This window comes from Nocardia sp. NPDC005825, assembly GCF_040630175.1.
Lineage (GTDB): Bacteria > Actinomycetota > Actinomycetes > Mycobacteriales > Mycobacteriaceae > Nocardia.
On record NZ_JBEXXC010000021.1, the window covers coordinates 1 to 57,671 of the forward strand.

At 68.9% G+C, this 57,671-nt stretch carries 51 protein-coding genes and 2 tRNA genes (1 of these 53 running past the window's edge); 24 read left to right on the forward strand and 29 right to left on the reverse strand.

What is annotated here, in order from left to right; translation table 11 throughout:
- From modA to ABZ382_RS33645, 3 genes are all read right to left on the reverse strand, one after another.
- A partial coding sequence (modA, locus tag ABZ382_RS33635) for a molybdate ABC transporter substrate-binding protein (RefSeq protein ID WP_357097505.1) occupies window positions 1-495 on the reverse strand: 495 nt, incomplete at its 3' end.
- A 5-nt stretch (window positions 496-500) separates the two neighbouring features.
- Entirely contained in the window at window positions 501-902 is a 402-nt protein-coding gene (locus ABZ382_RS33640) for a TOBE domain-containing protein (RefSeq protein WP_357097507.1), read from the reverse strand.
- Between the two features lie 41 nt (window positions 903-943).
- Window positions 944-2,161 carry a molybdopterin-binding protein gene (locus tag ABZ382_RS33645; RefSeq protein WP_357097509.1) on the reverse strand — a complete coding sequence of 406 codons (1,218 nt, stop codon included), beginning with the start codon at window positions 2,159-2,161 and terminating at the stop codon, window positions 944-946.
- A gap of 258 nt (window positions 2,162-2,419) precedes the next feature.
- Between ABZ382_RS33645 and ABZ382_RS33650 the strand changes: the two genes are divergently transcribed.
- Window positions 2,420-6,604, forward strand: coding sequence for a bifunctional nitrate reductase/sulfite reductase flavoprotein subunit alpha (locus ABZ382_RS33650; protein ID WP_357097511.1), 4,185 nt, complete (start codon window positions 2,420-2,422; stop codon window positions 6,602-6,604).
- A gap of 173 nt (window positions 6,605-6,777) precedes the next feature.
- On the opposite strand, the gene ABZ382_RS33655 is transcribed toward ABZ382_RS33650, so the two are convergent.
- From ABZ382_RS33655 to ABZ382_RS33680, 6 genes are all read right to left on the reverse strand, one after another.
- Window positions 6,778-7,809: a sigma-70 family RNA polymerase sigma factor gene (locus ABZ382_RS33655; RefSeq protein WP_357097513.1), complete on the reverse strand. Its 1,032-nt coding sequence runs from the start codon at window positions 7,807-7,809 to the stop codon at window positions 6,778-6,780.
- A gap of 12 nt (window positions 7,810-7,821) precedes the next feature.
- Window positions 7,822-8,562, reverse strand: coding sequence for an SDR family oxidoreductase (locus ABZ382_RS33660; RefSeq protein ID WP_357097514.1), 741 nt, complete (start codon window positions 8,560-8,562; stop codon window positions 7,822-7,824).
- A gap of 104 nt (window positions 8,563-8,666) precedes the next feature.
- Entirely contained in the window at window positions 8,667-9,578 is a 912-nt protein-coding gene (locus ABZ382_RS33665) for a hypothetical protein (protein WP_357097515.1), read from the reverse strand.
- Entirely contained in the window at window positions 9,575-10,699 is a 1,125-nt protein-coding gene (locus tag ABZ382_RS33670) for an FAD-dependent oxidoreductase (protein ID WP_357097517.1), read from the reverse strand. The genes ABZ382_RS33665 and ABZ382_RS33670 overlap by 4 nt, the downstream gene beginning before the upstream one ends.
- Window positions 10,700-10,791: 92 nt before the next feature.
- Window positions 10,792-11,355, reverse strand: a complete 564-nt coding sequence (gene rsmD, locus ABZ382_RS33675; RefSeq protein ID WP_357097519.1) for a 16S rRNA (guanine(966)-N(2))-methyltransferase RsmD — start codon at window positions 11,353-11,355, stop codon at window positions 10,792-10,794.
- On the reverse strand, window positions 11,352-14,756 hold the full coding sequence (locus tag ABZ382_RS33680; protein WP_357097521.1) for a pyruvate carboxylase: 3,405 nt from the start codon (window positions 14,754-14,756) through the stop codon (window positions 11,352-11,354). Before ABZ382_RS33680 ends, rsmD begins: the two co-directional genes overlap by 4 nt.
- A 322-nt stretch (window positions 14,757-15,078) precedes the next feature.
- Between ABZ382_RS33680 and ABZ382_RS33685 the strand changes: the two genes are divergently transcribed.
- The 5 genes from ABZ382_RS33685 to ABZ382_RS33705 all read left to right on the forward strand — a co-directional run bounded on the left by ABZ382_RS33685 (window position 15,079) and on the right by ABZ382_RS33705 (window position 20,980).
- On the forward strand, window positions 15,079-16,266 hold the full coding sequence (locus ABZ382_RS33685; protein ID WP_357097523.1) for a hypothetical protein: 1,188 nt from the start codon (window positions 15,079-15,081) through the stop codon (window positions 16,264-16,266).
- Window positions 16,267-16,270: 4 nt separating this feature from the next.
- Window positions 16,271-17,515: a hypothetical protein gene (locus tag ABZ382_RS33690; protein WP_357097525.1), complete on the forward strand. Its 1,245-nt coding sequence runs from the start codon at window positions 16,271-16,273 to the stop codon at window positions 17,513-17,515.
- A gap of 4 nt (window positions 17,516-17,519) precedes the next feature.
- Window positions 17,520-18,710 carry a hypothetical protein gene (locus ABZ382_RS33695; RefSeq protein WP_357097527.1) on the forward strand — a complete coding sequence of 397 codons (1,191 nt, stop codon included), beginning with the start codon at window positions 17,520-17,522 and terminating at the stop codon, window positions 18,708-18,710.
- Between the two features lie 73 nt (window positions 18,711-18,783).
- A complete protein-coding gene (locus ABZ382_RS33700) occupies window positions 18,784-20,295 on the forward strand; it encodes a serine/threonine-protein kinase (protein WP_357097529.1) in 1,512 nt (503 codons plus the stop codon).
- Between the two features lie 277 nt (window positions 20,296-20,572).
- Window positions 20,573-20,980, forward strand: a complete 408-nt coding sequence (locus ABZ382_RS33705) for a hypothetical protein (protein ID WP_357097531.1) — start codon at window positions 20,573-20,575, stop codon at window positions 20,978-20,980.
- 6 nt (window positions 20,981-20,986) lie between these two features.
- On the opposite strand, the gene ABZ382_RS33710 is transcribed toward ABZ382_RS33705, so the two are convergent.
- Window positions 20,987-21,898: a helix-turn-helix domain-containing protein gene (locus ABZ382_RS33710; RefSeq protein WP_357097533.1), complete on the reverse strand. Its 912-nt coding sequence runs from the start codon at window positions 21,896-21,898 to the stop codon at window positions 20,987-20,989.
- Between the two features lie 105 nt (window positions 21,899-22,003).
- Here ABZ382_RS33710 and ABZ382_RS33715 point away from each other — a divergent pair, with 105 nt between their 5' ends.
- The 8 genes from ABZ382_RS33715 to ABZ382_RS33750 all read left to right on the forward strand — a co-directional run bounded on the left by ABZ382_RS33715 (window position 22,004) and on the right by ABZ382_RS33750 (window position 28,493).
- Window positions 22,004-23,218 (forward strand): DUF445 family protein, encoded by a 1,215-nt coding sequence (locus ABZ382_RS33715; protein WP_357097535.1) that lies wholly within the window; start codon window positions 22,004-22,006, stop codon window positions 23,216-23,218.
- 217 nt (window positions 23,219-23,435) lie between these two features.
- Window positions 23,436-24,857, forward strand: coding sequence for a short-chain fatty acyl-CoA regulator family protein (locus ABZ382_RS33720; protein ID WP_357097537.1), 1,422 nt, complete (start codon window positions 23,436-23,438; stop codon window positions 24,855-24,857).
- A gap of 236 nt (window positions 24,858-25,093) precedes the next feature.
- Window positions 25,094-25,486, forward strand: a complete 393-nt coding sequence (locus ABZ382_RS33725) for a hypothetical protein (protein WP_357097539.1) — start codon at window positions 25,094-25,096, stop codon at window positions 25,484-25,486.
- A complete protein-coding gene (locus tag ABZ382_RS33730) occupies window positions 25,470-26,321 on the forward strand; it encodes a hypothetical protein (protein ID WP_357097541.1) in 852 nt (283 codons plus the stop codon). The genes ABZ382_RS33725 and ABZ382_RS33730 overlap by 17 nt, the downstream gene beginning before the upstream one ends.
- Before the next feature lie 95 nt (window positions 26,322-26,416).
- The gene (locus tag ABZ382_RS33735) at window positions 26,417-26,860 is read left to right on the forward strand and encodes a roadblock/LC7 domain-containing protein (RefSeq protein ID WP_357097543.1); all 444 of its coding nucleotides are present in this window, start codon (window positions 26,417-26,419) and stop codon (window positions 26,858-26,860) included.
- A 23-nt stretch (window positions 26,861-26,883) separates the two neighbouring features.
- Complete coding sequence (locus ABZ382_RS33740) at window positions 26,884-27,255, forward strand: hypothetical protein (protein ID WP_357097545.1); 372 nt, start codon at window positions 26,884-26,886, stop codon at window positions 27,253-27,255.
- 251 nt (window positions 27,256-27,506) lie between these two features.
- Window positions 27,507-27,728 carry a DUF397 domain-containing protein gene (locus tag ABZ382_RS33745; RefSeq protein WP_357097547.1) on the forward strand — a complete coding sequence of 74 codons (222 nt, stop codon included), beginning with the start codon at window positions 27,507-27,509 and terminating at the stop codon, window positions 27,726-27,728.
- 48 nt (window positions 27,729-27,776) lie between these two features.
- On the forward strand, window positions 27,777-28,493 hold the full coding sequence (locus tag ABZ382_RS33750; protein WP_357097549.1) for a hypothetical protein: 717 nt from the start codon (window positions 27,777-27,779) through the stop codon (window positions 28,491-28,493).
- A gap of 4 nt (window positions 28,494-28,497) precedes the next feature.
- Here ABZ382_RS33750 and recG read toward each other — a convergent pair whose 3' ends face one another.
- Window positions 28,498-30,765 carry an ATP-dependent DNA helicase RecG gene (gene recG / locus ABZ382_RS33755; protein WP_357097551.1) on the reverse strand — a complete coding sequence of 756 codons (2,268 nt, stop codon included), beginning with the start codon at window positions 30,763-30,765 and terminating at the stop codon, window positions 28,498-28,500.
- Entirely contained in the window at window positions 30,766-32,487 is a 1,722-nt protein-coding gene (locus ABZ382_RS33760) for a DAK2 domain-containing protein (RefSeq protein WP_357097553.1), read from the reverse strand.
- 284 nt (window positions 32,488-32,771) lie between these two features.
- Between ABZ382_RS33760 and rpmB the strand changes: the two genes are divergently transcribed.
- Together rpmB and ABZ382_RS33770 are read left to right on the forward strand one after the other, a co-directional pair.
- Window positions 32,772-32,963 (forward strand): 50S ribosomal protein L28, encoded by a 192-nt coding sequence (gene rpmB / locus ABZ382_RS33765; RefSeq protein WP_011210730.1) that lies wholly within the window; start codon window positions 32,772-32,774, stop codon window positions 32,961-32,963.
- Between the two features lie 86 nt (window positions 32,964-33,049).
- Entirely contained in the window at window positions 33,050-33,550 is a 501-nt protein-coding gene (locus ABZ382_RS33770; protein ID WP_357097555.1) for a GNAT family N-acetyltransferase, read from the forward strand.
- A gap of 16 nt (window positions 33,551-33,566) precedes the next feature.
- Here ABZ382_RS33770 and ABZ382_RS33775 read toward each other — a convergent pair whose 3' ends face one another.
- From ABZ382_RS33775 to ABZ382_RS33785, 3 genes are read right to left on the reverse strand one after another with little or no spacing between them, the layout of a single operon-like run.
- Complete coding sequence (locus ABZ382_RS33775) at window positions 33,567-33,824, reverse strand: hypothetical protein (RefSeq protein ID WP_357097557.1); 258 nt, start codon at window positions 33,822-33,824, stop codon at window positions 33,567-33,569.
- 33 nt (window positions 33,825-33,857) lie between these two features.
- Window positions 33,858-34,535, reverse strand: a complete 678-nt coding sequence (locus ABZ382_RS33780) for a uracil-DNA glycosylase (protein ID WP_357097640.1) — start codon at window positions 34,533-34,535, stop codon at window positions 33,858-33,860.
- Between the two features lie 47 nt (window positions 34,536-34,582).
- Window positions 34,583-35,743, reverse strand: coding sequence for a thiamine-phosphate kinase (locus ABZ382_RS33785; protein WP_357097559.1), 1,161 nt, complete (start codon window positions 35,741-35,743; stop codon window positions 34,583-34,585).
- Here ABZ382_RS33785 and ABZ382_RS33790 point away from each other — a divergent pair.
- Window positions 35,708-36,394, forward strand: a complete 687-nt coding sequence (locus ABZ382_RS33790) for a DUF3515 domain-containing protein (protein ID WP_357097561.1) — start codon at window positions 35,708-35,710, stop codon at window positions 36,392-36,394. The genes ABZ382_RS33785 and ABZ382_RS33790 overlap by 36 nt on opposite strands.
- 26 nt (window positions 36,395-36,420) lie before the next feature.
- On the opposite strand, the gene ABZ382_RS33795 is transcribed toward ABZ382_RS33790, so the two are convergent.
- From ABZ382_RS33795 to ABZ382_RS33805, 3 genes are all read right to left on the reverse strand, one after another.
- Window positions 36,421-36,717, reverse strand: a complete 297-nt coding sequence (locus tag ABZ382_RS33795; protein ID WP_357097563.1) for a DUF6191 domain-containing protein — start codon at window positions 36,715-36,717, stop codon at window positions 36,421-36,423.
- Between the two features lie 106 nt (window positions 36,718-36,823).
- Window positions 36,824-37,921, reverse strand: a complete 1,098-nt coding sequence (locus tag ABZ382_RS33800; protein ID WP_357097564.1) for a D-alanine--D-alanine ligase family protein — start codon at window positions 37,919-37,921, stop codon at window positions 36,824-36,826.
- Between the two features lie 65 nt (window positions 37,922-37,986).
- Window positions 37,987-38,982, reverse strand: a complete 996-nt coding sequence (locus ABZ382_RS33805; protein ID WP_357097566.1) for an NAD(P)H-dependent glycerol-3-phosphate dehydrogenase — start codon at window positions 38,980-38,982, stop codon at window positions 37,987-37,989.
- A gap of 104 nt (window positions 38,983-39,086) precedes the next feature.
- On the opposite strand from ABZ382_RS33805, the gene cofC reads away from it, so the two are divergent.
- The 3 genes from cofC to ABZ382_RS33820 all read left to right on the forward strand — a co-directional run bounded on the left by cofC (window position 39,087) and on the right by ABZ382_RS33820 (window position 43,032).
- The gene (gene cofC, locus ABZ382_RS33810) at window positions 39,087-39,803 is read left to right on the forward strand and encodes a 2-phospho-L-lactate guanylyltransferase (protein ID WP_357097568.1); all 717 of its coding nucleotides are present in this window, start codon (window positions 39,087-39,089) and stop codon (window positions 39,801-39,803) included.
- Window positions 39,804-39,865: 62 nt separating this feature from the next.
- A complete protein-coding gene (locus tag ABZ382_RS33815) occupies window positions 39,866-42,073 on the forward strand; it encodes an RNA degradosome polyphosphate kinase (RefSeq protein ID WP_357097570.1) in 2,208 nt (735 codons plus the stop codon).
- Window positions 42,070-43,032, forward strand: a complete 963-nt coding sequence (locus tag ABZ382_RS33820; RefSeq protein WP_357097572.1) for a bifunctional NUDIX hydrolase/histidine phosphatase family protein — start codon at window positions 42,070-42,072, stop codon at window positions 43,030-43,032. The genes ABZ382_RS33815 and ABZ382_RS33820 overlap by 4 nt, the downstream gene beginning before the upstream one ends.
- Window positions 43,033-43,231: 199 nt before the next feature.
- Here the strand turns inward: ABZ382_RS33820 and ABZ382_RS33825 are convergent, their stop codons facing one another.
- The 3 genes from ABZ382_RS33825 to leuC all read right to left on the reverse strand — a co-directional run bounded on the left by ABZ382_RS33825 (window position 43,232) and on the right by leuC (window position 46,124).
- Window positions 43,232-43,876 (reverse strand): HU family DNA-binding protein, encoded by a 645-nt coding sequence (locus ABZ382_RS33825; protein WP_357097574.1) that lies wholly within the window; start codon window positions 43,874-43,876, stop codon window positions 43,232-43,234.
- A gap of 157 nt (window positions 43,877-44,033) precedes the next feature.
- On the reverse strand, window positions 44,034-44,642 hold the full coding sequence (leuD, locus tag ABZ382_RS33830; RefSeq protein WP_357097576.1) for a 3-isopropylmalate dehydratase small subunit: 609 nt from the start codon (window positions 44,640-44,642) through the stop codon (window positions 44,034-44,036).
- Window positions 44,643-44,699: 57 nt separating this feature from the next.
- Window positions 44,700-46,124: a 3-isopropylmalate dehydratase large subunit gene (gene leuC / locus ABZ382_RS33835; protein WP_357097578.1), complete on the reverse strand. Its 1,425-nt coding sequence runs from the start codon at window positions 46,122-46,124 to the stop codon at window positions 44,700-44,702.
- Window positions 46,125-46,259: 135 nt separating this feature from the next.
- On the opposite strand from leuC, the gene ABZ382_RS33840 reads away from it, so the two are divergent.
- Together ABZ382_RS33840 and ABZ382_RS33845 are read left to right on the forward strand one after the other, a co-directional pair.
- Window positions 46,260-46,961 carry an IclR family transcriptional regulator gene (locus ABZ382_RS33840; RefSeq protein ID WP_357097580.1) on the forward strand — a complete coding sequence of 234 codons (702 nt, stop codon included), beginning with the start codon at window positions 46,260-46,262 and terminating at the stop codon, window positions 46,959-46,961.
- Between the two features lie 244 nt (window positions 46,962-47,205).
- Window positions 47,206-47,706, forward strand: coding sequence for a PPOX class F420-dependent oxidoreductase (locus tag ABZ382_RS33845; RefSeq protein ID WP_357097582.1), 501 nt, complete (start codon window positions 47,206-47,208; stop codon window positions 47,704-47,706).
- 54 nt (window positions 47,707-47,760) lie between these two features.
- Here the strand turns inward: ABZ382_RS33845 and ABZ382_RS33850 are convergent.
- The 4 genes from ABZ382_RS33850 to ABZ382_RS33865 all read right to left on the reverse strand — a co-directional run bounded on the left by ABZ382_RS33850 (window position 47,761) and on the right by ABZ382_RS33865 (window position 50,386).
- Window positions 47,761-47,833, reverse strand: a tRNA-Glu gene (locus tag ABZ382_RS33850).
- A 68-nt stretch (window positions 47,834-47,901) separates the two neighbouring features.
- Window positions 47,902-47,973 (reverse strand) — tRNA-Gln (locus tag ABZ382_RS33855).
- Between the two features lie 159 nt (window positions 47,974-48,132).
- Window positions 48,133-49,599, reverse strand: coding sequence for a glutamate--tRNA ligase (gene gltX / locus ABZ382_RS33860; RefSeq protein ID WP_357097584.1), 1,467 nt, complete (start codon window positions 49,597-49,599; stop codon window positions 48,133-48,135).
- Window positions 49,600-49,612: 13 nt separating this feature from the next.
- Window positions 49,613-50,386, reverse strand: a complete 774-nt coding sequence (locus ABZ382_RS33865) for a fumarylacetoacetate hydrolase family protein (protein ID WP_357097586.1) — start codon at window positions 50,384-50,386, stop codon at window positions 49,613-49,615.
- 326 nt (window positions 50,387-50,712) lie between these two features.
- Here ABZ382_RS33865 and ABZ382_RS33870 point away from each other — a divergent pair, with 326 nt between their 5' ends.
- Window positions 50,713-51,891, forward strand: coding sequence for an MFS transporter (locus ABZ382_RS33870; RefSeq protein WP_357097588.1), 1,179 nt, complete (start codon window positions 50,713-50,715; stop codon window positions 51,889-51,891).
- Window positions 51,892-52,112: 221 nt separating this feature from the next.
- On the opposite strand, the gene ABZ382_RS33875 is transcribed toward ABZ382_RS33870, so the two are convergent.
- A complete protein-coding gene (locus tag ABZ382_RS33875) occupies window positions 52,113-53,120 on the reverse strand; it encodes a 3-isopropylmalate dehydrogenase (protein ID WP_357097590.1) in 1,008 nt (335 codons plus the stop codon).
- A 215-nt stretch (window positions 53,121-53,335) separates the two neighbouring features.
- Window positions 53,336-54,934 (reverse strand): phosphoglycerate dehydrogenase, encoded by a 1,599-nt coding sequence (gene serA, locus ABZ382_RS33880; RefSeq protein WP_357097592.1) that lies wholly within the window; start codon window positions 54,932-54,934, stop codon window positions 53,336-53,338.
- Between the two features lie 735 nt (window positions 54,935-55,669).
- Between serA and ABZ382_RS33885 the strand changes: the two genes are divergently transcribed.
- Window positions 55,670-56,473, forward strand: coding sequence for a nucleotidyltransferase domain-containing protein (locus ABZ382_RS33885; protein WP_357097594.1), 804 nt, complete (start codon window positions 55,670-55,672; stop codon window positions 56,471-56,473).
- 110 nt (window positions 56,474-56,583) lie between these two features.
- Here ABZ382_RS33885 and ABZ382_RS33890 read toward each other — a convergent pair whose 3' ends face one another.
- Together ABZ382_RS33890 and ABZ382_RS33895 are read right to left on the reverse strand one after the other, a co-directional pair.
- Window positions 56,584-56,802: a cold shock domain-containing protein gene (locus tag ABZ382_RS33890; protein WP_357097596.1), complete on the reverse strand. Its 219-nt coding sequence runs from the start codon at window positions 56,800-56,802 to the stop codon at window positions 56,584-56,586.
- 200 nt (window positions 56,803-57,002) lie between these two features.
- Window positions 57,003-57,671: the 3' portion of an ATP-binding protein gene (locus tag ABZ382_RS33895; RefSeq protein WP_357097598.1), read on the reverse strand. Its footprint extends 1,383 nt past the window's final position; only the last 669 of its 2,052 coding nucleotides appear in the window; its start codon lies beyond the right edge, outside the window; the stop codon is at window positions 57,003-57,005.

Sequence of the window (57,671 nt, forward strand, 5' to 3'; positions counted from 1 at the left end):
TTCGAAGACCTTCTTGGCGGCCGCGCCGCAGGGCACCTGCTCGGCGCACAGCGCCAGCTTCGGATCGGACTTGCCGAAATCGGCGAGCCCGGTGATGTGGCCGGGATTGCCCTTGGGCACCGCGATTTCCAAGCGGTTGCTCACGAAGGTGGCGGGTGTGCCGGTGACGTCACCGGCGTCGACGACCTGCTGCATGTTGGCGGGTGCGGCCGAGGCGAACACGTCGGCGGGCGCCCCCTGCTTGATCTGCTCGGCCAGCGCGGAGCTGGCGCCGAAGCTGTAGACCACCTTGACGCCCTGGTGCGCGGCCTCGAAGTCCTTGCCCAGCTTGGTGAACGTCTCGGTCAGCGAGGCTGCCGCGAATACGGTCACCGTGCCGGTGACCTGATCCGATCCGGCCGGGGTGTCCTTCTTGTCGTCGGAGCCGCAACCGGCCAGACCGGCGGTGACGGCGAGCACGGCGGCGACCGCGCCGAGGCGACGGAATGTCTTCATCCTCATCAACTTTCTGGTATTTCGACCACGACATGGGTCGATTTCACCGAGGCGACGGCGACGCTGCCGACCTCGAGTCCGAGCTCGTCGACCGATTCCCGGCTCAGCAGCGAGACCAGCCGGAACGGCCCGGCCTGCATCTCGACCTGGGCCATCACCGTGTCCTTGACGATGCGGGTCACGATCCCCCGCATCCGGTTGCGCGCCGAGACCGCGACGGTGACGCCCGGCTCCGGAGTTTCCGCCGACATGCTGCGCAGCAACTCCGCCAGATCCTGTCCGCGCACGCCCAGCCGGCCGTTGTCGAGCCGGACGGACTGCAGCCGTCCCTGGTCGATCCAGCGGCGCACGGTGTCATCACTGACACTCATCAGCGCGGCGGCTTCACTGATCCGCAAGTTCGTCACGATAGGCAGCATATTGCCGAATCTGCGGAGCGCAAGCCAGATCACCGGGGCAATGGCAACAATTCGACCAGGGCGCCGCGACCGGCTCCCGGCGGCAGCAGCGCAAGGGCGTCGGCGTGCAGCAGATTCGCCAGATGCGCGGTTCCGGCCACGCCGTTGGCACGCCACACACCGCCCTCGACCTGGCGGGCGGGGACGATCCGCAGCAGGTCGGAGGCGGGGGCCGCGGCATCGGCGATCCGGCCCCACAGGGACGGCGAGTCCCGCCGGTCGGTCAGCGCGCGCACCAGCGCGGGACCGGTCACCAGCGTCGCCGCGATCGCCGCGAGGGGATTGCCCGGCAAGGCGAGCAGGGTACGGCCGTCGGGCAGCTCGGCCACCAGATGAGAGCCGCCCGGGCGCATGCGCACGCCGTCGAAGATGACGCGGGCGCCGATCTCGGCGAGGACCTCGCGCAGGTGATCGGCGACGCCGCGGCCGGTCGCTCCGACGGTGATGGCGAGTTCGGCGTCGGTGTCGAGCTCGAACCAGGTGCGCAGCAGTGTGCGGTCATCCGGCAGCCGGGTCAGGCGGCCCATACCGATGTCGCAGTGCCGCAGATACAGCGGGAGCGCCGCGCCGAGCGCGTCGCGGACCTGCCCGGGCGCGAGTTCCCCCGACGCTCGAATCTCGTCTCCCGTGATGAGCACATCGGCGCGCAATGGGCCGCGCACCATCGCGATCGGGGTTTCGGCGCTCTGCGCCACCGAGATCACCGCGGCGTCCACCCGGACCCGCGCGGGCGTCAATTCGTCGCCCTCGGACCAGGATTCGCCGCGCAACCGCATGTCGTTGCGATGCGGGACGCCCGGCGCGAGCACCACCGTGGCCTGTCCCGCGATCCGCTCGATGTGCGCGTGCTCCGACCGCACCACGGCGGTGGCGCCGGCGGGCGCCAAGGCGCCGGTCGAGATGCGAACGGCCTCACCGTCGGCGAGCGCGATCCGGGATCGCCGACCCGCGACGCAGGTCCCGATCAGCAGCCGCCAGCGCGGCCCGCGGCCACCCACGGCGAACCCGTCCATGGCCGCGGTGTCGGCCACCGGCAATGCCGCTGCCGCGGCCAACGGTTCGGCGAGTGTCGCCCCCGCCGCATCCGCCAGGACGGCGTATCTCGACGGGATCGCGGACAGCTCCGAACTCAACACGGCATCGATCCCGTCCACGGTCACAGCGGTACCGCTGACTGGCTCGATGGATCGGGATCGCAGGGTGCTCACGCATCCGCCCTTCACATGTCGGCGACTTTCTCGTAATCCTCAATTACGGAGATTTCACCTGTCTTGCTCCGTAGTTGCTTGTCTGTTGCCGCCTTCTCACCCTCATTCGCGGTCGACTGTGCGGGCCGGAAATACGCACAGCCGGGCCCGCGCCGTGGAGAGGCGAACGTAACCACTCATGTGACCGGGCGGTAACAGCGCGTTCCTAGCGTGAAGACCACGGACCGAGAGCAGGGCGAGGCGAAGGGGAGAACTGCGGTGGCGGCAACCGATTCCGGGGCGGCGACAGGCACGGTGCGCACGGTGTGCTCGTACTGCGGCGTGGGATGCGGGATCGCACTCGAACTCGACACCGGACCGGACGGCAACCGGATCCGAAAAGCCGCCGGGGACAAGGCACATCCGGCCAACGCGGGACGTCTGTGCACCAAGGGCGGCAGCCATGCCGACCTGATGGCCGCCGACGGCAGAATGACCACCGCGCTCGTGCGCACCGAGCGCGGCATGCCGCCGGAGCCGACCCCGCTCGACACCGCGATCACCGCGACCGCCGCTCGCCTGCGCGCCCTGATCGACGAACACGGACCGGACGCGATCGCCTTCTACGTGTCGGGTCAAATGACCCTGGAAGCACAGTATTTGGCGAACAAGCTGGCCAAGGGGTTCATCGGAACCAATCAGATCGAATCCAACTCGCGACTGTGCATGGCCAGTGCGGGCAGCGGCTACAAACTCTCCCTCGGCGCGGACGGCCCGCCGGGCTCCTACGAGGATTTCGACCACGCGGACGTGTTCTTCGTCATCGGCGCGAACATGGCCGACTGCCATCCGATCCTGTTCCTGCGCATGATGGATCGGGTCAAGGCGGGCGCGAAGTTGATCGTGGTCGATCCGCGCCGCAATGCCACCGCCGACAAGGCCGATCTGTTCCTGCAGATCAAGCCGGGCACCGATCTGGCGCTGCTGAACGGGCTGCTGCACCTGCTGATCGAGAACGGCCACACCGACCCCGACTTCATCGCCGAGTTCACCGAGGGCTGGGAGGCGATGCCGGATTTCGCGCGCGATTATTCGCCCGCCCCGGTCGCCGAGATCACCGGGCTCCCCGCCGACGACATCCGCCGCGCCGCCGAACTGATCGGCACCGCCGGTGAGTGGATGAGCTGCTGGACCATGGGCCTCAACCAGTCCACCCACGGCACCTGGAACACCAACGCCCTGGTCAACCTGCACCTCGCGACCGGGGCCCTCTGCCGTACCGGCAGCGGCCCGTTCTCGCTCACCGGCCAGCCCAATGCGATGGGCGGGCGGGAGATGGGTTACATGGGACCGGGGCTGCCCGGGCAGCGCTCGGTTCTGGTCGACCAGGACCGGGAGTTCATCGAGCAACTGTGGCAGCGACCGCCGGGCACACTGCGCACCGATGTCGGCACCGGCACCATCGACATGTTCACCAGGATGGCGGCCGGTGAGATCAAGGCCTGCTGGATCATCTGCACCAATCCCGTTGCCACCGTTGCCAATCGGAAGACGGTGCTGGCGGGACTGGAAGCCGCCGAACTGGTGATCACCCAGGACGTCTTCGCCGAGACCGAGACCAACGCCTACGCCGACGTCATCCTGCCCGCCGCCCTGTGGGTCGAAGGGGAAGGCGTGATGATCAACTCCGAGCGCAACCTCACCCTGGTCCGGAAATCGATTCCGGCCCCGGGAGAGGCGATCCCGGACTGGCAGCTCATCGCCCGAATCGCCTGTGCCCTGGGATATTCCGACGCCTTCACCTACGGCGACGCGGAGGAGATCTTCGAGGAGATCAAGCGCACCTGGAACCCGAAGACCGAATACGACCTGCGCGGAGCCACCTACGATCGGCTGCGCGAAGGCCCGCTGCAATGGCCGATCGCGCCGGACGGACCGGCGCGCAACCCGATTCGCTACCGCAATGACGGAGTCAGCCGACCGCAACAGGTTCGCGAGGACGGCTCCACGCCGCGGCTGTGGTTTCCGACCGCCTCCGGCCGCGCGGTGTTCTTCCCCCGCCCCCACCTGCCGGCCGCCGAACTGCCCGACGACGACTACCCGTTCGTGCTCAACACCGGCCGGGTGCAACACCAGTGGCACACCCTGACCAAGACGGGCCGCGTCGCCAAGCTCAACAAGCTCAATCCGGGGCCGTTCCTCGAGATCCACCCCGAGGACGCGGCGAAACTCACCGTTGCCGACGGCGATTGGGTCGAAGTGGCTTCCCGGCGCGGGCGCGCCGTCCTGCCGGCCGTGGTCACCGACCGGGTGCGGGTCGGCACCACCTTCGCCCCGTTCCACTGGAACGACCTGTTCGGCGAGTACCTGACCGTCAACGCCGTCACCAACGACGCCGTGGACCCGATCTCGTTTCAACCGGAGTTCAAGGTCTGCGCGGTCACCCTGGCCAAGGTCGCCGCGCCGATCCGGCCCGAGCCCATCTCGACCCCCGAACCCGCGGTGACCGCACCCGCCGCGCTCGTGTCGGCGCGAACCGATGATCGGGCGCTGGCCGCGGCGGCGGTGCTCGGTATCGCCGACCTCGGCACGCCCACCCTGACGGACCTCGAATCCTCGTACCTGTCAGGGTTTCTCGCGGGGGTGCGGCAGACCGGGGACGCCGCGGTGCTGCCCGCCCTCCCGGCGGCGAATCCGCTGCGCCCCACCATCACGGCCTGGGTCGACGGCCTGCTCGCGGGCATGTTCACACCGCACGACCGCATCAGCCCGGCGGGTCCGCTCGCGACGATCGCACCCGCGACTGTCCCATCGCCCGAACCGGCGACACCGGCGGCTGCCACACCGACCCGTCCACTGCTGGTCCTGTGGGCCTCGCAGACCGGCACTGCGGAGGATTTCGCCACCGGGACTCTCACCGACACTCTGGCCGTGCGCGAGCTGGCCCCGGTCGTGCACGCCATGGATTCGATCTCCGCCGCCGATCTGCCTCGCGCCGCCGACCTGCTCGTCGTGAGCAGCACCTTCGGCGATGGCGACGCCCCGGACAATGGTGCGGGATTCTGGGACTCCCTCGCCGCGCTGCCCGAATCCGCCTTCTCCGGAACACGATTCGCGGTGCTCGCCTTCGGGGACTCGAACTATGACGCGTTCTGCGGCCACGGCAGACGCCTCGACGACCGACTGGCCGAGCTGGGTGCGGAACGGCTGATCCCCCGCGTCGACTGCGAACCGGACTTCGACGACTCCGCCGCGGTCTGGCTCGAACAACTCCTCCCGGTCCTCACCGCTCCCGCCGGCAGCACCACGACCGCGACACCGCCTCCAGCACCGTCCGGCACCGCCCGCCCCGAATCCGGCGGGCCGTCCGGCCGGCTGGTGGGCAATCGGCTGCTGAGCCTGCCCGGCGCGCAGAAGGAGGTCCGCCAGTTCAGCTTCGATCTGGCCGGCACCGATCTGAGCTATGACGTCGGTGATGCGCTCGGCGTGCGGCCGTTCAACGATCTGGGGCTGGTGTGGGAGTTCCTGGCGGTCACCGGACTCGATCCCGCCGCCGTGGTCGAGGTTCCGAAGGTCGGCCCCGTGCCGCTGTCCATCGCGCTCGAAGAACATCTCGACCTGACCAGGGTGACGCCCGAGTTGCTGAAGTATCTGGCCGAGTGCACGGCCGATCCGTACCTGCGGACCTTGCTGCGCCAGGACAACAAGGGCGAACTGGCGAAATGGCTGTGGGGGCGGCAACCGGTCGACATCGCCGCCGACTATCCGGTGCCGGCCGACCCGCAGCGGTGGGCGGACATGTTCAAACGTATTCAACCGCGCCTGTATTCGATCTCGTCCAGTCCCTTGGCGGACCCGGCGACCGTGCGCACCACCGTCTCGGTCATCCGCTATCCCGGTCCGACGGGCCGGCCGCGGGGCGGGCTCTGCTCGGCCTATCTCGCCGACGCGGAGCAGAACCAGTCCCTGGCCCTGCACATCCAGCGTTCGCCGCACTTCCGCCCGCCCGACGATCCGGCCGTGGCCGCCATCATGATCGGTCCCGGCACCGGCGTCGCGCCGTTCGTCGGATTCCTCGAACACCGGCGGGCGCGCGGCGACCACGCCCCCAACTGGCTGTTCTTCGGTGAGCAACACCAGGCCACCGACTTCTACTATCGCGACGAACTCGACCAGCTCCAGCGCGAAGGCGTCCTCACCCACCTCGATCTCGCGTTCTCCCGTGACCAGCGCGCCAAGGTGTACGTCCAGGACCGCATGCGCGAACACGGTGCGCGACTGTGGAATTGGATCGATTCCGGCGCCCACTTCTACGTCTGCGGCGACGCCTCCCGCATGGCCAAGGACGTCGATCTCGCCTTGCGGGAGATCATCGCCCACCACGGCAACCTGGACACCGACGACGCCGACGCCTACGTGAAGAAGCTCGCGGCCGAGAAGCGGTACGTGCGCGACGTGTACTGAGGAATCGACGGCCACGCGGTCCTGCGCGACCACACCCTGGACGTCATCCCGACCCACGCCATCCTCCACCACACCGGCACGCCCGATGTGATGAGTCGGCGCTGCTCCGACTGCCGCCGCTTCCACCTCGCACCCCCGTACGCCCTGAGCTGAGCCGAATGCCCTGTCCCGATTCAGGTTTCGGCGGTGATCGCGAAGCCGAACGCCGGGACCAGGGCCGGATCGTTGAACGCGGTGATGCGGGCGACCCGGGAACCGATCAGGGTGAGCACCTGGATGCCGTACGCCTCGTAGCACCCCTCGGCCGATCGTTTGTACACGACGAACGCGGGCTGACCGTTCGCGCGGACGGGGAGCATGCGCCACAGGCCCGGGCTGAGGATGCGCGCGGCGAGGAAGCCCGTCACCGCGGCGCGGCCGGTGAACCAGGTCGGGGTGGGCGGCATCTCCATCTCGACGTCCGCGCGCAGCAGAGCGACCAGGGCGGCGTGGTCGGCGCTGGTGAACGCCGTGACGTAGTCGTCGAGCAGACGGCGCTGCGCCAGCTCGTCCGGCTCGGCCAGGTCGGTGTCCACCGGACCCGCCTGGGCCAGACGGGATCTGGCGCGGCGCAGGGCGCTGTCCACGGCGGTCGGGGTGGTGTCGAGAATGGCGGCGACTTCCGCGGATCGGAAGGCGAGGACGTCGCGCAGGGTGAGCACGGCGCGCTGGCGAGCGGGCAGGAGCTGCAGGGCCGCGATGAACGCCAGGCGGATGCCCGCGCGCCCGGCCACGATGGCGGCCGGGTCGTCGAATCCGAAGGCCGCGTCCGGTGCGGGTTGCAGCCACGGCACCGTGGGCTCGCGGGCGGCGACCGCCACCCGGTGATCGTCCTCGGGCGCACCCAGCCCGGAGGGCAGCGGCCTGCGGGCCCGGCCTTCCACCGCGGTCAGGCACGCCATGGTGGCGATCTTGTACAGCCAGTGCCGCACCGAGGACCGGCCTTCGAAACCCGCGTAGCCGCGCCAGGCGCGCAGGTAGGTCTCCTGCACCAGGTCCTCGGCGTCCTGCACGGACCCGAGCATCCGGTAGCAGTGCGCGAGCAGTTCGGGCCGGAATCTCTCGGTGAGACCGCCGAATTCACGCTGGGTCGGGCGTTCGGTCGCCGCGGGTCGTTCGGTCTCGGCGGGCATGTCCGCGACTCCTGCCGGTGCGCTGATGGTCATGGTCGCGCCGCCTCAGCCGATCTTCCGCAGCCCGGCGCCGCTCACCAAGTATTCCGCCGCGCTCCCCGGATCTCCGGCAAGTTCGAGCACCGCTTTTCCTACCTGTTCGGGTGTGAGCGGGGGCCCCATCTCCGCGATATAGGTGTCGACGTCGATACCTTGCCGGGCGGCATATCCCGCGACAGCGGTCGCCCCGAGCCCGGTGGCCGGGGTCAGCCGGGGCAGCAGGGCCACGAACCGAATCCCGAGCCCGGCGCGCTCGGATTCCTCCGCGGCGTACGTCCGGATGAATCGGATCGCGGACTTGGCTCCCGCGTATCCACCGCTCAGCGGCGACCCGTTGACCGCCGCCCCGCTCGACATGGCGATCACCACGCTGCCCGGTTCCAGGGGTTCCCGCAGCACCGCCCCGGTCCAGACGAACGCGTGTTTCGTATCGGTCTCCCAGTTCCGGGTGAAGCTCTCCCAGCTCTGCTCGTGGATGGGCGCCAGCGGTGGTGTCGCTCCGGCGTTGAGCACCAGCACCGCCGGTCGGAATTCGCGAATCACTCGCCGCGCCACCGCTTCCTCGGTGGCGTCGGCGGTGATGGGCACGAACGCCTCCCCGAGTTCGGCCGCGACTTCCCGCAACGCCTGCCGGTCGCGCGCTACTCCGGCGACCCGCATCCCCGAGGCCACCAGCGCGGTGGCGATCCCCCGCCCGAATCCCCGGCTCGCACCCGTGACCACCGCGGTCTTCTTCGAATCCGTCATCACGCACTCCCTGCTCGGTCTGTTCCTGTCAGGTATTCAGACCGGCGGGAGGCGAAGAATCCGTCGGGTGCCGGGCAGAAAGTTCGGCGCGGGCCGGTCGACGCTCAGGACTGGCGGGCCGGGAGGTCGTCGAGGTGGATGCGGTTCTGGATGAAGCCGGTGAGCCAGACGTCGTCGAGGGTGGGGTTGTGTTCGGCGGCGATCATGCCGGGTTCGGCGTCGGGGATGACGGGGCGTTCGCTCATGATGGCGCGGCCGAGCAGGTGGGAGCCGTCCCAGGTCTGGCGGATGCCGAAGCCGGCGTGGATGTCGCGGAAGGTCTGCATGTGCGGGAAGATCTCCGAGCAGCTCGGCTCGGTGCCGTCGGCGCGGGTGAAGTTGACGAACAGTCGATTCGTTCGCATGCCGACCTCGGCGTTGTAGACATGCGCGACGCGCGCGAGATCGACCAGGACGATGGGCGTGGTGATCGTCGAGGGGCTGGTGCCGGTGTCCAAGGGGAATATCGAATACAGCCAGCGCAATTCACGTCCGGCTTGGGTGACGTGATAGTGATGCCACGTCTTTCGCAGCGGGGCGAGCTGTTGTTCGTCGGACACGAACCGCGCCGACAGGGAACCGGCCACGGTATTCCGGATGCTGTCGTGTGATGCCCGCGCGGAGCCGCCGATCCCGTCGGCGACATCGGTCATCCGCTCGGTGATGGCCGTCAGCACCCGCGAGTTCTCGGCGACGACATCGGACATCATGCGCGAGACCGCGCTGAGGCCGCGTTCGACATTGGTGCGGGAGAACAGATCCTGCATCGACGCGCCGACGATGCCGCCGCCCACCGCGGTCAGCGCCCCGGCGATGATGGTGTCGATCGGAGCGACGACCTTGCCGCCGGAACTCGAGATGATCCCCCACATCGAGCCCAGGACGGTGACGAGGATTCCGATGACCAGCGTGACTTTGGCGGCGGTATTGCTGCTCACCGGAGGCTCGGGTGGCGTCGGCGGCGTCGGGGCGATCATGGCCGCGGCTCGGTGGAGAGGGCGGACAGCCGGAATCGGGGTACCGGCGCCGCGTCGGTGCAGGCGAGTTGCGCGGCCAGGTGGCCGCTGGTGATGGTGAATTTGAAGCCGTGCCCGGAGCAGGCGCTGAGCAGCACCGTCGAGCCGCCCGGCAGGCGGTCGATCACGAAATCCTTGGCCGCCGTGTTGGTGTAGTGGCAGGTCCGGACTTCGAGGAGGGTGAGTTGCCGGGAGTTCAGCGCCAGCCGTTCCCTCAGGTACTCGAGTTGGACGTCGACCGATGCCTTCAGTTCCGTGTCGTCGATCGGCTGATCGGCATCCACGATGGTCGCGGGCTCGTGAACGCCCATGATCTGTACACCGTTGCCCGCGTTGACCATCCCGTACCACTCGTCGGCCGTGACGTCCATCCAGCTGCACCCGCGTCCGCCCGCAATGGGCTCGGTCGCTTCGCAGACGATCTGATATTGGCGGGTCACCGTGATTCGACCGGCGGCGGCAGGCGCGAATTGCCCGAATTGCCCACCGGCGGCGATGATTACGCGATCCACCGGTACCGGCCCGTCCGATGTCGTCACCGTGACGGAGCCGCCCGCATCGTCGATCGCCGAGACGGCCGTCTTCTCGCGGAGGGCCACGCCGAGCGCGGTCGCCCGGGCCGCCAGCGCCCGCAACACCGACGCCGGGGTCATCATCCCCGCGCTGCGCTCGTGGACACCGATTTCCCCCGCCCGCAGCCGCAACCCGGTCCGTGCGGATGCCTCACCGCCGGTGAGGATTTCACAGTCCTGCCCGGATCGTTCGAGGGATTCGATGACCGCGCCGGTCCCCGGTCCCCCGCCGATCCCGAAATGCAGCATCCCGCACCGGTCGATCAGCGACGTTCCGGTGTCGTGTTCGAGCCGCTCCCAGCGCGGCCGGGTATCGCGCATCAGTTCGGCATAGAACGGGTCGGTGTATCCGAACCTGATGATCTTCGACCGCCCCGCGGAAGCGGCGGAGTCCGCGCCGATCGCGTACCGGTCGAATCCGATGACCGACCACCCGAGTTCCGCCGCCGCGAGGCACGCGGACAGGCCGGCGGCGCCCAACCCGATAACGGCAACGCGTCCTTCGTGCACCACTCGAACCCCCTCACCGCGATCGCTCACCCCCTGGTGATTCTATCGACCGCGACCCGGGCGCACCCGCCGAAACTGCGAAAGCCCTTGTGTCAGTGGGCTTCGGCGTATTCGGCGAAATCGAGCCGCGTCTCCCCGTAGGTGCGCGACTTCTGGGGCGCGAACCCGTCGGGCCAGACCACTTCGGGTGAGCGCGTGGAGCGTTCGACGACGATGAGCGCCTCGTCGTGCAGCCACCCGTTCTCGGCCAGCGAGCGCAGGTCGGACTGCACGTCGGCGATGTCGAGGTCGTAGGGCGGATCCGAGAAGACCAGGTCGTAACGTTCGGGCGCGGCCCCCGCCAGCACGGACCCGACGCTGTTCTGCCTGAGTTCCGCACCCGGGAGGCCGAGGTCGCCGATATTGCCGCGGATGATGGCGGCGGCCTTGCGGTCCGCCTCGATCAGGAGGGCGTGGGACGCGCCGCGGGACAGCGCTTCCAGGGCCAGGGCCCCCGAGCCCGCGTAGAGGTCGAGGACGTGCAGGCCGTCGAAATCCATGCGGGCGTGCAGGAAGCTGAAGAGGGCCTCGCGCACCCGGTCGGAGGTGGGGCGGGTGCCCGCCGGGGGGACGCGTAGGCGTCGGCCCCCGGCGGTACCTGCCACGATGCGGGTCATTCGGCGGCGGTCTCGTTCAGGTTCACGTCGACGAGCAGGTCGCCGCCCTCCACCTGCTGGACCTTGGCGATGGCGACGCGGCGCACCACGCCACCGCGCGGGGCCGTGATGGCGGCTTCCATCTTCATGGCCTCGATGGTGCCGATGGTGTCGCCCGCGGACACCGAATCGCCTTCGGAGACGGCCAGGGTCACCACACCGGCGAACGGGGCGGCGATGTGCCCGGCATTGTTCCGGTCGGCCTTCTCCGCCGCCGGGATCTCGCTGGCGATGGAGCGGTCGCGCACCTGGATGGGACGCAGCTGCCCGTTGAGGATGCACATGACCGAGCGCATGCCGCGCTCGTCGGGCTCGGAGATCGCCTCCAGTCCGATGAGCAGGGTGACGCCCTTGTCGAGCTGGACGTGGTGTTCCTCGTCGTGGCGCAGGCCGTAGAAGAACTGGTTGGCCGAGAGCCCGGTGGTGTCGCCGTACTTCTCGCGGTGGGCGATGAATTCGGCGGTGGGTCCGGGGAACAGCAGCCGGTTGAGGGTGGCGCGGCGTTCGGCGGAGGTGCCGTTGAGGCCGGCCTCGTCGGCGACGGTGAGCTGGGCTTCCGGCTTGGCGGGACCGCGGCCCTCGAGGGCGCGGCTGCGGAACGGCTCCGGCCAGCCACCGGCCGGGGTGCCGAGTTCACCACGCAGGAAACCGATCACCGAGTCCGGAAGGTCGTAGCGGGCGGGGTCGGCGGCGAAGTCGTCGACGTCGACGCCGCTGCCGACCAGCGCCAGCGCCAGGTCGCCGACCACCTTGGAGGACGGGGTGACCTTGACCAGGCGGCCCAGCATCCGGTCCGCGGCCGCGTATTTCGCCTCGACCTCCTCGAACTGGTCACCCAGGCCCAGCGCGATGGCCTGCTGGCGCAGGTTCGACAGCTGACCGCCCGGAATCTCGTGGTGGTAGACACGACCCGTCGGGCCCGGCAGCCCGGACTCGAAGGGCGCGTACACCTTTCGCAGCGCCTCCCAGTACGGCTCGAGGTCGCACACGTTCTGCAGGCTCAGCCCGGTGTCGTAGGGCGAGTTCGCGGCCGCGGCGACGATGGCCGAGAGCGCGGGCTGCGAGGTGGTGCCCGCCATCGGCGCGGACGCGCCGTCCACGGCGTCGGCCCCGGCCTGCCAGGCGGCGAGGTAGGTGGCCAGCTGGCCGCCCGGGGTGTCGTGGGTGTGCACGTGCACGGGCAGGTCGAACTCCCGCCGCAGCGCCGTGACCAGGGTGGACGCGGCGGGTGCGCGCAGCAGGCCGGCCATGTCCTTGATGCCGATGACGTGCGCCCCGGCCTCGACGATCTGCTCGGCGAGCTTGAGGTAGTAGTCGAGGGTGTAGAGGTCCTCGTTCGGGTTGGACAGGTCGCCGGTGTAGGACAACGCGACTTCGGCCAGGGCCGTGCCGGTTTCGCGGACGGCGTCGATGGCCGGGCGCATCTGGTCGACATTGTTGAGCGCGTCGAAGATACGGAAGATGTCGATGCCGGTGGCGGTGGCCTCGGAAACGAAAGCGCGCGTGACCTTTTCCGGGTACGGCGTGTAGCCGACGGTGTTGCGGCCGCGCAGCAGCATCTGCAGGTTGATGTTCGGCACGGCCTCGCGCAGCGCGGCCAGCCGCTCCCACGGGTCCTCGTAGAGGAACCGCAATGCCACGTCGTAGGTCGCGCCGCCCCAGCATTCGATGGACAGCAGTTCGGGCGTCATGCGCGCCACATGCCCGGCCACGTCGAGCAGGCCGTTGGTGCGTACGCGGGTGGCGAGCAGCGACTGGTGCGCGTCACGGAAGGTGGTGTCGGTGACGGCCACGCCCTCCCGGTTGCGCAGCCACTGCGAGAAGCCTTCGGGGCCGAGCTCGAGCAGCCGCTGCCGTGAGCCCGCCGGCGGCGGCACGGTCAGGTCGATGGCGGGCAGCTTGTCGTGCGGGTACACCTTGGTCGGCCGTGAGCCGTGCGGCTTGTTCACGGTGATGTCGGCCAGGTAGTTGAGGATCTTGGTGCCGCGGTCGGCGGAGCTCTTCAGCGTGAGAAGTTGCGGCCGCTCGTCGATGAAGGAGGTGGTGACCCGGCCCGCCCGGAAGTCCGGGTCGTCGAGCACCGCCATCAGGAACGGGATGTTGGTCGTCACGCCGCGGATGCGGAATTCGGCGACCGCGCGCCGGGCCCGCGCCACCGCGGCGTTGAAGTCGCGGCCGCGGCAGGTGAGCTTGACCAGCATGGAGTCGAAGTAGGCGCCAACCTCCGCACCGACGTTCGCGCCACCATCGAGACGCACACCCGCGCCACCCGGGGAACGGTAACCGGTGATGCGGCCGGTGTCGGGACGGAACCCGTTGGCCGGGTCCTCGGTCGTGATACGGCACTGCAGCGCCGCGCCCCGAATGTGGATGGCGTCCTGGCTGAGGCCGAGATCCGCGAGGCTCTCCCCCGCCGCGATCCGCAACTGCGACTGCACCAGGTCGACGTCGGTGATCTCCTCGGTCACCGTGTGCTCGACCTGGATACGCGGGTTCATCTCGATGAACACATGGTTGCCGCGCTCGTCGAGCAGGAACTCCACCGTGCCCGCGCAGGAATAACCGATCTGCCTGGCGAACGCCACCGCGTCAGCGCAAATACGGTCGCGCAGTGCGGGATCCAGATTCGGGGCGGGCGCGAGCTCGATCACCTTCTGGTGGCGGCGCTGCAGCGAGCAGTCGCGCTCGTAGAGGTGGATGACATTGCCCTGCTGGTCAGCCAGGATCTGCACCTCGATATGACGGGGGTTGACCACCGCCTGCTCGAGGAACACCGTCGCATCACCGAAGGCGGATTCGGCCTCACGCGCGGCAGCCTCGATGGACTCGCGCAGCTGGGCCGGGTCCGCGACACGGCGCATACCGCGACCACCGCCACCGGCGACGGCCTTCACGAACAGCGGGAACTCCATCGACTCCGACGCCGTCATCAACGCGTCCACATCCGCGGACGGCTCGCTCGACCGCAGCACCGGCAGCCCCGCGGCCTTCGCCGCGGCGATGGCCCGAGCCTTGTTGCCGGTCAGCTCCAGCACCGAGGCGTCCGGGCCGATGAAGGTAATGCCCTCGCGGGCGCAAGCGGCGGCGAGGTCCGGGTTCTCCGACAGGAAGCCGTAACCGGGGTAGATGGCATCCGCGCCCGCGCTCTTGGCGGCCTCGATGATGCCCTCGACCGACAGGTACGCGCGGACGGGGTGGCCGGGCTCACCGATCTGGTACGCCTCGTCGGCCTTGAGCCGATGCACGGAGTTGCGGTCCTCGTACGGAAAAACCGCGACGGTACCGATGCCGAGTTCGTAGGCCGCGCGGAAGGCGCGAATGGCGATCTCGCCGCGGTTGGCGACCAGGACTTTGGAGAACATGCGTAGAAGGTACCTGCCCGGGGATACGGATCGGGCATCGAAGTCCCGTTCGGTGCAATCTTCACAGGCCGGACTCCCCGCTTGCGAATTTGTGTTAATCACCGCGATACATGCCTGTCGGTGAGGGTTGCGCGCCTCCGACCACGGAATTCGCCGCCGTGCTAACGGAGACCGGCCCGGAAGCGGCCGGGCGGGGCGCGCGGACCGAGACGTCGCGGTGCCCGGATTGCCGCGCGATCGTGTCCGAGACCACACCCGGCGTGTCCGAAGGCGCGCGAGAAGTCTTGAGCGACGGTAAAATCCGCCCCGGGAGGAGGGGACGGTGAGACTGTTCGCGGCGTTGATGGGCCTCGCGGTGGCGCTCGCGGCCGGAACCGGCTGCGCGAGCAGCGTTCCCGGCCACCCGGTGCGGCAGCCGACCGACCCCGCGAGCCTGGAGGTCGGCAACTACCAGACCACGCCGCGCACGGTGGGAAATGCCAAGACCGGCAAGCAATCCCGGGTCCGGGAGTCACAGCGGCTGTCGGACTACGTGGCGCTGCCGTTCGAGGCCGACCACGACTACGCCTACGAGTGCTCCAACAATGTCCGCCCGCACGTCGTCACCAACCACAAGGGCCTGGGCAATATCGTCATCAACGACACCTTCGACGAGGTCGCCCACGATCTGCGCGGCGGCTGGGTGACCACCTGGTGCACCGGCGAGGGCAGGGAGGAGAAGCACCGCAGGCTCAGCATCGCGGTGCTGGAACTGCCCGACGCCGCGCGGGCCGCGGCGGTGGGCCCGGTGCTCGAACACGACGACTTCACCTACAACAACGGCAATCAGCCGGTGCGGCTGACCAAATACCCTGCGAGCACGGCACATTGGCGGCCGAACGTGGCGTCGCTGGGTTCGTGGACGGTGCGGGACCGCTACGTCGTGTACATCAAGCTGGTGGACGAGTTGGCCGCCGCGCCGGATCTGGCGGATCTGAGCGCGCGCACCGAACGCATGCTCGACGTGGCGCTGCCGCTGCTCGACAAGTTCCAACCCACCCCGACCGACCAGTTCGAGCACATTCCGCTCGACCCGGACGGCATTCTCGGCCGCACCCTGCCGACGAATCCGGAACTACCGCTGCGCCCCGACCCGGACGGGGTGTACACCGGCCGCGGCTCGTTGCAGAGCCTCGACGGCACGGACCTGGAGTTCCTGACCATCGGCGATGTCGATCTGGTCGGTTACGGCGACGCACTGGTGTTCCACAGCCGCACCGGCGCGGCGGCACGCGCCCTGTGGGACAAGTGGAATCCGGCCAACGAACCCTCCGACAAGCATCGGGCCATCGACCCGCCGCCGCGTTTCCCGGGCGATATCGGCTGCTTCGCGGATCTGGAGAACGGGCGGGTCATGTTCCACCAGTGCACCTTCCACGTGGACAAATACACCGTGCAGGTCGGCGCGTCCAACCTGGCCGAGCTGTATCAGAAGACGGCGGCGCAGTACGTGCTGCTGACGAGCGGGTGACCGGATGAGACGACTGCGGACAGTGGCGTCGGCGGCGGCCGCCGTGGCGGTCCTCGGCGCGGGATACGCGGCCGGGTCGTGGCCGGTGTCCGGGCACGCGGTGCCCGGCATGACCGCGGCCGATCTGCCGAAACTACAGGTAGGGCCCTATCCGTCGGCCCCGGCGGAATTCGTGCCGTTCTACGGCACGGTCGCCGACGCGTACGCGATCGAGTCGCGGCGCATGATGTCGTATCTGGCCGGGCCCGACCGCATCGATCCCGACGTCCGGTATCTGGGCGGGGCCCGGCTGCTGAGCAACTCCGGCGCCGACTACGACGACGACAACGGGCCGTTCCCCAAGAACTGGCAGCCGGTCGCGGAACGCAACCGGCTCATCGCGGGGGCCTACATCGCGCGCGACAACGGCAGCGTGCGGGCCCGCAAGCACATCGTCCTGGCGATCCAGCGCTTCCCGTCCGAGCAGGCCGCCCGCGCGGCCGTCGACGGGTACTGGGAATCCTTGAACACCCCTGAGCGGCACCCGATTCCGATCGACACCACCGACCTGCCCGCCGACACCCACGACACCGCGCGGGCCTCCTCCCGCACCGATGACCGGGGCGAGCTGGTCGCGGTGCGCGGCGTGTTCGTGATCATCGGCCATGCCGTGATCCCGCAGAACGATCCGGCCGCGCTCGGCACCCGCCTGCGAGACCTGCTGCGCGCCCAGCTCACCGCGATGGCCGAGCTGAAACCCACTCCGCTCGAGGATCTTCCGGACCTGCCCGGCAATCCCGACAAGATCCTGGATCTCACGCTGCCCAACCAGTACGACAGCTCCGACTCCGATCGGTGGGGCGGCCGCGGCCAGGGCGGGATCTATACGCCCGCGGCCGCACTGCATTTCGAGCGCGACACCGCGGTGGCGCGGCCCGCGTTCGAGGCGGCCGGGGTGGATCTGGTCGCCCGCAACGGGGCGACCGTGTACCGAACCCGGGATCTGCAGGCGGCCTTCGGTTTACAGACCGCGCTGACCCGGCTGGGCCGCGACGACGACGAGGTCCCGAACCCCGCGGGCATCACCGACGCGCACTGCGTACGGCTCGATGAACCCGAGCCGATCCGCGACGCCACCTATCTGTGCGCGGTGGTCTACGGCCGGTACGTGGCGGTGATCGGGGCACAGGCCCGGTTCAGCGGCGGCGCGCCCGCCTCGTTCGAACAGCGGGTGTCGGCGCAGTATTCGATGCTGGCCAGGAGCGGATAGCGCCATGAGGATCGCACGATCGAGCATCCGGCTGCTGGCGCTCACGGTGGCGGCCGTGCTGGCCGGCGGCTGTGGGTCAGGCCCGAACGACCCCGCCGCGCCCGCGTCACCCGCCGCGACCGTCGATGTGTCGCAATTGGATCCGGGGAACTATCCGGTGGTGCCGCGGCAGATCACCACCATGAAGCCCGACATCAGCGTCGGGGACGTGGTGCAGGAGGCGATCCGGCTGGGCGAGCACGTCCCGCTGCCCCTGGAGATCGACGAGCGGCTGGGGTACGGGTCGGCCGGGCCGGCGGTCACGGCGGACTATCCGCCGATGGGGATCGACGGGTTCAACGATCGCGCGCCGGGGCTGGTCGCCGGCTGGCAGACCGGTGGGCGGCATCGGTACGACACCACGCTCGGGCTGAACGTGCATCTCACCGTGCTGCGCTTCGGCAAGCCCGCGCAGGCCGCGACGGCCGCGGATTTCCTTGCTTCGCAGGCGAGTCCGGAGTACCCGGACAAGGGGCCGGTGCAGATCCCCGGCTATCCGGCCGCGCGGGCCGCGCTCACCTCCCTCGAATGGGTGCGGGCGCTGTACCCGCAGGGCGAATACCTGTACTGGCTGCACGTCGAGGACGACCTGACCGCGCCCGACGGTCCCGCGTTCCTGATCGACGTGGCGAAGCGGATGCTGGACAAGGCGATCGAATCGATGCGGGACTATCGCCCCACCCCGCCCGACCAGCTGGCGGGTCTGCTCAGCGATCCCGACGATCTGCTCAGCCGCGTGCTGCCCGCGGGCAAGGGCCAGGTCCGGGCGAGCGAGGGACTGTACGGCCCGCACGCCGCCCTCTCCCACGACGATCGACCGGCCGCCTCCCGCCGCGCGTACGCCGACGCCGGAATCGACCTGATGGCCAGTTCGCTCAGCAATATCTACCGGACGAAGGACGACGCAGCCGCCCAGCGCTTCATCGCCGCCTTCGTCGACGAACTGCTCGACCGGTACAAGCCCGTCGACCCGCCGCCCGGCCTGGCGACGGCCCGTTGCCTGCAGCTGAAGGACGTGAAGTACGCCATCGGCGCGAAGTTCATGTGCTATCTGCCCTACCAGCGCTACGTGGCCGAGGTGTCCGCCGACCAATCCCAGGATCTGCGCCAACGACTTTCGGCCCAGTACCAGCTGCTCGCGTACGGGCACATCTGAGCCCGGACGGGCATCGTGAGAGTTGCTACATTCGACAAGGCCGGAATCCCGGCCGCGCGCTAGGAGGATGCGAATGCCGTTGCGGCCCGGCACTGTTGTGGGCGGCCATCGGATCATCCGGGTGCTGGGCAGTGGCGGGATGGGGACCGTCTATCTGGTGCAGGACCCGATGTTTCCCGGGCGGCTCGACGCACTGAAGGTGCTCAGCAACGACCTGTCCCACGACGAGGTGTATCGGGCGCGGTTCGCACGCGAGGCGAATCTCGCCGCGGAAATGGATCATCCGAACATCGTGACCGTCTACGCGCGCGGGGAGGAGGACGGGCGGCTGTGGATCGCCATGCAGTACGTCCCCGGCACCGACGCCTCCGTGGAGTTGAAGCAGCATCCCGAGGGGATGACGCCGCAGCGGGCGCTGCGCATCGTCACCGAGGTGGGCAAGGCGCTGGATTACGCGCATCGGCGCGGTCTGCTGCATCGGGATGTGAAGCCCGCCAACTTCCTGCTCTCCCGTGACGAGGACGCGCATCCGGGCGAGGAGCGGGTGCTGCTCACCGATTTCGGCGTCGCCAAGTCGGTGACCGACGGCCGCGAACTCACCGCCACCGACGCCATGATGGCGACCCTCGCCTACGCGGCCCCCGAGCGGCTGGTCGCCGGGCCGCTGGATCATCGCGGCGATATCTACAGTCTCGGCTGCGCTTTCGTGAAGCTGCTCACCGGGCGCACGCCGTTCCCGGTGAATTCCATCGCCCAGGCGACACTGGGTCACCTCCAGGATCCGCCGCCCGCGCTGGGCACGCTGCGCGCCGATCTGCCGCCCGCGCTGGACGCGGTGATCGCGAAGGTGCTGGCCAAGAATCCCGACGACCGCTACGCCACCTGCCGGGACTTCACCGAGGACGCCGCGCTCGCCTTGCAGGGCCGGATGCCCTCCGCGCCACCGATCGTCGAGTCCGAGCGGCCGACCGAGCGGATCACCCGGCCGCAGCCGATCCACTCGGGGACCCGTGGCTCCCGTACCGCCCGCTGGCGCGCCCTCGCGGTGGCGGCGGCCGTTGCGCTGCTGGGTGTTTCCGGCACCGCGGTCTACCTGGCCACGCACCAGGATTCCGGCGGCGCCACCGTCACCCAGACCACCTCGACCCCCAGTGATTCCCCGGCCCAGGTCCGCGCCGCGCATCCGTCGTTCCTCAACAAGACGGTGGCCGCCTACAACCTCGGCGACAGCTCCCTCTCCGTCGACCTGGATTCGAGCGAGCAGGCGAAGTTCCTGCAGGACATCGGCTTCCGCTACGCCACCGACTTCCGCGCCAAGCCCGACGAGACCTCCCCGCGCCCGTTGTCCGCCTCCGGCGAGACGGTCCCCGACGTCGACCTGGTCATCATCGTGCGCACCGACAAGCAGGCGGGCAACGGCGGCCTGCGTGGCCTGCCGAGTTCCTTCCTGTCCTCCAGCCTCACCCACGCCCGCCTGGTCATCGTCGACGATCCGGCCACCGCCCAGGCCTTCCAGACCTGGACCCCGAATTCGACGGACGTCGCGATCGCGAAGATCGTGCCCGCCATCGCCAAGGTGCTCTGACCCTCCGCCTACGGCTTCCCGGAAGTCGGTGCGCGCCAGCGTGATCCGCGTCTCACGCAGCGTTGGGCGTCCAGGCGCAACTGCGCCACTCCGGTTGGCGCGCCCCCGCCGTCCTGTTACGCTCCGGCCCGAACAGGAGGTCGTGGTGCTCGGAAGACGGTGGGGGATCCTCCGATATCTGCTGGTCGCAGTCGTATTCGTGCTGGCGGGTTGCGGTTCGTCCCCGGCCTCCCAATCCGACCCCGGCTCAACCCCTTCCGCCCACTCGAATCGTGACGTGTGCACGCGGATGCTCGACTTCTTCCACACCACCTTGGGCGTCCCCGAAGCGCAGGTAGCCGAACTCAGCCAAGGCACCATCAATGCCACCATCGGCATGAACGGCTCCTGCTACCTCAATCTGAAGCCCCGTGCCCCCTACGTGGCCTGGCTGACCCTCCGCAATATGCGCAAACCGGACCACACCGACCCCGAGGGCGGCCGCTACCACCGCCTCGACGGCTTCGACGAAGAGGTCTGGCGCTCCGCCGACGACTCCTTCCTCACCCGCATCGGCACCTGGGAAGGCATGATCGCGATCGACGACAAGGTCGCCGCCACCAGCTCGGTCCCGCTGAAGATGACCGATGCCAAAGTCCGCGACACCATCACCTTCCTGATCGCCACCACCCGCGAACTCCAATAGGCGGAGTCAGTTCGGGAGGCGGTGGGTCCGGGAGGGGATCGATTCCAGGCCGTCGCCGATCCGGCGGGCGGCGGCGGACAGCTCGGCGAGATAGTGGCGGCGTTCGGAGCGGGTGACGTCGGGGCGCAGGGGGCCGATCTGGAGTTCCATGACGGCGTGGCCGCTGTCGTCGAAGACCGGGGCGCTCATGTAGCTGAGCGGGAGCGTGGCGTCGGAGTCGAAGGTGGGCTGGTCGTAGGCGCTGCCGCCGAACGTGGCCAGCTGGGCCAGGACTCGGCCGCGAAGGTCCTTGTCGCCGGGGTGTTCGGCCAGGTGGGTGGCCACGTCGGAGAGCACTCGGAGGCCGGGGAGGCTGTCGGGTTCCAGGCGCCAGGCGCAGTAGCCGGCGGTGCGGAGGGTGTCGAGGACGGCGCGATATTCGTCACGTCGTTCGGTGCCGCGGGTGTCGAGCCAGTCGCGTTGCCGGGCCTTGCCGGTGTGGGCGATGATCGCGGCGCCGGCGGGAGCCAGGAGGGGGATGCGGACGCCGGATTCCATGCCGATGGTGAGGCGGTCGCGGGTGACGGCGACGAATTTGAGGTGGCCGCCGCTGAGCGCGGTGAGGGCGGCGCCGCAATTCACGCGGTCGGCCAGTTCCTCCAATTCGCGCTCCAACCAGGCACGATCGTGACGGCCCGCGGCGGCGCGGGCGCCGATGGCGGCGAGGCGGCCGCCCAGTTCGTAGCTGAGGTCGGGGAGGCGGCGGACCCAGCCGCGGTCGGCGAGGGCGGCCAGGATGGAGCCCGCGGTGGAGCGGTTCAGGCCGAGGGTGTCGGCGATCTCGGCGGCGGTGAGCGAGTCGCGTTGGGCGGCGAGCAGTTCCACGATGGCCACCACCCGCTGGGTGGGGGGTGAACTCTCTGTCTTGCCTGTGGGCACCACGGTCTCCTAGCCTGAGCCGCGACAAATAGCCGTACGGCTGGGTACGAATAGTCGCATCGAGGAGCGGGACATGGCAACCAGGGCACAGGGGCCGAGCGGGTCGTGATCGCGGATTTCGCCGACCACTGGCTGCTGTACTGTTCCATCCCGCTCGTCGCGGCGCTCATCGGCTGGGTGACCAAGATCGTCGCCGTGCAGATGCTCATGAAACCGCTCGAGTTCAAGGGCATCCCGCCGTGGCTGGGCTGGCAGGGCGTCATCCCCCGTTCCGCCCCGCGCATGGCCACCATCGCCGTGGACCTCATGTTCGGCAAGCTGATCGATCCGCAGGACATCATCGCCCGCATCGACATCGGCGAACTCACCACGCGCCTGCGCGAACCCCTCGACGCGGGCGTCGACTTCATGGTGCGCGCCATGATGATGAAGCACGAGCCGCGGCTGTGGGTGAACATGCCCGAGGCCGCGCAGCGCGCCATCATCGAACGCGCGCAACGGGATCTGCCGCAATTGATCGAGGACATCGTCTTCGACCTGCGCACCAATATCGACCAGGTGATGGACCTGCGCGGCATGGCCATCAACGCCCTGGTCGACGACAAGTCGCTGCTGGTGGAGATGGTGCGCCGGGTCGGCAACAACGAGCTGCGCTTCATCGTGCGCTCCGGGCTGATCTTCGGCACCGTGCTGGGTTTCGTGCAGATGTTCACCTGGTCGCTGACGCACAATCCGTTGCTCATGCCCGCGTTCGGCGGTTTCACCGGTCTGCTCACCGACTGGCTGGCGCTGCAGATGATCTTCCGCCCGATCCGCCCGGTCGGCATCGGTCCGTTCAAGTGGCAGGGCCTGTTCCACAAGCGCCGCGAGCAGGTCTGCACCGACTACGGCGACCTCATCGCCACCGAGATCCTCACCCCCGCACGCATTCTCGAGGCCGTCCTCAATGGTGAACGAGCCGACCGCTTGGCATCCCTGCTGAGCCGCCACGTCAGCGAGTTCCTGGAACTGCAGACCGGCCCGGCCCGCCCGCTGGTCATGATGGTCGCCGGCGACAGCTACACCGCGATCGAACGCGACGCGGTCACCTTCGTCCTCGACCACATCAAGGCCGCCGCCCACTCCGGTTTCGACCAGCACGCCATCGAAGCCCTCGATGTCCGCAGTCTGGTCATCGAGAAGACCAAGCAGTTGTCCGACGACGAGTACGAGGGCCTGCTGCGACCCGCCTTCAAACAGGACGAATGGAAGCTGGTCGCGATCGGCGCGGTGCTCGGATTCCTGGTCGGCGAACTCCAGGTTCACCTGATTCTGGGGTGAGCCCGCCGATTTCGGGGCACATTCCGACCGCCGTTCCAGCCCGTCGGCGTGGCGTTGGTCGTACGATGGGCACTCGCGCGCAAAACCGCCGGTAGTCTCGAATTCGCATGCTACGCATGCTGGACGGCACGGTGAAGTACCACGCAGCGTCGGCGAAATCACCGCGAGTCTCCTCAAATTGCGATGTTTGCGAATCCGAATCGGTACCATCCCCCACGTGCGCAAGATGTATGCGGGGGCCCGACTACGGCGGTTGCGCGAGGAACGGCGGATGACCCAGGCGGCCTTGGCCAAATCCCTGGACCTGTCGCCCAGCTACCTCAACCAGCTCGAGCGTGATCAGCGACCGCTCACGATTCCCGTGCTGCTCAAACTGAATTCCACCTTCGACCTGGACGTGCAGTTCTTCGCCGCGGACTCCGACGCGCGGCTGGTCTCGGACCTGCACGAGATCCTGGTGGAGGCCGCGGGCGGCAATGCCGCGCCGGTGGCCGAGGTCGAGGATCTGGCCACCCGCATGCCCGAGGTCGCGAAGATCGTTGTGGCCATGCATCGCCGACTACGGGCCGCGACCGACCAGTTGGATCTGTTGTCCGCCAAGGTGGCCACCCCCACCGGCGCGCCCGGCGTCGCGATGCCCTACGAGGACGTGCGCGACTTCTTCTACGATCACCACAATCACATCGCCCAGCTGGATCTGGCCGCCGAGCGGCTGTTCGAGGAGAGCGGGCTGACCATCGGCTCGCTCGACCGCCAGCTGGCGCGGGTGGCCGAGGAACGCGCGGGCGTCACCGTCCTGGTGCGTGGCGACGGGGCCGACCCGAACATTCCCAAGCGCCACTACGAACCCGAGACCCGCACCCTCACCCTGGCCCGCCGGCTGCGGCCCGGGCAGCGCGCCTTCCAGATCGCCACCACCCTGGCCTTCCTGCTGCACGGCGCCCTGCTCGACGAGGTGCTCGACGAAAACCCCGCCCTCAGCGGCGAATCCCGCACGCTGGCCCGGATCGGCCTGGCCAATTACTTCGCGGGCGCGCTGGTCCTGCCCTACGGCAAGTTCCTGCGCTCGGCCGAGGAACTGCACTACGACATCGACCTGCTGGGCCTGCGCTTCGAGGTCGGCTTCGAGACCGTCTGCCACCGCCTGGCCACGCTGCAACGCCAGGGGCAGCGCGGGGTGCCGTTCTTCCTGATCCGCAGCGACCGGGCGGGCAATATCTCGAAACGCCAGTCCGCCACCGCCTTCCACTTCTCCCGGGTGGGCGGCAGCTGCCCGCTGTGGGTGGTGCACGAGGCGTTCGACCAGCCCGGCCGAATGCTGTCGCAGGTGGCGTCCATGCCCGACGGGCGGCGCTACCTGTGGGTGGCCCGCACCACCGCGCCCACGCCGAGCGGGTTCGGCGGCGGCGGAGGCGAATTCGCCATCGGACTGGGCTGCGATATCGAATACGCAGACCGCCTGGTCTATTCACGCGGCCTGGAGATCGACGATCCCGCCGCGGCGATACCCATCGGAGCGGGCTGCAAGGTGTGCGAGCGCCCATCCTGCGCCCAGCGCGCCTTCCCACAGATCGGGCGGCCGCTGGCGATCGACGAGCACACCAGTTCGGATCTGCCGTACCCCCGTATGCCCCGCTGAGGCCGGCGAGCCGGAAGCGGGGCTTGCATCATGCTTGCCCTCATCCAATTTGGATATCCATTTCGCCCGATTGCATCAAATACCGAAAGGTATTAATACTGTCTAGTATTCTTGATCGCGCACCTGGAAAATCATGAGTTACCCGGATTAATCCGGCGTTTGCTCCCCATCTCCCGCGCATCCTGTGTAGCGTCTGGATTCGCTCGAAGATTTCTCGGAACAAGCGGTGGGCGGCAGTGATCGGTATCGACGGATGCCTCAAACGCATCATGGACATTCCCGGTGCTTGCAGCGTCACCCTCGTGGACGGCGCGAGCGGGCTGGCCATCGCCGCCGCCGGTCGCCACGACGTCGTCGATCAACACGAAGACGCCGCTGCCGCAACCGATGTCGTGCGCTCGGTGCTCACCTCCCCGGCCATGGCCACCGGCCGCCCCGGCGACGACATCACCGAGATCATCGTGTGCGGAACCGGCGGATATCACCTGCTGAATTTGATCGACGGCGATTTCGACGGACGGCTTTTCGTGCACGTTCTCTTCGACGGCGACACCGGCAATCTCGCCATGGCCCGTTACCAGCTGCGGATAATTCTCGCCGAATTCTCCGAGGATGATCATGGACAGTGAACTCGTCATCGAACTGCGGCGGCTGGAACAGCAACGCGGCACCGGCGTGCTCACCGTGGGCGATGGCGCATTTCATCTCGTCGAGGGCGCGATCGTGGCCGCCGATTGCCGGCGCACCACCGGACTCGATCGCCTGGCGATAACCGCCGGGCTCACCGACACCGAGGGCTGGCGCCGCGCCCGGTCCGGAACCCCCGACCAGCTACCGACCGGCCCGCGGCTGGAAACCCTTGCGCTGCTGTCGGTCTTCGACGCCGCCTACCTGCTGCTGGCCGCGCCCGCCCGGGTGGAGTTCCAGGACGGGCCGGCGCACTGGCTGGCCCACGCCTGCCGGATCACCCCGGGCGCGCTCATCCACGAATGCGCCCGCCGCGGCGACCCGACCGCAGGCGTGTGGCCGGTGGAGCTGGTCGATCGCGTCGCCGTGGTCCCGGTGCGCCGGGTGCAGCGACGGCGCGTGGTGCTCACCGGCGGCCAGGCCGAGGTGCTCGCCGCGGTCGACGCCCGCCGCAGCATCACCGGGCTCGCCGCGGACCTGGGCCGCACCACCTACGGCTGCCTGCTCGCGGTGCGCGAACTCACCGCGGCGGGGCTGATCGAGGCGCCGGTCATGGTGGCCCTGGCCGACCACGTCGGCGCCGACGCCGAGCCGGACCGGCAACCGGCCGAACGATCCGCCGCCCCGGACGAGAACTCCGCGGCGGCAACGAATTCCGCCCCGCCGCTGCGCCGCCGGGTGCGGCAGGCCGCGGCGGTCGCCGTCCCCGACCGCTGGGAACCGCCCGACCGGGACGTCCTCATCCGGCTACGGGCGGCACTGGAGGAACTGGCATGACCGCGAACGGATAGGGAGGCGGCCTTGGAGGAGCTCGCGTGACCGCGCGGCGAAGGCGGCTCGGCGAATTGATAGGAAGGTTGACCAAAGTGGCGATGTCCGGCCCAGAACCGAACACGCAGGTACACAGGGAGCTGAAGGCGCTGCGGGATCGGGTGCCGCAGTTGACCGGCACGCTGGTGGCGTCCACCGACGGGCTGCTCATCGCACACGATCTGCCCGCGCACATCGAGCCGGCGGGCATGGCGGCGCTCACCGCCGCACAGCTCTCGCTCTCGCACCGGCTCGCCGCGACCGCGCACGGCGGCGGCTTCCACGAGGTGGTGGTGCACGGCGAGAGCGGCGACGTCGTCATCTACGCCGTCGGCTGGACCGCCTCGCTCACCGTCCTCGCCGGGCCCGGCACGAATATCGGCCGCGTGCACCTGGAATCGCGGCCCACCGCCCGGGCCATCGCCGACCATCTCGCGGCCGTCACCGGCGACGCCGATCCCGCCGCCGCGCTGCCGCCCGGAACACAGACTTCGAACCCCAAGTGAAACACCGATTGAAAGGAAACCCCATGTCCAACATGGATATCGCACTGAAGGACATGATGGTGATCGACGGCGCGATCGGCGCGGCCGTGGTCGACTACAACAGTGGCATGGCGCTCGGCATGCTCGGCAGCTCGAAGGCGCTGGACCTGCAGGTCGCCGCCGCGGGCAACACCGAGGTGGTGCGGGCCAAGATGCGCACCATCGACCAGCTCGCCATCAAGGAGGAGATCGAGGACGTCCTCATCACCTTGAGCAGCCAATATCACATCATCAGGCCGATGACCGGACGGAAATCCAAGGGCCTGTTCCTCTATCTGGCGCTCGACCGCGCCCGGGCCAACCTGGCCATGGCCCGCCACCGTCTCAAGGGCATCGAGGAAGACCTCGAGGTGTGACCTGTTCCGCGCCGAATCCGGGTGCCCGTACGGGCGAATTCGCCGAATCCCCGTACGGGCGAACACCATTGTGAATCCCCATGACGGGTCACCGTTTTGACAGCCGATACCGGGCACACTTCCAGCACCGAGCCGGTAGTCTGAACCGCGTCAGCCGATGCCAGACGGCGTTGTCCCGCATCGAGGACCCCGGCTGCTCTTCTTCGCCTCGCGTCCGAACCCGACTGTGAAAGGACGAAGGGAACCCGCTCATGACTACCAAGGCAGATCTGCCGGACGGACTGCAGATGCGGACCAGCACCGTCGGCGGCGCCAACGGCAGCTGCGTGCAGGTCGGCTACTGGCCCGGCCGCGGCATCGTGGTGGCCCACAGCAAGGAGGGTAGCAACGGCGCGGTGCTGCTCTTCACCGTGCGCGAGTGGGAATCCTTCATCGAGGGCGTCAAGGCCGACGAATTCCCCGCCGCCGTTTAGCCCGGCGAATGGGACGTCCGCGCCACGGACGGGCTAGGTTCGGTGGCTGTGGCGTTCGAATACCGGGTCGGTGACATCCTCGAGCTGTCCTGTCCGTTCACCGCGGCACGGGTCACCGAGCTGATGGCGGACCAGGTCCGCGTCGAATGGCCCTGGTGGGCCGACGATCCCGACGGCGACGGCTGGAACGGCGTCGTCACGGTGCCGACCGGACCCGGCGCACCCGGCTGGGAACACGAACTGTTCCGAATCCGGTCCGCCGACGGCGAACTCGCGGCCGACGCGCCGTGCCGGGTCGGGATTCCGCCGACCCTGGTGCGCGTGACCGGGCTGCGCGAGCACGAACCGCCCCGCGCCACCGGCCGATTGCCCCGGCCGCGCCGGGAGATCGCCTACCTGCGTGCCGGACTCGCCGACGGGCCCCGAGCAACCGATCAGGAACCGGTGTTCGATCCTGACGACGGCATCCCCCGGACCGTCGAATTGCGGTTCCGCCCCTACGCATTCCTCGAACCGGGCGACGAGGTCGCCGACTCCTCCGGCCGCGCCTGGCGCTTCGGCGGGCCCTGGGACTGGCAGCCGTTCGGCCCGCCCGCCACCGGCGAACCGAGCTGGCCGCTGATGCTGCTCACCCGCGACGGCGACAGTGACGACGCCGCCGCGGTGGACATCACCGAGGCCACGCTGTCCGGCTCACACGAGGAGGAGATGGCGCGGTGGCGCGAACTCGCCGGGCTGGCCCCCGACGACGCCACCGCCGAATAGTCCGTCAGGACTTGGCCAGATACTCCAGTCGTTCGCCGTCCACGGCCGCGCGCATCATGCCCGCCAGACCCGGATGGTTCTTCAGTCCCGGATCCGAGGACACGATCTCGCGCGCCACTTCCTGTGCGGCGGTGATGACTTCGAGGTCGTCCAGCAGCGACAGCAGGCGCAGGCTGCGGGCGGTGCCGGACTGGGCCGACCCCAGCACATCACCCTCGCGACGCTGTTTGAGATCCAGGACCGCGAGTTCGAAACCGTCGGTGGTGCCCGCGACCGCCTCCAGGCGGGCCATGGCCGTCCCCATCGGGTTGGTCTCTGTGATCAGCAGGCACAGGCCCGCGTGCTTGCCACGACCGACCCGGCCGCGCAGCTGATGCAACTGGCTGACGCCGAAGCGGTCCGCGTCCACGATCACCATGACGGTGGCATTCGGGACGTCGACGCCGACCTCGACCACCGTCGTGCAGACCAGCACATCGATCTCGGCGTCGTTGAAATCCCGCATGACGCGGTCCTTCTCGTCCGCGGGCAGCCGGCCGTGCAACAGGCCCACGCGCAGATCCTTCAACGGGCCCGCCGCCAGCATCTCGTACATGTCGACGGCGGAATGGGTGGTGGGGCCTTCCTTCTCCTCCTCGGCCTTCGCCTTGCGGCCCTTGCCCTTCCCGTTCTCCTCCTCGTCGCCGATGCGCGAGCACACCACATACGCCTGCCGCCCCTGCGACACCTCTTCGTGGATGCGCTCCCATGCGCGATCCACCCACGCCGGTTTCACCTTGGCGGGAACGACTTTCGAGGTGATCGGCGACCGGCCGCGCGGCAGCTGGGTCAGCACCGAGGTCTCCAGATCACCGAGGGTGGTCATGGCGATGGTGCGCGGAATCGGCGTCGCGGTCATCACCAGCAGGTGCGGGCTTGCCGCGCCTTTCGCCTTGGCGCGCAGGGCATCCCGCTGCTCGACGCCGAACCGGTGCTGTTCGTCGACCACCACCATGCCCAGGTCGAAGAACTCCACATTGTCCTGGATCAGGGCGTGGGTGCCGATCACCAGACCGGCGTCACCGGTCACCGCGTCCAGCAGGGCCGCCTTCTTCTGGCCCGCCGACATGGAACCGGTCACCAGCACGATCTTGGTGGCGTTCTCGTCCGCGCCCAGCTCCCCCGCCGTGCCCAGATCGCCGAGCATCTTCGACAGCGACCGATAATGCTGGGCGGCAAGGACTTCCGTGGGCGCGAGCAGCGCGCACTGCTGACCGTTGTCGACCACCTGCAGCATGGCGTGCAGGGCCACGATGGTCTTGCCCGAACCCACCTCACCCTGCAACAGCCGGTGCATGGGGTGCGGACGGGACAGGTCCGCGGAGATCTCGTCGATGACCGCGCGCTGGCCCTCGGTCAGCTCGAACGGCAGCCGCTTGTCGAAGGCGGCGGCGATGCCGTCGGTGCGCGGCGGGCACGGCTTCGCGGTACGGCCCTCGGTCTGATGACGGCGTTCGGCCAGCACCAGCTGCAAGGCCATCGCCTCGTCGAACCGCAGCCGGCCGCGGGCGGCCTCGATATCGGCCTTGTGCTCGGGTAGGTGGATCAGGCGCAGCGCGTCCGACACCGGCAGCAGCGAATGCTCGGTGCGCAGCGATTCCGGGAGCGGGTCGTCGATCGGGTCCAGCTGATCGAGCACCTGCCGGATGCAGCGCAGCAGATCCCAGCTCTGCACCTTCGCCGTCGACGGATAGACCGGGATGAACTCGCGCTCGAAGAACGAGACATCCACTCCCCCGGCGCCTTTCGCGGTCTGCGCCAGGCCGCGCAGCGCGCCGCCGCCGCGCACCGAGGTGAGGTTCTCGATCGACTCGCCCTGCTCGGGCAGGATCAGATAGTCGGGGTGCGAGAGGTTCCAGCGGTCCGGCCGCCACCAGTGCACGGTGCCCGACATCATCGCCCGCACACCGTCTTTCACCAGATAGCGGACCTTGTCGCCGTTGAAGAAGGTGATCTCCACCGGGCGGGGGCCGCCGGTGTCCAGGTTCACCTTGAGCAGGCTGCCGCGACGGTTCTTCATCGGGCGCAGATCGGTCTTGGTGACCCGGCCCATCACCGTGATGTGCTGGCCCTCCTCCGGCTGCTCCTCGGTGAGCGGCTGCCCCTGGGTGGCGTAGCGCAGCGGATAGTGCCGCAGCAGATCCTCGACGGTCTGCATGTCGAAGTGCTCCTGCAGCGATTCCGCCGCCTTCACCCCGAGCACGTGATCGAGCCGATCAGCCAGCGTCGCCATCTATTCCACCCCGATCTGCACCAGGTCACCGGCCTGACCGCCCGGGTACACCACCACTTCCACACCCGGGAAGCCGGCCGCCACATGCGCGGTCAAGTCGTCGGAAAGCCCCTCGGGCGCATCGCCACCCAGGAGCATGGTCACCAATTCCCCGCCCAGGCCCAGCATGCGGTCCAGCAGCGTGCGACCGGCGGCCCGCACATCGGAATCGATGACCACCACATCGTGGCCGACCAATCCGAGCCCGTCGCCCGCCGCGCACATCCCCACCATGGTCAGCGCGCGCTCCGGCGCGACCCGCAACGCACCCCACCGGGTTCCGGCCGCCGCCTCCGACATGGCGAACGCGTCATCGGCCGCGGCCCGCCCGCCGTCGTGCATCGACAGCGCCGCCAGGCCCTGCACCATGGACCCGCACGGCAGCATCAACACCTCGCGCCGTCCGTCGCGCGCCGCCACACTCACCGCCACCAGCTCGTGCGCGGGCAAGGCCCCGTTCGGCAGCACCAGCACCTCCCGATGCGGGATGCGCCGGATCGCCTCGAGCAGCACCTCCGAGGTCACCGCCCCCTCGATCACGACTGCCCCCGCGTCCTCGAACAACCGCACCGCCCCGACCCCCGACGCCACCGCCAGAATCGCGCGATCGACCCTCCCCGCCGGCGTATGCCCGGAATCGTCGAGCACCTCGATCCGGATCCCGCTCAACGCGCCCGCCGCCAGCCCGGCCTCGACCGCCGCGCCCGCGTCCCCGCAATGCACGTGCGCGGACCAGGTCTCCGCGCCGTCGCCCACGACCACGACCGAATCCCCCAGCGCCCCGAGGCGATCGCGCAGCTCGCCGATGCGCTGCTCCTCGGTCCCGCGCACCAGGAACATCACCTCGTAGTGCGGAACACCGCCTCCGACCGCGGAGCGCAGCGCATGCGTATTCGAATTCGATAGCTCTGCAATGGAATTCGATGCGGTTTCCGAACTCAGCGCCTCGCGGTCCGGAAACCGGGACGGCCGCCCTTCGGGCGCGCCGCGCCGGTACACCGGGCGCGGCGGCGCGCTGCCGCCGGCCGCCACCACCAATTCGTCCAACAGCACGAGCAGTCCGCGCGCTCCCGCGTCGACCACCCCGGCCTCGCCCAGCACCCCCAATTGGGTCGGCGTCTCCCCCAGCGCCTTGGCCGCCCCTTCCGCCGCCGCCAGCGCCACAGCCGGCAGTTCCCGTTCGGTGGCATCGGCGGCGCGCTCGGCGGCCCGGTCCAGCACGGTGAGCATGGTCCCCTCGACCGGCGAGCTCAACGCCTCCCGCACCAGCCGCGCCGCCTGCCGCAGCGCGACCCGCAGCGCCCGCTCGGTCAGCGGCTCCTCGGTCACCGCGTCCGCGATGCCGCGCAATACCTGCGACAGGATGATCCCGGAGTTGCCGCGGGCCCCGATGGTCGCCGCCCGAGCCATGGCGGCGGCGATGTCCCGGGCCGATAGGTCGGAGTCGCCCGTCGGGGCGGTAGCGCCCGACCGGGCCGCGGCCTCGGCCCCGCCGACGGCCGCGCGCATGGTGCTCAACAGGTTGGTGCCGGTGTCGGAGTCGGCGACGGGGAAGACATTGAGGGCGTTGATCTCGTCCCGGTGGCGTTCCAGGGCGGTGAGGGTGTGGCGACCCCAGTTCAACAGGGCCGTACCGTCGAGCGCGTCCGCTACCCCGGGCACCGTCACCGTCCTTCCGCTCACGTCGTGAAATCCCCTCGCCAGCCTAGTCGGGGCAACCGACACCGCGCCGTCACCTGGCGTTCGTACACCGCATACGGGACCGGTACCGGGGGGCTGATTGGACACGCCCGGGACGGGTTGGCTACTCTTGGGCGGTTGCCTCACGCAGGCACGGTCCTGCTCGCTCAGGTATCGGCATGCGTTCACCGGCTCTCAGCCGGTAGGTACGGTCCAAGACATTAGGCTTTCGGACACGCTGTACGTCGTGCAGCGGGTCCCTCTATGACATGAAGGAGCTCGCGACTATGGCTGCCGTCTGTGACGTCTGCGCCAAGGGCCCCGGCTTCGGTAAGTCGGTTTCGCACTCGCACCGGCGCACCAACCGTCGCTGGAACCCGAACATCCAGACCGTGCGCGCCCAGGTTGCCCCCGGCAACACCCGCCGCATGAACGTCTGCACCTCCTGCCTGAAGGCGGGCAAGGTCGTTCGCGGCTGATAAAGCGCTTTTCGTCGGAAGCCCCGGCACCCAGAATGGGTGAACCGGGGCTTTCGTCGTTCCGGGGACGAGACAGGGTGGCAATCATGGGTGAGTGGCAGGTCGTTCCACTCGAACCGAAGTACGTCCACAGCATGTCCGAATGCCACATCGCCTGCTGGCGGGAGGCGTATCAGGGGCTGGTGCCGCAGCACGTGCTCGACGCCTTCGACGTGGACCGGCGGGCGGCGGCGTGGAGCCGGATCCTGTTCGAGTACCCGGGGCGGATCCGGGTCGCGGTGCTCGACGACGGCACCGTCATCGGCTTCGCGGGCAGCGGCGAGAACCGCGAGGAATCACCCGCCGCCGAATACGAGCTCAGCGCCCTCTACGTCCGCGCGATCTACCACGGCACGGGCGTGGCCCAGGCGCTGATGGACGAGGTGCTGCCGGAGACCGGCGATGTCGCGCTGTGGGTGTTCGAGGAGAACCCGCGCGCGCGAGCCTTCTATACAAAATACGGCTTCGAACCCGACGGCGAACGCCGAGTCGAAGCCTTCTCTCCCGCACTGCAAGTGCGGATGGTGCGCCGGGCCCTGACGGGGTGAGGCCCGGCGCCGCGGGTCACGCCGCGCCGTTGAGGCAATCCACCTGCTGGCTGATCGACTGCAGCAGGCACGCCGTCCGCGAGGTGACGTTGGACGAGAGTCCGCTCACGCTGTTGGTGTCGAGCAGGCTGCCGACGGGCTTGACCGAGGAGGTGGACTCGGGGACGTAGGGGTCCAGGGTCAACGGCTCGGCATTGGCGATGGCCGGGGCCGAGGCCAGCGCGGCACCGGCGGCCAGAGCGACGAAAACACCACGGGCAGTCTTCTTCTGCATACACATGCTCCTGAATCAGGTAACGGATCAGCGCTACGGCAGACGCCAGTCGACCGGCGCGGCCCCTAGGGTACCCAGCAATTCGTTGGTTCGGGAGAAAGGCCGAGATCCGAAGAATCCTCGCGAAGCCGACAGCGGCGACGGATGCGCGGATTCGATGTACGGCGTATCGCCCAGCATCGGCTTCAAAGTGGACGCGTCGCGGCCCCACAGGATCGCCACCAGCGGCTGGTCCCGGGCAACCAGCGCGCGAATTGCCTGCTCGGTCACCGCTTCCCAGCCCTTGCCGCGATGCGAGGCCGGCTGACCCGGCTGCACGGTCAGCACGCGGTTCAGCATGAGCACGCCCTGATCGCACCACGGCGACAGGTCACCGTTGGACGGCATCGGCAGGCCGAGGTCCTTGGTCAGCTCGGAATAGATATTGGTCAGGCTGCGCGGAATCGGCGAAACGTCCGGGGCCACCGAGAAACTCAGGCCCACCGGATGCCCCGGCGTCGGATACGGATCCTGACCCACGATGAGTACCCGCACCTTGTCGAACGGCCGCTGGAAGGCCCGCAGCACGTTCTCCCCCTTCGGGAGATAGCCACGCCCCTCGGCGTTTTCGACTCGCAGGAATTCGCCCATCACGGCAATACGGTCGGCCACCGGTTCGAGGGCCTCGGCCCAGCCCGTATCGATGACTTCCGACAGTGGTTTCGCGCCCATGTCGGGAAAACTTATCGTGTCGAGTTTCATCGCGGTACCGGACCCTGCTATGCGAAGGAATCCCAACCGGCAGGTCCGGTTCGGGAGGTTCCGTCCACCGTCACGCCCTCGCCCGCGACAACCCGGCCGACGCGCCGCCAGCCCTCCGGCAAATCGCCCGAATCAGTGAAAGTCGCGGCGAAGGCGTGGTCCTCACCACCCGCCAGAATCCAGTCCAGGGGGCTGACGCCCAGCGCCTTGCCGACCGCGTCGAGCTCCGGGTCGGTCAGGGCTTCGGACTCCAGATCGATGGCCACCCGGGAGGATTCGGCGATATGCCCCAGGTCGGCCAGCAAGCCGTCCGACACATCGGTGAGCGCGGTGATCTCCGCGGTATCGGGCAGCTCCAGCACCGCCTCGTACGGGGGCCGCGGAACCCGGTGCGCGGCAACCACGTCCGCGAACTCCGGTTTCCCGGCCTGGCTCGCGGACAGCACCGCGAACCCCGCACCCGAATGCCCCAGCGGCCCGGCCACCGCCACCACATCACCCGGCCGCGCACCCGACAACTTGATCGGCGCGCGGCGCGGATCCCCGAAGGCCGTGACGCTGATGATGATCAGCGGGCTGCGCACCATGTCGCCGCCGGCGATGGACGCGCCCGCCCGCCCGGCCTCGGCCCACATCCCGTCGGCGAGCGCGCGCACGAATTCGACCGGCGTCTCGGCCGGACAGCCCAGCCCCACCACGAACGCGCTCGGCACCGCGCCCATGGCCACCACGTCGGCGGCGTTCTGGGCGATGGCCTTGCGGCCGATCTCCTGCGGGCTCGACCAGTCGGTCCGGAAGTGGCGGTCCTGCACCAGCATGTCGGTGGTCACCACGAAGCGGCCCTCCGGCGCGGCGATCACGGCGGCGTCGTCGCCCGGGCCCAGCAGCACGCCCGGCGTCTGCGTGCGCCCCGCGTTCACCAGCGCGATGAGCCCGAATTCGCCGAGCTCGCCCACGGTGCGGGCGGCCGGAACGGACTGCGGATCGCTGGCGGTGGTGATGGCGGTCTCCTTCGGGGCGAGTGTGATGCGGGCGGCCGACCGCTCGACGGTACCCTCGAAGCCGCAATCGACGACCAGCAGCCGGGCAGCACACCGCGAGGACGCACACCCGGCACGGCACGATCGGGGATCGACGACCGGATGAGCAACGACACCCGCGGCACCGAACCGGACCACAGCGACGCGGCGGCGCCCGACGCCCTCGAGGACACGGCGGCCCAGACGCCCGCCACCGAGGCCGACGCCGACTCGACGCCGGAGTCCGCCGCCGGGGACGACGCCGACTACGAGATGCGTCGCTCGCCCGCGCTCATCGCCACCGCCGTCGCGCTGCCGGTCGCCCTGGTCGTCGGCCTGCTCGTCCTGGGCGTGCTGGCCAACCGGCACCACAGCCGCGACCCGCTGGCCCTCGGTGCGGTGCCCGCGCCCGCGGCCGCCGGACCCGAATGCGCCGCGCTGCTCCCCGCCCTGCCCGACAAGATCGGCGACTACACCACCGCCGAACTGGTGCAGCCCGCGCCGCCCGCCACCCACGCCTGGCAGCTGCCCGACGGCGGCGACGCCATCGTCGTGCGCTGTGGCCTGGACCGGCCGCTGGAATTCACCAAGTCCTCGCCGTTGCAGGTGGTGAACGGGGTCAACTGGTTCGAGCTGCGCGACCAGACCAGCGGTGTCACCTCCGGCACCTGGTGGGCCGTGGACCGCGGCACCTATGTCGCGCTGACCATGCCCGACAATGCCGGAGCGACTCCGCTGCAGGAGGTTTCGGAGGCCATCAAGAAGGCCATGCCCGAGAAGCCGATGGATCCGAACCCGATCCCCAACTGACAGATATATACGGAGAAGCGGTTCGCTCAGAGCTTGCGGAGCGTGGCCTTCCCGGCGGTGAGGTCGATCTCGGGTCCCTCGTCACCGTCGCCCGGATTCTCCCGGTGCATGAGCACCGACTGCCGCTGCTCCATCTCCAGCCGCTTGCCGGAGCTGAAGGCCGCGTCGAACTGTTCCAGGCCGATGGCCGCCGCGCCCCGGCCGTCCTCGTTGCGCATCCACGGCAGCGCGGTGCGCCCGGTCAGCTTGCGATACGCCACGTCGGCGAAGGCCACCGCGATGATCAGCAGGGCCAGTCCGGGAATCGTGAGGGCGACGAGCACACCGCCGAGGCTACGCGCGGACCCGGCTCGCGGCGTCGCCCCGCGGTCGCACACGAACGGCCCGGTCCATCATCCGAAATGATGAACCGGGCCGTCGGAGCGAGGGTCAGCGCAGGCCGGTGCCGCGGGCGCGGGCGGTCTCGATGAGGGTGCTCACCAGGGTCCGGTTGTCGATCCCCGCGGCCTCCCACATGCGCGGGTACATGGAGATCGAGGTGAAGCCGGGCATGGTGTTGATCTCGTTGATGACCGGCCCGTCGGCGGTCACGAAGAAGTCGACACGGGCCAGGCCCTGGCAGTCCAGGGCACGGAAGGCGCGCACCGCGAGCTCCCGGATCTGCTGGGACACAGCGTCGTCCAGCTTCGCGGGGACGTCGAACTCGCAGACGTCGTCGAGGTACTTGGTGTCGAAGTCGTAGAAGTCGGGGGCCTGCGCGTCGTCCTCCGGCATCCGGATCTCGGCCACCACACTGGCTTCCACCCGGCCGTCCGGGAATTCCAGCACGCCGCACTCGACCTCACGGCCGACGATCCCGGCCTCCACGATCACCTTCGGGTCGTGGCGGCGCGCCTCCTCGATGGCGGCGTCGAGCAGGTCCCAGCTGTCCACCTTGGTGATGCCGATGGAGGAACCGCCGCGGGCGGGCTTCACGAACACCGGCAGACCCAGACGATCGCGGTCGGCCTCGGAGACGGTCGCGACGCCGGGGCGCAGCACGATCTGCACGCCGATCGGAAGCCCCTCGGCCGCAAGCAGTTTCTTGGTGAATTCCTTGTCCATGCCGGCCGCGCTGGCCAGCACGCCCGGACCGACGTAGGGCAGTTCGGCCAGCTCCAGCAGGCCCTGCAGGGTGCCGTCCTCACCGAACGCGCCGTGCAGCACCGGGAACACGATGTCGACGGCGCCGAGCACGGTCTGCGCGCCGTCCAGCGGCACCAGCGCGCCCGCGCGCGAGGGATCCGCGGTCAGCGCCAGCGCGGTGCCCTTGTCGTCGACCATGGGAAGCGCGCGATCCTGCGCGGACAGCGTCCGCGGATCGGCGTCGCCGAGCACCCAGGTGCCGTCCCGCGTGATGCCGATCGGAACCGCCTCGTAGCGTTCGGGATCGAGGCTCGCCAACACGGTGCGCGCGGACACACACGACACCCCGTGCTCGTTGCTGCGGCCGCCGAACACCACCGCCACCCTGGTCCTGTTGGTCATGCCCCGAACCGTACCCGGTCGATTGTGGCGGCAGTGTTACGCGGTCGTCCCGAACCGGGGGTGGTTCACTCGGACTTCAGACGGCGTCCCTGCAACTGCCCGACCGCCTCCGCCGCCGAGAGGCCCTCGTGGCACACCTGATGCACCGCGTTGGTCAGCGGCATCTCCACCCCGTGCGCGGCGGCCAGTGCCCGCACCGATGTGCAGGACTTCACACCCTCCACGACCTGGCCATGAGTCGCCTCCAGGGCGGTCTCCATGGTGCCGCCCGCGCCCAGCGCGCGCCCGAAGGACCGATTGCGCGACAGCGGCGAGGTGCAGGTGGCCACCAGATCACCGACACCGGCCAGTCCGGCGAACGTCACCGGCTCCGCGCCGACCGCCACCCCCAGCCGGATGATCTCGGCCAGCCCGCGCGTGATGAGGGTGGCGATCGAGTTGTCGCCCAACCCCATGCCCGAGGCGATCCCGCAGGCCAGCGCGATGACGTTCTTGCACGCCCCGCCGATCTCGCAGCCGATCACGTCGGAATTGGTGTACGGCCGGAAATAGCCGGTGGCACAGGCGTGCTGCGCCGCCTCCGCGCGCGCCACGTCGGGGCAGGCGATCACGGTCGCGGCGGGCTGCCCGGCCGCGATCTCGTGCGAGAGGTTCGGGCCCGACAGCACCGCGATCCGGTTCGGATCCGCGCCGGAGACCTCCGCGATCACCTCGCTCATCCGCAGCAGCGTCCCGGTCTCGATGCCCTTGGCCAGACTCAGCAGCGTGGCATCGGCCGGAATCAGGTCCTTCCAGGCCGCGAGATTGGCGCGCAGCGACTGCGACGGCACCGCCAGCACCACGATGTCGGCCCCGTCCAGCACGACGGCCGGATCATCGGACGCGGCCAGCGGCGGCAACACCACGTCCGGTAGATACCAGGGATTTCGATGCTCGGTGGCCAGCACCTTGGCCACCTCCGGCCGCCGAGCCCACATGGTGGTCTCGGTTCCCGCCTCCGCCAACACCTTCGCGAACGCGGTCCCCCATGACCCCGCTCCCAACACCGCTGCCCTTGCCATCAGACAAATATATGCGCGCTCGCTGTGAGCCACTCCGTTGTGGCATCTCCCCGAAATTCGACGCCGCTCACGCGCCCGTCATCTCCGAGTGGGAGGATTCGGGCATGCACCCGTCCGTGCACGCGGTCATCGCGGTCAAGAGGCTGGGACTCGCCAAGAGTCGGCTGGCCGATGGGCTGGGCCCGGAATATCGGCCGCGGCTGGTGCTGGCGATGCTGGCCGACACCGTGACCGCCGCCGCGACCACGCCCGGCATCGCCTCGGTGACCGTCGTGACGCCCGACCCGGCCGTGTCGGATCTGGTTCGCGAACTCGGCGCGTTCGTGCATCCCGAACCCGAGGTCGTCCCCGCGCACACCACCGGTCTGAACGCGGCGCTGGCCGCGGGCGCGGACGCGGTGCGGCGGGCGCACGGTCCGGTCGATCTGCTTGCCCTGCAAGCGGATCTGCCCGCGCTGCGTCCCGCCGAACTGGGCGAGCTGCTCGCGAGCGCCGGGCATCGCCGGTCGGTGGTCACCGATCACGAGGGCAGTGGCACCGTCGCCCTGCTGGTGCGCGGCGGCGGGGGCGATCCGCTGACCGCCGCGTTGAACCCGCTCTTCGGTCCGGACTCCGCCCGCCGCCATATCGCCGGGGGCGCGGTGGAGTTGCCGGGCGATTGGCCCGGACTGCGTCAGGACGTCGATACCGCCGCGGATCTCGAGCGCGCAGCAGCGCTCGGCGTCGGGCGGGCGACCAGCGCGCTACTCCGAGAAATCAGCGTGTCGCAAGCGTGTCACGAAACCGGGAACAGGTGCCGGGCCGAATCATCACTGTCCTGACGCGGCGTGATCTGCGCTGCACTGGACGGTGTCAGAACCGCACCACACCCACGACATAAGGAATGATCGTGAGAGTGAGCGATACGGAAACCGTCAAGCAATCGCCGCTACTACCGGCGGCGCCGCCCGCGGCAACCCCACCGCCCACCGCGATACCGCCGCTGCCCGCGGACCGGTACGTCAATCGGGAACTCAGCTGGCTCGACTTCAACGCCCGCGTGCTCGCGCTGGCCGAGGACCAGTCCCAGCCGCTGCTCGAACGGGCCAAATTCCTCGCCATTTTCGCGTCGAATCTGGACGAGTTCTACATGGTGCGCGTCGCGGGGCTCAAGCGCCGCGCGGAGACCGGCCTGTCGGTACGGTCCTCCGACGGCCTGTCCCCCACCGAACAGCTCGAGATGATCGCCGTGCGCACCCAGGAGATCGCCGAGCGGCACGCCCGCGTCTTCCTGGACCAGGTGCTGCCCGCGCTCACCGCCGAGGGCATCGACATCATCCGCTGGGCCGATCTGGAGGACAGCGAGAAGGAACGCCTGTCCGGATATTTCCAGGATCAGGTGTTCCCGGTGCTGACCCCGCTGGCGGTCGACCCGGCCCACCCGTTCCCCTACATCAGCGGCCTGAGTCTGAATCTCGCCGTGACGGTTAAGGATTCGGTGACCGGCGGCGAGCACTTCGCCCGCGTCAAGGTGCCCGACAATGTGGACCGCTTCGTGCGGGTCCGCCGCGCCGGCAGCCGTGAATCCGGTGCGGCACAAGGCTCGTCCGCCGCCGCGCAGGGCCCGGCCATGGCCGCCTTCCTCCCCATGGAGGAGCTGATCGCCGCGCACCTGGATCAGCTGTTCCCGGGAATGGAAGTGGTGGAACAGCATTCGTTCCGCATCACCCGCAATGCCGACCTGGAGGTCGAGGAGGACCGCGACGAGGACCTGCTGCAGGCCCTCGAACGCGAGCTCGCCCGCCGCCGCTTCGGCTCCCCGGTGCGCCTGGAAGTCTCCGACGACATGACCGAGCACATGCTCGATCTGCTGCTGCGCGAACTCGACGTCGACCCCGCCGACGTCATCCAGGTGCCCGGCCTGCTCGACCTGTCCTGCCTGTGGCAGGTCTACGGCGTGGACCGGCCCAACCTCAAGGACGCCCCCTACGTCCCCGCCACCCCGCCCGCCTTCGGCGAACGCGAAACGCCCCGAAACGTTTTCGCCGCCCTGCGCGAGGGCGACGTGCTGGTGCACCACCCCTACGACTCCTTCTCCACCAGCGTGCAGCGGTTCATCGAACAGGCCGCCGCCGACCCGCAGGTGCTGGCCATCAAGCAGACCCTGTACCGCACCTCCGGTGACTCCCCCATCGTCAACGCCCTCATCGACGCCGCCGAGGCCGGCAAGCAGGTGGTGGCGCTGGTCGAGATCAAGGCCCGCTTCGACGAGCAGGCCAACATCAAATGGGCGCGGGCGCTGGAGCAGGCGGGCGTGCACGTGGTCTACGGCCTGGTCGGGCTCAAGACCCACTGCAAGACCTGCCTGGTGGTGCGGCGCGAGGGAGCCACCATCCGTCGCTACTGTCACATCGGCACCGGGAATTACAACCCGAAGACCGCGCGCCTGTACGAGGACGTCGGATTGCTCACCGCCGCACCGGAGATCGGCGCGGACCTCACCGACCTGTTCAACTCGCTGACCGGCTATTCGCGAAAGGCCAACTACCGCAACCTGCTGGTGGCCCCGGTCGGCGTCCGCGCCGGGATCATCGAGCGGATCGAACGCGAGATCGAACTGGCGCGCGAGGGCGCCGACGCGCGAATCCGCGTGAAAGCCAACGCCATCGTCGACGAACAGGTCATCGACGCGCTCTACCGGGCCTCCCAGGCCGGGGTGCCGGTCGAGATCGTGGTGCGCGGCATCTGCGGCCTGCGCCCCGGCGTGCCCGGCATGAGCGACAACATCGAGGTGCGCTCGATTCTCGGACGGTACCTGGAACATTCGCGGGTGCTGCACTTCCAGGCGCAGAACGAATACTGGATCGGCTCGGCCGACATGATGCACCGCAACCTCGACCGGCGCGTGGAAGTGCTGGCGCAGGTGAAGGATCCGCGTCTGGCCGACCAGCTCGGACAGGTGTTCGACTCCGCCACCCATCCGGCCACCCGCTGCTGGGTGCTGCGCCCCGACGGCAGCTGGCAGGCCCAGCCCGGCCCCGACGTGCCCTCCGATCAGATTCGCGACCATCAGGAGTACCTCATGCGGCTGCGTCGTCCGGACCGCCAGTGAGCCGAACCGCCAACGACCCCGCCGCCGAATTCACCGATCCACCGGTCAAGGCCAATATCCTCGCGGCGGGGGCGGTGTTGTGGCGGCACGCCCCGGGCACCGGCGCCGTCGAGATCGCCCTCGTGCACCGCCCCAAGTACGACGACTGGTCGCTACCCAAGGGCAAGCTGGATCCCGGTGAGACGCCGGTGATCACGGCCGTGCGCGAGGTCACCGAGGAGACCGGGCTGAATTCGCGCCTGGGGCGCTATCTCGGCCACGTGACGTATCCGATCCCGGGCCATCGGAAGCTGAAGCGGGTGGACTACTGGGCCGCCGAGGTCGTCGACGGGGCCTTCGAGTCCAACTCGGAAGTCGACGTCCTGCACTGGTACCGCCTCGACCGGGTGATGGACGCCGTCTCCTATCCCATGGATCGCACCATCATCCGCAATTTCACGCGCCAGCCCGCCGACACCGCCACCCTGCTGATCGTCCGGCACGCCAAGGCCGGGCGCAACGACCGCTACGCCGGGGACGACGACCTGCGGCCGCTCGAAAAGGCCGGTCTCGCACAGGCTCGCGCCCTGGTGCCGAACCTGCTCGCCTTCGGCGCGGCCGAAATCATCTCGGCCCCACCGTCTCGTTGTGTCCAAACCGTGACCCCGCTGGCCGAAAAACTGGGTGCCGATATCGAACTGGAGCCGTTCTTCTCCGAATCCGGTTACGCGGCAGCACCCGATGCCGCCCGCAAACGCGCCCGCGACCTGGTCTCCACCGACTCGGTGCGGGTGATCTCCAGTCAGGGCAAGGTGATTCCGGATCTGCTGGAGTGGTGGGCCGCCGAGGACGGGGTGAGCCTGCCACCGGCCCGTAACCGCAAGGGCAGCGTGTGGGTGTTGTCCTTCCACGGCGGCCGGCTGGTCGCCGCGGACCATCTCGACCGCATTCTCGTCCCCGCCGACCGACCCCAGGGCTGACCGGGTCATCTGTCGTCCGGCGGCCGCCCAGAACCCTTGGAACGCCGCCGTACCGGCCGTTGTCCGGCCGAATCCACCCGGCGGACGGCCGATTCCGGCCCCCTACCGGCCCCGGACATGCGAAACGGCCCGGCGATGCCGGGCCGTCTCACGTGTCGTCCTGCTCCAAAACCCCCGTCAGCGACGGGTTGTCGCCGGATTAGCGGCGCGCGGTGCGCTTCGCGGCGGCCTTCTTGGCGGGAGCCTTCTTGGCCGCCTTCTTGGCCGTGGTGGCCTTCGAGGCGGTGACCTTCTTGGCAACGGCGGCCTTCTTGACCGTGGCGGCCTTGGCCGGAGCCTTCTTGGCGACCGTCTTCTTCACGGCGGCCTTCTTGGCGACTGCCTTCTTGACGGCGGCCTTCTTGGCGGGAGCCTTCGACGCCGCCTTCTTGGCGGTGGTCTTGGCCGGAGCCTTGGTGGCGGCCTTCTTCACCGTCTTCTTGGCGGCGGCCTTCTTCGCACCGGCCTTGCCCGAAACCGGGGCAGCCACACCGCGCTTCACGGCCGGGCCGCTCGAGGCGATCTTCTGCTTGCCCGCGATGATCGCCTTGAACTGCGCACCGGGACGGAAGGCCGGGACCGAAGTCGGCTTCACCTTGACGGTTTCGCCGGTGCGCGGGTTGCGAGCGACACGCGCCGCGCGCTTCCGCTGCTCGAAGACGCCGAATCCCGTGATGGTGACGCTCTGACCTTTGTTCACAGCACGCACGATCGTGTCGACCATCTGCTCGACAGCTGCAGTAGCGGTGCGCCTGTCAGTACCCAACTTCTCGGTCAGAACATCGATCAGTTCCGCCTTGTTCATTGAATCCTCCGCAGACTAATTGGCCCGTCGTCGGACCGACTAGGTACCACGGTAAACCCTTTCGGGGCAAGAGTCTATGTGCCACGCGGAAATACATGACGCATGGCACACGCTCAGCTACCGGGTTTGAGGGCGTCCAGCTAACGCCCATCAATGATTACGTCTGCGAAATACGGGCCGGAATGGTTGCGGGTTTCCAAGTCGGCCTTGCGTTTTCGAACTGGCTGATCTCGTCGCTGTGCCGGAGTGTGAGACCGATGTCGTCCAGGCCTTCCAGCAGGCGCCACCGCGTGTAGTCGTCAATATCGAACGGCAACACGACGGTTCCGGCCGACACGGTGCGCGCCTCGAGGTCCACCGCCAATTCCAAACCCGGCTGTTCCTCGAGCAACTTCCAGAGCAATTCCACATCGCTCTGGGCCATCCGGGCCGTCAGAAGCCCGTCCTTGCCCGCGTTCCCGCGGAAGATGTCGGCGAAGCGAGAGGAGATCACGACCCGGAAGCCGTAGTCCTTGAGGGCCCAAACCGCGTGCTCACGTGAGGATCCGGTCCCGAAATCCGGACCGGCGACCAGAACACTACCCCGGTTGTAAGGCTCGGTGTTCAGAATGAAGTTCGGATCCGTCCGCCATGCCGCGAACAGACCGTCCTCGAAACCCGTTCGGGTTACGCGCTTCAGATAGACGGCCGGGATGATCTGGTCGGTGTCGACATTGGATCGGCGCAACGGAACACCGATCCCCTTGTGGACCTTGAAGGCTTCCATCGTTGTTTCTCCTGAGTCAGTGGGGGCAGCGGAATCTGGGCCGCTACCGGCGGGCGATCAGTTCAGATCCGCAGGTGAGGACAGGGTTCCGCGCACCGCGGTGGCCGCCGCGACCAGCGGCGAGACCAGGTGCGTACGGCCGCCCTTGCCCTGTCGCCCTTCGAAGTTGCGGTTCGAGGTGGCGGCACAGCGCTGACCGGGGGAAAGCTGATCCGGGTTCATGCCCAGGCACATCGAGCAGCCCGGCTGACGCCATTCCGCGCCCGCGGCGGTGAAAATCTCGCCCAGACCCTCCTTTTCCGCCTGCAACCGCACCCGCATCGAGCCCGGCACGATCAGCATCCGCACCCCGCCCGCGACCTTGCGGCCCTTCAGGATGTCGGCCACCGCGCGCAGATCCTCGATCCGGCCGTTGGTGCACGAACCCACGAAAACCGTGTCCACGGCGACGTCCCGCAGCGGGGTACCCGGGGTCAGGTCCATGTATTCCAGCGCCTTCTCGGCGGCGGCGCGCTCGTTCTCGTCGACGATCTGCTCCGGATCCGGCACCGAGTCGCCCAGCGGCGCACCCTGTCCCGGGTTGGTGCCCCAGGTCACGAACGGGGTCAGCGCCGACCCGTCCAGGTGCACCTCGGCGTCGAAAACCGCGCCCTCGTCGGTCTTCAGGGCGTCCCAGGCCGCCACGGCGGCGTCCCAGTCCGCGCCCTGCGGGGCGTGCGGGCGGCCCTTCAGGTACTCGTAGGTGACCTCGTCGGGGGCCACCATGCCCGCCCGGGCGCCGGCCTCGATCGACATGTTGCACATGGTCATCCGGGCCTCCATGGACATGGAGCGCACGGCCGCGCCGCGATACTCCAGCACATAGCCCTGACCGCCGCCGGTGCCGATCTGCGCGATGACCGCCAGGATCACGTCCTTGGCGGTGACGCCGTGCGACAGCTCCCCGTCGATATTGATGGCCATGGTCTTGAACGGGCGCAGCGACAAAGTCTGCGTCGCCAGCACGTGTTCCACTTCCGAGGTGCCGATACCCATCGCCAGCGCGCCGAACGCACCGTGGGTGGAGGTGTGCGAATCACCGCACACCACGGTGGTTCCCGGCTGGGTCAGGCCCAGCTGCGGGCCCACCACGTGCACGATGCCCTGCTCGACATCGCCCATCGAGTGCAGGCGGACACCGAATTCCTGGCAGTTCTCGCGCAGCGTCTCGACCTGCAGGCGCGAGACCGGATCCGCGATCGGCTTGTCGATGTCGACCGTCGGGACGTTGTGGTCCTCGGTGGCGATGGTGAGATCCGGGCGGCGGACCGGGCGGCCCGCGGCGCGCAGGCCGTCGAACGCCTGCGGGCTGGTGACCTCGTGCACCAGGTGCAGGTCGATGTAGATGAGGTCGGGCTGGCGGTGCTCGCCCTCGCCTTCGCCGCGCACGACGACATGCTCGTCCCAGACCTTCTCCGCCAGAGTGCGTGGCCGGTCGGCCATAGCTCCATCACCTCTCGATAGACATTCCCGTGCCCGGGCTGGTGACACGGTGGCTCGCGTCCGAAGCCGGGGAGCGGCCGGTTTGCCGCGCAGTCAATTTGCACTTCCCAACATGCGAGACGCTAATATCGTTCTATGAGACAGCATAGCGGTATCGGGGTTCTGGACAAAGCCATGGCCGTCCTGCACGCCGTAGCCGAGCAACCCTGCGGCCTCAACGAGCTGTGCGCCCGCACCGGCCTGCCCCGCGCCACCGCACATCGCCTGGCCGTGGGCCTGGAGACGCATCGCATGCTGGCCCGCGACAGCCAGGGCCTGTGGCGGCCCGGTCCGGCCCTGTCGGAACTGGCGACAACCGCCAGCGACCCGCTCCTGGACGCCGCCTCCTCCATCCTGCCGCGCCTGCGCGAGATCACCGGCGAGAGCGTGCAGCTCTACCGCCGCGACGGCAATGCCCGCGTCTGCGTGGCCGCCATGGAACCGGCCGCGGGCCTGCGTGACACAGTGCCCATCGGGGCCCGACTACCGCTCACCGCGGGCTCGGCCGCGAAAGTCCTGCTGGCCTGGGCCGATCCCGAATCGCAGCGCAGCATCCTGCCCGAGGCCGTGTTCGGTGAGCGGGCGCTGGCCGAGGTCCGCCGCCGCGGCTGGGCGCAGAGCGCGGCCGAACGCGCGGCCGGCGTGGCCAGCGTCTCCGCGCCGGTGCGCGACGCGGCGGGCGGCGTGATCGCGGCCGTCTCGGTCTCCGGACCCATCGACCGCATGGGCCGCCGCCCGGGCGCGCGCTGGGCCGCGGACCTGGTGGCCGCCGCCGACGCCCTCCACAAGCGCCTCTGACGCGACGCTGACGGACTTTGCGGCCCCCGGGGGACACTCGGGGTGGCCACAGCCGTCACGACAGCCTCAGCGGCCGCTCGACACTCCCCCGACCGCCCACGACCCGGGCGCCGATCGCAGCCCCCGCCGGATCCGGCGGGGGCTGCGGCGTTTCCGCGGCCCGGCAAACTGCCGGACAAGTCCCGCGCGTGGCAGGAAATGGCCGGTGTGACCGCGCTCATACGCCGTAAATTACAGTCGGCCCATGGGAGTTAATCAACGCGCGCAGATCGTGATGTCCGACGAGGAGATCGCGGGATTCCTCGAGCGCAGCCGGGTCGCCACCATGGCCACGCTGAGCGCCGAGGGCAGGCCGCACCTGGTGGCCATGTGGTACGCGCTCATCGACGGCGAGATCTGGTTCGAGACCAAGGCCAAGGCCCAGAAGACGGTGAATCTGCGGCGCGATCCGCGCATCACCGTGATGGTCGAGGCCGGCGACACCTACGACCAGTTGCGCGGCATTTCCATCGAGGGCCGCGCCGAGGTCGTCGACGACCCCGAAGCGCTGTTCAAAGTGGGAATCAGCGTGTGGGAACGCTATACCGGGCCCTACAGCGAAGAGATGAAGCCGTTCGTGGAGCAGATGCTGCACAAGCGGGTGGCCGTGCGCGTGGTGCCCGAGCGGACCCGCAGCTGGGATCACCGCAAACTCGGCCTGCCCGCCATGCCGCTGGGCGGCAGCACCCACGGCCAGCAGCCGTAAGAACCCCGGAAACAGTGCAGGCCCCCAGCCGATTGGCTGGGGGCCTGCACTTTGTAGTCCCGACGGGATTTGAACCCGCGCTACCGCCTTGAGAGGGCGGCGTCCTAGGCCGCTAGACGACGGGACCAGGATGAGATTCCGGTGGATTTGGCAATCCACCGGCCTTCTCGAATTCGAGAGCCGGAGCTCTCGCAGCTGGGGTACCAGGACTCGAACCTAGAATGGCTGAACCAGAATCAGCTGTGTTGCCAATTACACCATACCCCATTGACCTGGGCTTTCAGGATCTCCCCGGAGGAAGTTCCTGGCTGCTCTGCGGCCGAGAAGAAGATTAGCAGCATCCCCCGGTAGATACACAAACCAGCTGGTCAGAGGCCGGTTTGTGTATCAATTCGGGCTTACCTCAGGGCCTGTCGGACACCGGCCTCAGCCGATCTCCGCGAGGGCCGCGCGCAACCGGTCCATGGTGACCTCGCGACCCAGCAGTTCCATCGACTCGTAGAGCGGCGGACTGATGTGGGATCCGGTCACCGCGACGCGCACGGGGGTGAACGCCTTGCGCGGCTTGAGCTCGAGCTCCTCGATCAGCGCGGTATTCAGCGCGGTCTCCAGCGGGGCCGTGGCCCATTCCGAGACGCCTTCGAGGGCTTTCACCGTCGCCTGCAGCACCGGAGCGGCATCGGCGCCGAGATTCTTTTCCTTCGCGGCCGGGTCGATCGCGAAGTCCGCGGGCGCGATGAACAGGAACTTCAGCAGATCCCAGGCATCCCCGAGCACCTTGATACGCGTCTGAACGAGATCGGCCGCGGTTTCGAACAGCTTCTCGTCGATCTCGGCGCCGATATGTCCGTGTCCGGTGAGGAACTCCCGCAGCCGGTGAGCAAAATCACCGGGGGTGAGCATCCGAATATGTTCGGCGTTGAGTGCGTCGGCCTTCTTCTGATCGAATCGGGCCGGATTCGAATTCACCTTCGAAATATCGAACGCCGCCACCATCTCCGCCATGGAGAAGAGGTCATGATCATCGGCGATGCTCCAGCCGAGCAGTGCCAGATAATTCAGCAAACCCTCGGGAATGAACCCGCGGTCGCGGTGATGGAACAGATTCGACTCGGGATCGCGCTTGGACAACTTCTTGTTGCCCTGGCCCATCACGAAGGGCAGGTGCCCGAACTCCGGGGTGAACTCCGCGACGCCGATTCGTTTCAGGGAGTCGTAGAGCGCGAGCTGACGCGGAGTGGAGGACAGCAGGTCCTCGCCGCGCAGCACGTGGGTGATCTTCATCATCGCGTCGTCGACCGGGTTGACCAGCGTATAGAGCGGATCGCCATTACCGCGGGTGAGCGCGAAGTCGGGAACCACGCCGGCGCGGAAGGTGGTCTCGCCGCGCACCAGGTCGTTCCAGGTGAGGTCGCGGTCGGGCATGCGCAGGCGCACCACCGCGGGACGGCCCTCGGCCTTGTAGGCGGCGATCTGCTCGTCGGTCAGGTCGCGGTCGAAGTTGTCGTAGCCCAGTTTGGGGTCGCGGCCGGCGGCCTTGTGGCGGGCCTCGACTTCCTCTGGAGTGGAGAAGGATTCGTAGGCCTCCCCCGCCGCCAGCAGGCGCCGCACCACGTCGAGGTGGATCTCGCGCCGCTGCGACTGCCGATAGGGCGCGTAGGGGCCGCCGACCTCGGGCCCCTCGTCCCAGGTCAGGCCGAGCCAGCGCAGGGCGTCGAGGATGGCGGCGTAGGACTCCTCGGAATCGCGTGAGGCGTCGGTGTCTTCGATGCGGAAGACGAAGGTGCCGCCGTGGTGGCGCGCGAAGGCCCAGTTGAACAGGGCGGTGCGGACCAGACCCACATGCGGCGTGCCGGTGGGTGACGGGCAGAAACGAACCCGGACGTCAGACATGGCTCTCTTTCGTTCAGCGTTTGGCGGCAACGGGATTGGACAGGGTGCCGATACCGGACACGGTCACCGACACGGTCTGACCGGCCTGCAGCGGCCCGACGCCCTCGGGGGTGCCGGTGAGGATGACATCGCCCGGCAGCAAGGTCATTACGGTGGTGACCCACTCGATGAGCTTCGGAATATCGTGCAGCAGAAGTGAAGTGCGACTGCGCTGCTTGACCTGGCCGTCGACCTCGGTGACGATCTCCAGATCCGAAGGGTCCAGGGCGGTCTCGATCCACGGGCCGAGCGGGCAGAAGGTGTCGTAACCCTTGGCACGGGTCCACTGGCCGTCGTGTCGCTGCTGGTCACGGGCGGTGACGTCATTGGCGACGGTGTAGCCCAGGATGACCTCGTTGGCGCGGGCGGCGGGCACGTCCTTGCAGGGGCGGCCGATCACGATCGCCAGCTCGCCCTCGTAGTCCACCTGAGAAGAGCTGGGCGGCAGGATGATCGGGGCGTTGGGGCTCTGGATCGAGGTGCTCGGCTTCATGAAGATGACCGGGTCGGCCGGGGCCGGGCCACCCATCTCCTCGGCGTGCGCGGCGTAGTTCTTGCCGATGCAGATCACCTTGCTGGCCAGGATGGGGGCCAGCAGGCGCACATCGGCCAGCGGCCAGCTGCGACCGGTGAAGGTCGGGGTACCGAACGGGTGTTCGGCGATCTCTCGGGCGACGGCGTCGGAGCCGTCCCCTTCGATGCTGACGAAAGCGACTCCATCTGGGCTGGCAACTCGACCTAGGCGCATGGTTGGCATCCTATCGACCGGCTTCGACCTGCCCGAACGCGCCCGACCGCGGGGCGGGACCGGGCCGGGGCGCGAGGGCGGCGGGGACGCCCGGGCGGGCCCCGAGCCGGTGCGGCATATCGGCCCGCACCGCCCCGGACCGGATGTGGAATGCCCTTATACGCAAGCGATCTCGGACCGGTCCGCGGGACTCACAAGATCAATGCCCGAATGTGAGCAAACAGACAGCTCGCCCCGGAAATCGCCTTGCGCCCCAGGTGTACCGTAAGACCGGATGTTCAAATTGTAGGACATCGATTCCACATTGTGAGACGCGAGGTGAGGTCATGACCACCGTGACGGAGACGGGCACGACACGACGGTGGACCATGCTGGGCCTCGGCGTCTTCGCCCAGACCGCCAGCGCCGTGATGGTGAACGGCGCCGCCTTCCTGCTGCCGGCGCTGACCCAGCGCGGATTGCCGCTGGCCACCGCCGGCCTGCTGGTGGCCATGCCCCTGGTCGGCCTGTGCTGCACGCTGATCGCGTGGGGCTGGGTGGTCGATCGGGTCGGCGAGCGCAAGGCGCTGGTGGCCGGTCCGGCGGTCATGTTCGTGGCCGGTCTGGCGGCCGCCACCGTCTCGAACTACGTTGCGCTGGGGGCCTTGCTGTTCCTGGCCGGGGCGGGCGCGGGCAGCACCAACGGCGCCAGCGGGCGGGTCATCGTAGGCTGGTTCCCGACCGATCAGCGCGGGCTGGCCATGGGCATCCGGCAGACCGCGCAGCCGCTGGGCGTGGCGATCGGGGCGCTGGCGATCCCGGCCATCGCTGCGGCACACGGGTTCTCGATGGCGGTACTGGTGCCCGCGGTGATGGCGGGCGCGGCCGCGATCGGCTGCCTGGCCGGGATTGTGGATCCGCCGCGACCCGAATCCGCCGGGGGCTCAGGGCGTCCCGTGAATCCGTACCGCGGGGACTCCACGCTGCTGCGCATCCACGTGGTGTCGGTGCTGCTGGTCATCCCCCAGGCCACCATCTGGACGTTCGGCCTGCTGTGGCTGCACCGCGATGTGGGCCTGTCGCTGCCCGCGGCCGGCGCGCTGGTGACGGTGACCCAGATCCTGGGCGCGGCCGGGCGGATCGGCGCGGGCGTGTGGTCGGACCGGGTGAGCAGCCGTCTGCGGCCGCTGCGCACGGTGGCGGTGGCGGCGGTAATCTCCCTGTCCGCCTTGGCCGTAGCGGCCTGGACGCAGCAGTGGTGGGCGGCGATCCCGATCCTGATCGCGGCCTCGGTCATCACCGTGGCCGACAATGGCCTGGCCTTCACGGCGGTGGCCGAGATCGCGGGGCCGTATTGGTCGGGTCGTGGGCTGGGTATCCAGAACACGGGCCAGAATCTGGCGGCGGCCGCGATCGCCCCGGCCTTCGGCGCACTGATCACGGCGGCCGGTTTTCCGGTCACCTACCTGCTGACGGCGCTGATCGCACTGGCGGCAGTCCCGTTGGTACCCAGGGGTTCCCGGTAGCGGCTGATTCGCGGCAAATCAGGAAGACCTGCGCCCGTTACGTTTTCGCATCCGAATGCATTTGTGCGATACGCCTCACTATCCGGACGAAACGCCCCACTGCCCCAGTTCATTTCACCGAATCCACTCCAGGATGGCACTCCGGAGAGGCTCGGGCACGACGACGAAGCCCCCGTTCCGCGGTCGCGGGACGGGGGCTTCGGTCGTGAATCGGTGGCGCGTTAGAGCGACGCGGCGATCCGGTCGCCGACCTCGACGGTCGAGGCGGCGCCCGAGCGCGAGGCCAGATCCTTGGCGACGGCGGCCTCGATGCGGGCGGCCTCCTCGGTCTTGCCGAGGTGGTTCAGCAGCAGCGACACCGACAGGATGGCGGCGGTCGGGTCGGCCTTGGACTGGCCCGCGATGTCGGGCGCCGAACCGTGGACCGGCTCGAACATCGACGGGTTGGTGCCCGAGGCGTCGATATTGCCCGAGGCGGCCAGGCCGATGCCACCGGAGACGGCGGCGGCCAGGTCGGTGATGATGTCGCCGAACAGGTTGTCGGTGACGATCACGTCGAAGCGGCCCGGGTCGGTGACCATGTGGATGGTGGCGGCATCGATGTGCTGGTAGGCGGTCTCGATGTCCGGGTACTCGGCGCCGACCTCGGCCACGGTGCGCGACCACAGCGAACCGGCGAAGGCCAGCACGTTGTTCTTGTGCACCAGGGTCAGGTGCTTGCGGCGCTTGCGGGCGGTCTCGAAGGCGTAGCGGACCACGCGCTCGACGCCGAAGCGGGTGTTGGTGGAGACCTCGGTGGCCACCTCGTGCGGGGTGTTGACGCGGATCGCGCCGCCGGTGCCGGTGTACGGACCCTCGGTGCCCTCACGCACGACCACGAAGTCGATGTCCGGGTTCGAGGCCAGCGGGCTGGTGACGCCCGGGTACAGCTTCGAGGGGCGCAGGTTCACGTGGTGGTCGAGCTCGAAGCGAGTGCGCAGCAACAGACCGCGCTCGAGCAGGCCGGACTGCACCGACGGGTCGCCGATGGCGCCCAGCAGGATGGCGTCGTGCTGCTTGAGCTCCGGGATCACGTTCTCCGGGAGGATCTCGCCGGTGGCATGGAACCGCTTGGCTCCCAGGTCGTATGCGGTCTTCTCGACACCGGGCACCACCACATCGAGCACCTTGAGGGCCTCGGCGATGACCTCGGGGCCGATACCGTCGCCCGGAATGACAGCGAGTTTCATGAAATCCATGCTCCGTTTCGATAACGCGCGGGTGGTCCTCTCCGCGCTGACAGGAGAGTCCCGGCCACCATAGCCGGTGCCGCGTTAACCCCTTTCACCAGGGCGAATCACTCCCAACCAGTGGGATCGGGGCCGCTGGCTCCGGCCTCCAGCGAACGCACCGGGCCCCCTCCACTTTTCGTGGCGGGGGCCCGGATCGCGTTGTGCGAGATCGACTAGTCGAGGCTGACCAGGGCGACCTTGGCGGCGCCGACGGCCTCGGCGATGGCGGACTGCACCTCGGCCGGGACGTCCTTGTTGACGCGCAGGACGACGGTGGCGCCCTGGGCCTCCAGGTCCTGGGTCAGCTGGGCGGCGAGGATGTCGATGCCCGCGTCGCCGAGCTTGGTGGCCAGGCGGCCCAGCTGGCCCGGCTTGTCCTCGTAGTTGAGGACGGCCAGGTTCAGGCCCTCGGCGCGCATGTCGTAGTTGCGGCCGTTGATGTTGACGATCTTCTCGACCTGGGCGGGCTCGGTCAGGGTGCCGGCCACGTTCAGGGTGCGGCCGTCGCCGAACACGGCGCGCAGGTCCACCAGGCTGCGGTGGGTCGGGGACTCGGTGTGGGTGGTGACGGTGGCCTCGAGGCCCCGCTCCTTGGCCAGCGACGGGGCGTTGACGAAGGTGACCGAGTCCTCGATGAGGGCCGAGAACACGCCGCGCAGCGCCGAGAGCTCGAACACCGCAACGTCTTCCGAGGACAGCTCGCCGCGGACCTGGACCTCGATGGAGACCGGCAGCTCGCTGGCGAGGGCGCCCAGCAGCGCGCCCTGCTTGCGGACGATGTCCAGCCACGGGGCGACGATCTCGTTGACCGCGCCGCCGGTGACGTTCACCGCGCCGGGCACGAACTCGCCCGCGAGGGCCAGCTGCACCGACTTGGCGACATCGGTGCCCGCGCGGTCCTGGGCCTCGGCGGTGGAGGCGCCCAGGTGCGGGGTGACGACGACCTGCGGCAGCTCGAACAGCGGGCTGTCGGTGGACGGCTCGGTCTCGAACACGTCGATGCCGGCGGCGCGCACGTGGCCGGAGGTGATGGCGTCGGCCAGGGCCTGCTCGTCGATCAGACCACCGCGGGCGGCGTTGACGATGATGACGCCCGGCTTGGTCTTGGCCAAGGTCTCCTTGTTCAGCATGCCCTTGGTCTCGGGGGTCTTGGGCAGGTGAATGGAGATGAAGTCGGCGCGCTCGAGCACCTCGTCCAGGGTCAGCAGCTCGATGCCCAGCTGGGCGGCGCGGGCCGGCGAGGTGTAGGGGTCGTACGCGACGATCTTGGTCTCGAAGGCGGCGAGACGCTGCGCGAACAGCTGGCCGATGCGGCCCAGGCCGATGACGCCGACGGTCTTGCCGAAGATCTCGACACCGTTGAACTTGCTGCGCTGCCAGGTGTGCTCGCGCAGGGTGGCGTCGGCGGCCGGGATCTGGCGCGCGGCCGAGAGCAGCAGGCTGACGGCGTGCTCGGCGGCGGTGTGGATGTTGGAGGTCGGCGCGTTGACGACCATGACGCCGCGCTCGGTGGCCGCGGGCACATCGACATTGTCGAGGCCGACGCCGGCGCGGGCGACGATCTTGAGGTTCTTGCCCGCCTCGAGCACCTCGGCGTCGACGGTGGTGGCCGAACGGACCAGCAGCGCATCGGCTTCCGGCACGGCGGCCAGCAGCTCCGGACGGTTCGGGCCGTCGACCCAGCGAACCTCGACGCCGGAGCCCAGCGCGTCGACGGTCGACTGGGCGAGCTTGTCGGCGATCAGAACAACAGGGCGGCCTGCTTGGCTCACGGTGGGGTACTCCTGAGGAAGGGATCCGGGATTTACGGGCGTCAGCTTAGTGGGCTGGGAATCGGGGCGCTGTACCGCCTGGTAGGCAACTGCCATCAAAGCCGTGAACTGCGGGTTTCCGGAGGGCCGCGCGCGTCCCACGGGGAACAGGCCGCGCGGTACGGCTCGATTGGGGCGATGTGATTCGGGCCGCTATTCCTGGGCAGGCGTTCAGGTTCGGGCCCGCGGACCCGCTGGTCATACCGGCGACGGGGGCACCCGAGCGCGGAATCAGGCCTCGCCGCACAGGCATTCGAGATAGCCGAAAGCCCGGCTTCGGAGCTACGGAGTCCGAGGCCGGGCTTTCGAAAGTCGAGTAATCGACGTCAGTAGTCCTTAGCGACCGAAAGAGCCGGTCCACAGGGTGTTCAGGATGCCGTGCAGAGCGGCCGAGCCGGTGTCGAGCAGACCGCTCAGAGCAGCGGAACCGGTGTCGATGATAACGGGGATCATGGAAATACCTCTTCTGAAATCCGTACGAACTTTCTGACGTGGAGCCTATCGGGCCGATTTCGCGGCCCGTTACGGGGGATTAACACGATGTGACCGGCGTCACGGCCTCGGAATTCTGTGGCCCCCTTCATATACGTGTCGAATTCCCGCCATATAACGCGGCTATCACGCCCCTAATTCTGGGGGCTCTCTGCGCGAAAAACGCATGGACCAGCGCGATCCCGAGCGCTACCGTCGCCTGCCATGACCCTGCGTTCGATCCCCGCCTCCATGGACCCGGCGGTGGTCGCCACGATCGACGGCGAACTGGACCGGATCGTGCGCGAACACCGCGTCGACGTGCTGCTCGCCATCGAGAGTGGCAGTCGCGCCTGGGGATTCCCGTCCCCGGACTCCGACTACGACTGCCGGTTCGTCTACCTGCGCCCGGCCGACGACTACCTCACGCCGTGGCCCGGACGCGATGTCATCGAGACGCCACTGGTGGGGCTGCTCGATGTCAACGGGTGGGATCTGGTGAAGGCGCTGCGGCTGCTGGTGAACGGCAATGCCGTGCTCATCGAATGGCTGATGTCGCCGATCGCGTATCGCGGCGACCCGCAATTCCGGGACGAATTGCGCACGCTCGCGGACGATGTCGCCGACCGGCAGCGGGTGGCCCGGCACTATCTGCACCTGGGCCGGCGGCAATGGCGGCTGTTCGATTCGAACAGGTCATTGAAGAAGGTGTTCTATTCATTGCGGCCCGCCATGGCATTGCGGTGGATGCACGAACACCCCGATAAGGCGGTGGCCCCGATGCATTTACCGACCCTGCTGGCCGAATGCGAGCTGCCGCGTGAATTCGTCGAGTCCGTGCGGGAATTGACCGAGCTGAAATCACGCACGCGTGAAATGGGCGCCGGGGACGTGCCCGCGCCGATCGCGGACTTCATCTCAGCCGAGTTCGAGCGCGCCGCGCTGGAGTTCGCGACCGTCGATCCCGCGCGGCGGGAGCGCGCGCAGGCGCTGGCGGCGGAGTTCTTCCGGAGCCAGGTGCGGGGCTGAGAGAATCGTCCGGACGTCGCCCGCGCCGGGGCCCGGTTCAGCCGCCGCGCTGGGAACGCCTCGATCGGTGTGGGCCGATGAAGACCAAGGCGCACCAGCTCGAGCGGAGGTCAGCGGTCGGCGCCCGCGATGACCCGCACGGCCACCGCCTCCGGCCCCGGCTTGCTGCCGCGCACCTCGAATTCCACGCGCTGCCCCTCGGCCAGCGACCGGAATCCGGCGCCGGGTAGCGCGGTGTACTCCACGAACACGTCCGGGCCCTCGCCGTCCGGGCGGAGGAACCCGAACCCTTTCTCGCTGTCGAACCACTTCACCGTGCCGTGCACCATTACCAAACTTTCTCGAACTCGATCACAATTCGCGCCCCGCGCGTGCCGCGGTCCATGGTGTCACGGTCGCGGCGCGCGCGGGTGGTCGCCCGAGCCCGGCGCGCGCCGTCCGGGCTGCGCGTCCGGACCGAGGCGACCATGTGCTCTGTTATCGAATTCCCCAGCCGCCGCGTATCACTCGCGGCGGACGGATGCTCCGCTCAGCCGGCGCGCACCGTGCCGGTGGGCGGCTCGTCGGCTCCGCGGTCGGAAACGCGCATGGCGTAGACCCGTTCGAGGAAGTCGCGGTGGGCGCGCAGGGTGGCGTCGAGCAGTTCGCGCCAGGTGCGGCGGTCCACCCGCTGATCGCTGACCAGGGAGGACAGCGAGGCCGGGCCGAGCCGGTCGATGTGGTCGACGATGAAAGTCAGTCGCCGGCGCGGGAATTGCGCGCCGATGCGGGGGTTCTCGTCGAGGAAATGGTCGAGTTCGTAGAGGTAGTTGACCGCGCGGTTGTACTCCTCGTCGGTGAGGTGGTAGTCCATCCGCTTGATCTCGACGATCCACAGCTCGCCGGAGTCGTGCAGCAGCACGAAGTCGGGTTCGCGTTTCTCGCTGCCGATGGAGGAGGTCACCAGTGGCGTCCCGAATTTCTGTGCGTACCAGCGTTCGAAGCTGGCGCGCACCCGTTTGAGGGATTCGTTCATGCCCAGTGGCGTCCATTCCGGGGCGAGCAGCCACGGCGCGGATTCGATCAGCTCCTGGAAGGGGCGTTCCAGGGAGCGGCGGTCGTCGATGAGCGAGCGCAGCCGATCCACCACGGCGACCCGTTCGCTGGCGATCTGGCCCAGCGAGTAGATCTCGGCGACGCGGGCCCGTTCGAAGAGCGC

Coding starts and splice junctions, on each gene's coding strand:
- ABZ382_RS33695 (WP_357097527.1), top strand. CDS start 17,520: ATGAGGATCGCACGATCGAGCATCCGGCTGCTGGCGCTCACGGTGGCG.
- ABZ382_RS33875 (WP_357097590.1), bottom strand. CDS start 53,120: ATGAAACTCGCTGTCATTCCGGGCGACGGTATCGGCCCCGAGGTCATC.
- recG (WP_357097551.1), bottom strand. CDS start 30,765: ATGGCGACGCTGGCTGATCGGCTCGATCACGTGCTCGGGGTGAAGGCG.
- ABZ382_RS33745 (WP_357097547.1), top strand. CDS start 27,507: ATGACTACCAAGGCAGATCTGCCGGACGGACTGCAGATGCGGACCAGC.
- ABZ382_RS33890 (WP_357097596.1), bottom strand. CDS start 56,802: ATGGTGCACGGCACGGTGAAGTGGTTCGACAGCGAGAAAGGGTTCGGG.
- ABZ382_RS33770 (WP_357097555.1), top strand. CDS start 33,050: ATGGGTGAGTGGCAGGTCGTTCCACTCGAACCGAAGTACGTCCACAGC.
- ABZ382_RS33885 (WP_357097594.1), top strand. CDS start 55,670: ATGACCCTGCGTTCGATCCCCGCCTCCATGGACCCGGCGGTGGTCGCC.
- ABZ382_RS33660 (WP_357097514.1), bottom strand. CDS start 8,562: ATGACGGATTCGAAGAAGACCGCGGTGGTCACGGGTGCGAGCCGGGGA.
- ABZ382_RS33845 (WP_357097582.1), top strand. CDS start 47,206: ATGGGAGTTAATCAACGCGCGCAGATCGTGATGTCCGACGAGGAGATC.
- ABZ382_RS33700 (WP_357097529.1), top strand. CDS start 18,784: ATGCCGTTGCGGCCCGGCACTGTTGTGGGCGGCCATCGGATCATCCGG.
- ABZ382_RS33730 (WP_357097541.1), top strand. CDS start 25,470: ATGATCATGGACAGTGAACTCGTCATCGAACTGCGGCGGCTGGAACAG.
- ABZ382_RS33690 (WP_357097525.1), top strand. CDS start 16,271: ATGAGACGACTGCGGACAGTGGCGTCGGCGGCGGCCGCCGTGGCGGTC.
- gltX (WP_357097584.1), bottom strand. CDS start 49,599: ATGTCTGACGTCCGGGTTCGTTTCTGCCCGTCACCCACCGGCACGCCG.
- ABZ382_RS33775 (WP_357097557.1), bottom strand. CDS start 33,824: ATGCAGAAGAAGACTGCCCGTGGTGTTTTCGTCGCTCTGGCCGCCGGT.
- ABZ382_RS33805 (WP_357097566.1), bottom strand. CDS start 38,982: ATGGCAAGGGCAGCGGTGTTGGGAGCGGGGTCATGGGGGACCGCGTTC.
- rpmB (WP_011210730.1), top strand. CDS start 32,772: ATGGCTGCCGTCTGTGACGTCTGCGCCAAGGGCCCCGGCTTCGGTAAG.
- ABZ382_RS33790 (WP_357097561.1), top strand. CDS start 35,708: ATGAGCAACGACACCCGCGGCACCGAACCGGACCACAGCGACGCGGCG.
- rsmD (WP_357097519.1), bottom strand. CDS start 11,355: ATGACCCGCATCGTGGCAGGTACCGCCGGGGGCCGACGCCTACGCGTC.
- ABZ382_RS33815 (WP_357097570.1), top strand. CDS start 39,866: ATGATCGTGAGAGTGAGCGATACGGAAACCGTCAAGCAATCGCCGCTA.
- ABZ382_RS33735 (WP_357097543.1), top strand. CDS start 26,417: ATGTCCGGCCCAGAACCGAACACGCAGGTACACAGGGAGCTGAAGGCG.
- leuC (WP_357097578.1), bottom strand. CDS start 46,124: ATGGCCGACCGGCCACGCACTCTGGCGGAGAAGGTCTGGGACGAGCAT.
- ABZ382_RS33680 (WP_357097521.1), bottom strand. CDS start 14,756: ATGTTCTCCAAAGTCCTGGTCGCCAACCGCGGCGAGATCGCCATTCGC.
- ABZ382_RS33840 (WP_357097580.1), top strand. CDS start 46,260: ATGAGACAGCATAGCGGTATCGGGGTTCTGGACAAAGCCATGGCCGTC.
- ABZ382_RS33740 (WP_357097545.1), top strand. CDS start 26,884: ATGTCCAACATGGATATCGCACTGAAGGACATGATGGTGATCGACGGC.
- cofC (WP_357097568.1), top strand. CDS start 39,087: ATGCACCCGTCCGTGCACGCGGTCATCGCGGTCAAGAGGCTGGGACTC.
- ABZ382_RS33780 (WP_357097640.1), bottom strand. CDS start 34,535: ATGGGCGCGAAACCACTGTCGGAAGTCATCGATACGGGCTGGGCCGAG.
- ABZ382_RS33800 (WP_357097564.1), bottom strand. CDS start 37,921: ATGACCAACAGGACCAGGGTGGCGGTGGTGTTCGGCGGCCGCAGCAAC.
- leuD (WP_357097576.1), bottom strand. CDS start 44,642: ATGGAAGCCTTCAAGGTCCACAAGGGGATCGGTGTTCCGTTGCGCCGA.
- ABZ382_RS33665 (WP_357097515.1), bottom strand. CDS start 9,578: ATGATCGCCCCGACGCCGCCGACGCCACCCGAGCCTCCGGTGAGCAGC.
- ABZ382_RS33655 (WP_357097513.1), bottom strand. CDS start 7,809: ATGACCATCAGCGCACCGGCAGGAGTCGCGGACATGCCCGCCGAGACC.
- ABZ382_RS33825 (WP_357097574.1), bottom strand. CDS start 43,876: ATGAACAAGGCGGAACTGATCGATGTTCTGACCGAGAAGTTGGGTACT.
- ABZ382_RS33870 (WP_357097588.1), top strand. CDS start 50,713: ATGACCACCGTGACGGAGACGGGCACGACACGACGGTGGACCATGCTG.
- ABZ382_RS33865 (WP_357097586.1), bottom strand. CDS start 50,386: ATGCGCCTAGGTCGAGTTGCCAGCCCAGATGGAGTCGCTTTCGTCAGC.